The sequence below is a fragment of the Leisingera sp. SA32 genome (assembly GCF_056033425.1).
Genome location: NZ_JBVYHB010000001.1, coordinates 451,197 through 508,376 on the forward strand (window position 1 = coordinate 451,197; position 57,180 = coordinate 508,376).

Sequence of the window (57,180 nt, forward strand, 5' to 3'; positions counted from 1 at the left end):
CCCCCCCCAAAAAACAACACCCCACCCCCTCCCCCCCCCCCCTCCCCACCCCCCCCCCCCCCCCCCCCCCCCCCCCCCCAAGGCCGCACTAGCGGCGTGTCGGCGCAGCCGGTGCGCCCGCGGGCGCGGGAGTTCTTGGGCGTGTTCAGGCCCGTATCCGTCACGTCCAAGCCGGGAGCCGGTAGCGTTCGACGTCGACCGGGGGGGGGCCGCGCGGACGACGATCTCGCGGTCAGGGAGTTCAGAGTCGTCAGAGATAAACGGTCAGGAGGCTTCTGCGGCGCGCGCACTGGGCGGGCTGAGCGGCAGCGCTTCAGCAGGGGCGAAGGCGTGCAGCTTCTCGTGGATCAGCGCCTTGCGCAGTGGCTTGGTCAGGTAATGGTCCAGCCCGGCGGCCAGAATCGCGTCCGAATCACCTGTCATGGCATGCGCAGTCAGGGCGATGATGGGCACATGGCGCCCCGTCTCCGTCTCAATCCGGCGGATCTCGGCGGTCGCCTGCTTGCCGTCCATCATCGGCATCGAGATGTCCATGAAAATCAGATCGGGGGCAAATGCCTTGAAGGCTTCCACCGCCTCCAGCCCGTTGCTGGCGAATTGCAGGTCGATATCAAGATCCTTGACCATCTTGCGAAACACCAGCTGGTTGGTCTTGTTGTCCTCAGCCGCCAGCACCCGCATGCGCCGCAGGGCTGGCGCTGCCGGTTCCGCTGCCTGCGCAGGCGCGGCATCTGTGGCGGGTGCCGTGGGTTTCAGGGCTGCCAGTGCCGTCGCAGCCGCTGCATCCGGCGGTGCTGCGGCCTGGTTGGCCGCTGGCTGGATCGCCCCGGACCCGCTTTGGCCCGCCGGCTGGGACAAGGCGGAGGCCAACGGCCCGCCCGCGTCTCGCCCCAACCGGGCCAGCTGGTCAAAGAGGTCGGCCCGCGGTGTCGGATATTGCAACATACCGTTGACAAGGTCGCCCGCTTGCAGCCCGCTGCACGTTTGCTGACTGGAATTCAGCAGCAATATCGGCACATCGCAGCCCGCACCGGATTTCAGATCGCGCGCCAGTTGCACCCCATCCAGCGTCGGCAGGTTGTGCCCGGTGATGACCAGATCGATCCGGTCCCCGATCACCGCCATCGCGGCTTCGGCACAGTCTGCCGATGTGACTTCAATACCCAGCATCAACAGGTGCTTTTGCAGGATCTCGCAATTCAGCGGTCGGTCGTCGACCAACAGCACATGGCGCAGCGTTTCCGGCAGATCCGGCAGGCCCTGGCTGCCGTCGCCTTCCAGCGGCAGCGGCACACGCAGACCAAAGCAGGAGCCCTTGCCCTCTTCGCTGTCGACCCAGATCTCACCGCCCATCAGCTCGATCAGCCGCTTTGAAATCGCCAGCCCCAGCCCGGTGCCTTCGAACTTTCGGTTGCGCTCATCCTCGACCTGATTGAACTCGCCAAAAATGTGATCCACCTTCTCAGACGGAATGCCGATGCCGCTGTCTTCGATCGTGATGTGGACGGAGCATTCCCGGCTGTCCGGGGCGCTGATCCCGGTCACCCGCAGGGTGACATGGCCTTCCTTGGTGAATTTCACCGCATTGCCGGCCAGATTGGTCAACACCTGCCGGATGCGCCCCGGATCGCCGGTAAAGCGGGTGGGCATGAACAGGTCGTAATCCACCACCATCGCCAGACCCTTGTCGCGGGCGGTGGGTTGCAGCAGCATCACCACCTCGTGCAGGCAGCGTTCCAGATCAAAGGGCTCGGGGTGCAGCTCCAGCTTGTCGGCTTCGATCTTGGAGTAATCCAGAACGTCATTGATGATGACCAGCAGCGCCTCGCCCGAGCTTTTGATGGTGTCGGCATAGAGCCGCTGTTCTTCGTCCAGGCCGGTGTCGCTCAGCAGCTCGGCCATGCCCACCACCCCGTTCATCGGGGTGCGGATCTCGTGGCTCATGTTGGCGAGGAACGCAGATTTGGCGCGATTGGCCTCCTCGGCGCGGGCGCGGGCCTCGCGCAGCTCATTCTCGTAGCGCACGGTGGAGGTGATATCGAGCGCCAGCGTCACCATGTCGCCGCCATGGCCGCGCTGGTCGATCAACCGCAGGTATCGTTCGTCCCACAGCTGCACCATCACCGGGGTGGGTGAATCCGACAGCCAGCGGTCCGTCATCATGTCGCGCCAGGCCCCGGCGGCCAGCTCGCCGGTGTTGACCAGCCCTTCGTCCGTCATCAGTTGCAGGATCCGCATGTAGGAGATGCCGGGCGCCACCTCATCCAGACCATCAAAAATATTGAGATAGGCGGTATTTGCGCCGATCAGTTTGCTGTTGGAATCAAAGAAGGCAAACCCATCCTGAAACGCCTGGATGGAATGCCACAGCCGCCGTTCGGCGGTCTCGATCTTTTCGTTTGCGGTGCTGAGGTCGGATTTCACCTTGGCGTTTTCGTCCCGCACCGTGGCCACTTCGGCCTGGGTCTGACCAATCTGCTTGGTCAGTGCCAGCGCGTGACGGCCCAGCTTGCGATTGGCAGCCGACAGCTCGGCCTGCTTGAGCTCAAGCAACCGTTCCGCGGCAAGCCGTGCCCGCCGTTCTTCCGCCAATTTCTCAGCAAGGCTCATCCCTGCAAACTCCGAAAATCTATTAACACTCAACGTCGCACGGGCAAATTCCGCACCCTCCAGCAGGAATGCTGCTCATAAGGTGTTACGATGGGGAATCTTGCCATGTCGTTAAGCCCGTGCCAGCCTGTCGCCAGTTTTGGAGGGTGCCATGCCGCGTCTGCTGACTGCATTTGTTTTGTTTCTTACCGTGAACCTGCTGATTTCCCCGGCCGCACATGCGGATGCGGTGGTGCCGGATTTCCGGTATAAGTCCTTTGCCAACACAGACTTTTACGGATCTGATCTACAGCCGCTGTTTGATAGCGATATCAATTCTTGCGCCCGTGCCTGCGCGGCGCAAACGCAATGTGCAGGATTTGTTTTCAATCAGCGTGCCGGAGCCTGCTTTCCAAAGGCGGCGATGCAGCAGTCCAGCCCGTTTGAGGGTGCGGTTTCGGTTGTGAAGCACCCGGTGGCCGCCGCGGTGCAGGCGGCGGCGGCTCGCCGGGCCGCGCGGCTGGGCGCCGTGGCTGCACCGGACCTGGACCGTGCCGCCCGCCAGGCACAGATGCTGGGGCTGCGTTACCCGCTGGCCACCTCCGATGCGGCAGAGGCCCGCGCGGCCGCCCGCGCCCGCAACCGGGCGGACGATCCGCGGGCGGCTGTGCGCTGGATGGGGCAGGCGGTGGTGCTGTCCGACAGCGACGCGGACTGGACCCGACTTGCCACCCTTCACCTGCGCGCCGCGGACGAGGCCGCAGACCGCTCCAGCCGCAACCGGCACCGCGCGGCGGCTTACCTCGCCGCGCTGAACGGCTATCTGCGCGCCGAGGGCCCCACAGCGCAGGCCGCGGCGCTGGTGCTCGCCGCAGATGCGCAGGAGGCCCGCGGCCGTGGTCGCGACATGCTGCATCTGCTGCGCCAGGCTGAGGACATCGCGCCGGGGCAGTTGCCGCCCGAACGGCTGGAGGCGGCGATTGCCAAATATGGCTTTCGCGTCACCGGATCTTCGGTCGAAAGCGACAGCGCCGCGCCGCGGATATGCGCCGAGTTCAGCGCGGATCTGGAACAGGCAGGCACCGATTACGAAAACTATGTCCGGCTGAACGGGGCGGCGCTGGCGGTCACCGCGGCGGGCCGTCAGCTGTGCCTTGACGGTGCCGAACACGGCCAGCGCTACCGCATCACCCTGCGCCGCGGCCTGCCCGCCGCCAACGGCGAGCAGCTCCACAAGGATGTGGAGCTGACGCATTATGTGCGCGACCGCGCGCCGCAGGTGCGTTTTCCGGGCCGCGCCTATGTGCTGCCGTCGGGTGGGGCGGCGGCGCTGCCGGTGGAAACCGTGAACCTGACGGAGCTGGACCTGCGCCTGCGCCGGGTCAGCGGCCGCAACGTGCTGCGCACCCTTCAGGAGGGCTATTTCGCCCGCCCGCTGTCACAGTGGCAGGAGGCCCATTTCGCCTCTGAGATCGCCGAGGACATCTGGCAGGGCAGCGCCGAGGTCGACAGCGCGCTCAACCAGGTGATGACCAGCCGCCTGCCGCTTGCGCAGGCGCTGGCGGGTCAGAAACCCGGGCTCTATGCGCTCAGCGCGCGGGTGCCGGGGGCGGTCCCGCATGAGGATACAGGCGCGACCCAGTGGTTCGTGCTGACCGCGCTGGGGCTTAGCACCCTGTCGGGCAGCGACGGGCTGCATGTGCAGGTGCAGGATCTGTCGGACGCCAGGCCGCTGCCGGGGGCCAGGGTCAGCCTGATCTCCGCCGCGAATGAGGTTCTGGCGACGGAGATCAGCGATGCCACCGGCTACGTCCGATTTGCTCCGGGGCTGACCCGCGGCAGCGGCGGCGCGGCGCCCGCCTTGCTGACTGCGCAGAGTGGCGACGCGCAGGACTTTACCTTTCTGTCCCTGACCGATGCGGCCTTCGACCTGTCGGACCGCGGCGTGGCCGGCCGCCCCGCGCCGGGGCCGGTGGATGTGTTCCTTGCCACCACCCGCGGTGCTTTTCGCGCAGGCGAGACCGTGCAGGTCACGGCCCTGGCCCGCGATGCCCGTGCCCAGGCAATCGAAGGGCTGCCGCTGACCGCGATCCTGAAACGCCCCGACGGGGTGGAATACAGCCGCCAGACCTCGACTCGTGGCCAGCAGGGCGGTCATGTGTTCGCGCTGGACACCGATGCCGCGGCGCCGCGCGGCACCTGGCGGATCGAAATCCTGTCTGACCTCGACGCCCCGCCGCTGGCCAGTCGGCAGATCTTGGTGGAGGATTTCCTGCCCGAGCGCATCGATTTTGACCAGCACGTTGCCAATGCAGATGCCCTGCGGCCCGGCGGCACCGCGCAACTGTCGCTCAAGGCCGATTACCTGTTCGGCGCACCGGGCGCCGGGCTGAAGGTCGAGGGCGAGCTGCGTCTCAGCGCCACCGACACCCTGGCGCAATGGCCGGGCTTCCGCTTTGGCCGCCATGACCAGGCGGTTGCGGTGCAGACCGGGTATTTTGGCGGCCAGGACACCGACGCAGACGGCCGCGCCGCGATCGCCGTGCCGCTGCCTGCCAAGGTTCCCGCAGAGGGCAAGCCGCTGACCGCCACCCTGATCACCCGCGTCGCCGATGGCAGCGCCCGCCCGGTGGAACGCAGTCTGGACCTGCCGGTGCGCGCCGCCGCGCCGGTGATCGGCATCAAGCCGCTCTTCGACGGTGTGGTGGCCGAAGGCGCCGAGGCGGGTTTTGAGCTGATCGCCCTCTCCCCGGATCAGTCGCCGGACCTCGCCGCCATGCCGATGCAGGTGAAATGGACCCTGAACCGGGTCGAGACCCGCTATCAGTGGTATCAGCTCTACGGCAATTGGAACTGGGAGCCGGTGACCCGCCGAAGCCGCATCGCCACCGGCGAGGTGCAGCTGGGCAGCGATCCGCTGCTGCTGGCGCAACCGGTCGGCTGGGGCCGATATGAGCTGGTGGTCGAACGTCTGGATGGCGCCTATGCCGCCGCGGCGCTGGCGTTCGACGCCGGCTGGTACGCGCCCGCAGGCCGTCAGGACACCCCCGCGCGGCTACAGCTGTCGCTGGACAGCGAGACCTATGCCCCGGGCGACACTGCCCGCCTGCGCATCGTGCCCACGGCTGCCGGCACGGCGCTGGTGTCGGTGATATCGGACCGGCTGATCCACCGCCAGGTGGTGGAGGTGCCCGCGGGCGAATCGGTGATCCCGCTGACGGTCACACAGGACTGGGGCAGCGGCGCCTATGTTTCCGCCACGGTGATCCAGCCGGTCGCGGGCAAGTCCAGCCGCAGCCCGCTGCGCGCGCTGGGTCTCGCCCATGCTGCGGTGGCCCAACCGGGGCAGACCTTGACGGTAGAGATCGACGTGCCGGAGATCGCCCGTCCGCGCAGCACCCAAACCGCCAGGCTCCGCGTCGACGGTGCGGCGGCCGGGGAAGAGGTCTGGCTGACCGTCGCGGCGGTGGACGTCGGTATTCTCAACCTCACCGGTTTTGCCAGTCCCGATCCCGGCGCCCATTATCACGGTCAGCGCCGTCTCGGGATGGAGCTGCGCGACGTTTATGGGCGCCTGATCGACCCCGGCAACGGCGCCATGGGGCGGGACCGCTCTGGCGGTGATGCGGATGGCGGCCTCAAGATGCAGTCGCCGCCGCCGACCCAAGATCTGGTGGCGCTGTTCTCCGGCCCGCTGCGGGTGGATGAAAACGGCGAGGCCGCGTTCCCGATGACGCTGCCTGCCTTCAACGGCACCCTGCGGCTGATGGCGGTGGCCTGGTCGGCCCGCGCCGTGGGCCAGGCAGAGGCCGACATGCGGGTGCGCGATCCGGTGGTCGTGACTGCGTCGCTGCCGCGCTTTCTCGCACCCGGCGACACCAGCCGCGCCCGGATTGAACTCGTGCATGCCGACGGCCCCGCGGGCGAGATGGCACTGTCTGCCACCGCCACCGGCGGGTTGAGCCTCGGCGCTCTGCCCGCCAGTGTCACCCTGGGCGATCAGGGAAAGGCGGTGTTGGAGCTGCCGATCACGGCGCAGACCGTCGGCGATCATGCGCTGACACTGTCCCTGACCACCGCGCAGGGGCAGGTGCTGCGGCAGGAGCTGCGGCTGCCAGTGCGCGCGACGGATTCGGTGGTGGCGCGGACTCGCCGCTTCACCCTGGCGGGCGGTGACAGCTTCCTGTTCAGCCAGGATGTCTTTGCCGGTCTGCGTCCGGGCACCGCGCGGGCCACGATCTCAGCCGGGCCGCTGGCCAAGTTCGATGTGCCGGGGCTGCTGGCCGAACTGGACCGCTACCCCTACGGATGCACCGAACAGGTGGCCTCGCAGGCGATGCCGCTGCTGTACCTCAGCAACGTGGCCAAAGCCGCCGGGCTGGGCGATGGCCCGGCCGTGAAAACCCGTGTGGAGGCCGCCATCCGTCAGGTGCTGACCCGCCAGGCCCCCAATGGCGCCTTCGGCCTGTGGCGGGCTGAAAGCGGCGAATTCTGGCTGGATGCCTATGCCAGCGACTTCCTCAGCCGCGCCCGGTCGCATGGTTTCGCAGTGCCACAGCAGGCCTTTGCCCAGGCAATGGACAACCTGCGCAACCGCATCAACTATGCCCCCGATTTCGACCGCGGCGGCGAGGATATCGCCTATGCGTTGCTGGTGCTGGCCCGCGAGGGCGCGGCGCAGATGGGCGATTTGCGCTACTACGCCGACGTCAAAGGCGAGGCCTTCGCCACGCCGCTGGCCGCCGCGCAGCTGGGGGCGGCGCTGGCGGCCTATGGCGACCAGCGGCGGGCGGACCGGATGTTCGGACGCGCCGCCCGGATGTTGGAGCGCGAAGCCACGGTCAGGGACACCCTGTGGCGCGCTGATTTCGGAACCGATCTGCGCGACACGGCGGGCGTTCTGGCGCTGGCCGCCGAGGCCGGATCGGATGCGGTTGACCGCGCACGTTTCTCCGCCCGGCTTGCCACCACCGCAGGGCGCCGCTCCACCCAGGAGGCGGCCTGGACGCTTCTGGCCGCCCACGCGCTGACCCATGCGGCTGAGGACTCTGGCCTGCTGGTCAACGGCCAGCCGGTGGTGGGACCCTTTGTGCGGGCCTCCGGCGGGGCGCAGATGCAGGATCTCGCGCTGACCGCCGCCAGCGGTCGCAGCGTCGAGATCACCCTGACCACCCTCGGCGTGCCAGAGGTGCCCGCGGCGGCGGGCGGCATGGGCTACACCCTTACCCGCCGTCACTACACGCTGGAGGGCGCGCCGCTGGAGCTGCAAACGCTGGCGGTCGGCACCCGCTTTGTCACCGTGCTGGAGGTCACCCCGCATGAGGAAACCGGCGCGCGGCTGATGGTCAACGACCCGCTGCCCGCAGGTGTGGAGATCGACAACCCCAACCTGTTGCGCGCCGGCGATCTGCGCGATCTGGACTGGCTGAAACCCGCCACCGCCACCCATGCGGAGTTTCGCAGCGACCGTTTTCTGGCGGCGCTGGACCTGCGCGAGGCACAGCCGGTAACGCTGGCCTATATCGCCCGCGCGGTGACGCCGGGCGCGTTCCACCACCCCGCAGCCTCGGTCGAAGACATGTACCGCCCCGCCTTCCGCGCCCGCACAGAGACCGGGCACGTGGAAATCCGGTGAAACGCCTGTTCAACAGAACCAAGGGCAGCGTCCGTCCCCGGGTGGACGCGAAGCGCCCGCCCGGGGAGGCGGACGGGCGCTGCCCGGCCTCGCGGCCAGGCGGTTGGTGGCGATGGCGAGGTTTGACCTTGGCGGTGCTGCTGGCGGCGGCGTTCATGGCCCACCGGGCCTTCGACGCCTGGATCGAGCGCACCGATCTCCCCCTCACGCTTACTGAAACCTCTACCGAAGTCCTTGATCGCAACGGGCAGCTGTTGCGCGCCTACCCGGTTGATGACGGCCTGTGGCGGCTGGCGGTGCGGCCCGAACAGGTCGACCCGCAGTTCCTGACCATGTTGCTGCGCTATGAGGACAAGCGGTTTTACAGCCACCTGGGCGTCGACCCCCTCGCCCTCATCCGTGCGGCGGGCCAGGCGCTGTGGAACCGCCGCCCGGTCTCCGGTGGCTCGACGCTGACGATGCAGGTGGCGCGGCTGCTGGAGGACGGCACCACCGGCGTCTGGGCGGGCAAACTGCGCCAGATGCGGGTGGCGCTGGCACTGGAACACCGTCTCAGCAAGCCGCAGATCCTGACGCTCTACCTCACCCACGCGCCTTATGGCGGCGCGGTGGAGGGGATCCGGGCTGCCACCCTGGGCTGGTTCGGTAAGGAACCAAAACGCCTGACCCCGGCCGAGGCGGCGTTGCTGGTGGCGCTGCCGCAATCGCCCGAACGCCGCCGACCCGACCGCTTTCCCGAAGCCGCGGCCCAGGCCCGCGACCGGGTGCTGGCGCGGATGCAGCGCCAGGGGCTGCTGAGCGCGGACCAGGCCGAAGCCGCCCGCCGCACGGCTCTGCCCGACCGCATGGCGGCCCTGCCGCGACTGGCGCCGCATCTGGCCGATCATGTCACCGCCGCGCAGCCCACCCGCCGCCAATTGCGCCTGACCGTCGACCGCCAGATCCAGACGCGGATGCAGCGCCTGATTGCCGCGGCCGCCCGTCGCAGCGGACCGGATCTGTCTGCCGCCCTGATCGCCGTAGATCACAGCACGGGTGAGGTGCTGGCCATGGTCGGCTCCCCCGGCTACAGCGACAGCGCGCGGCGCGGCTTTGTCGACATGACCCGTGCGATCCGCTCGCCGGGCTCAACGCTCAAACCGCTGGTCTACGGGCTGGCCTTCGATCAGGGGCTGGCGCACCCCGAAACCTTGATCCACGACGGTCCGGTCAATTTCGCAGGCTACGCGCCGCAGAACTTCGACGGTGCGTTCCGCGGCGATATCCGCCTGCGCGAGGCGTTGCAGCTGTCGCTCAACATTCCGGTCGTGAAACTGACGCAGGAGCTTGGTCCGGCGCGTCTGCTGGCGGCGATGCGGGCAGGCGGGGCAGAGCCGCAGCTGCCGGGCCACAGCGCGCCGGGGCTGGCGCTGGCGCTGGGTGGCGTCGGTGTCAGCTTGGCCGATCTGGTGCAGCTCTACACCGGGCTGGCGGCGGGCGGGCAGGGACCGCGTCTGCGGGTGCTGCAGGGCGCGGGCGCGGCGCCGCCCGCGCGGCTGGTGTCTGCCGAGGCCGCCTGGCAATTGGGCGACATCCTGCGCGGCCTGCCGGTGCCGCCGGGTGTGCGCGCAGGGACCATTGCCTACAAGACCGGCACGTCCTACGGCCACCGCGACGCCTGGGCCATTGGCTGGGACGGGCGGCATGTCATCGGCATCTGGATGGGCCGCGCCGATGGCACCCCGGTGCCGGGCATCTTTGGCGGCGATCTGGCGGCCCCCGTGTTGTTCGAAGCCTTTGGTCATCTGAAACCGGTGCCGGATCCGCTGCCGCCGCCGCCGCCCGCGACGTTGATCGTCAGCGCCGCTGAGCTGCCGCTGCCGTTGCAGCGCTTCCGCCCCCGCGACGCCGCCTTTGCCGGGGATGCCGCCGCGCCAGAGCTGATCTTTCCGCCGCAGGGCGCGCGGCTGGCGCTGGGCGGAGGCGAGCTGACACTGAAACTGCGCGGCGGCACCGCGCCGTTTCTGGTGCTCGCCAACGGTGCGCCAGTGTTGACGGGGGCTCGCAGTCGCGAGATCAGCCTGCCCAGCCCCGGCGCGGGGTTCTCTTCGTTGGTGGTGGTGGATGGGGCAGGGCGGTCCGACCGGGTGGAGCTGCGGATCGACTGACCCCGCCGCGCCGACGAGCGCAAGAGGGCCGATACGGGGGCGATACAGGCGCGGACACTGGGGCAGTCACGCAAGCGGGATACGCGGGCTGATACGGGGGCAGAGGTGTTTCGCTTCGGGCCATGCCCGAAGCGACCGGCGCCGCGCCTTCGGCGCGGCGCTTGGCCCAACGGGCGCGGGTGGCCCGCAGGGGTGCTCGGGACGGGCGGGAGAGCTGCCACCAGAGGGAACGCGATGCAGTGGCAACGAGAGCGTCACCGGCGTCCTTCGCGCAGCCAGCCCGCGGTGATGAAAAACGCCACCAGCACCAGCGCCAGCCAGCTTGGTAGCAGGGGCACCTGGCTGACAGACAGTGTCTCGTAGGCCGCGCGCGGGGTCAGGCCGATCCAGCCGCGCCCGGCCGCAGGCCGCCCGGCGCGCACGTTGCGCAACGATGGCAGCCCATCCTCCAGCCTCAGGATACCGCCGCGCCAGGGCGCCAGCACCGGCGCCAGAACATCGCCGATGGCGAGCGTTTGCTCGAACTCACGCGGGGCCGCGGGGCCGAGTCCGACAACCGCGCTCTGCTCGCCCTCCTGCAACCGGTAAAGCCCCTGGTCCGGCCCCTCATACCGCGCCTCCCACTGGCCCGGCGCGGATTCGCGCAGCACCAGCTCCACGGTGGAGCCATCCGGGTTGGTCACCGTCACCGGCCCGACCTGCGGCGCCAGGGTGCGGCGCAGGATCCGCATGCGCTGACCCGAGGTCTCGGCCCACAGCGCCTCTTCCTCCAGCTCCGGTTCCTTCATCATCCAATGCGCCAGCCGCCGCAGCAGCTCCAGCTGTGGCCCGCCGCCCTCATAGCCGCGGCTCCACAACCAGGCGTGGTCCGACGCCAGCAGGGCCACGCGTCCCTCACCCACCCGGTTCAGCACCAGCAGTGGCCGCTCGTTCGCGCCGTTCATCAGCACTTGGCCTTCGGGCGTGCGCAGGTCGATCTGGCGCAGCCAGCGGCCCCAGTCCGCAGCCCCCTCCAGCCCCGCGGTGACCGGATGCTGGCGCCCCAGGTCGGTGATGGTGGGGCGAAAGGCCTGCTCCAGCACGCGCGCCGAAGGCTCGGCAGGCAGGATCATCGACAGCGGCGAGCGGTAGATACTGTCGGCGCTGGCAAAATCCGGCCCCGCCGCCACCAGCACCGCGCCGCCGCCCATCGCGTAATTGGCAACATTGTCGAGGTAGATCGCCGGCAGGATGCCGCGCCGCTTGTAGCGGTCGAATATAATGAGGTCGAAATCCTCGATCTTCTCCAGGAACAGCTCGCGCGTCGGGAAGGCGATCAGCGACAGCTCCTCCACCGGCACGCCGTCCTGCTTTTCCGGCGGCCGCAGGATGGTGAAATGCACCAGATCCACGGCGCTGTCGGATTTCAACAGGTTGCGCCAGGTGCGCCCGCCGGCGTGCGGCTCACCCGAAACCAGAAGCACCCGCAAGCGGTCCCGCACGCCGTTGATCTGCACCAGCGCCGCGTTGTTGCGCGCGGTCAGCTCGCCCGGCTCTTCCGGCACCGAAAAGCGGATCACGTTGCGCCCACCATGCTGCAACACCATCGGCAGTTCGAAATCCACCCCCACCGGCAGGGCAAAGCGCTGCGGCGCTGCGCCTGCGACAGAGACCGCCAGCTCGGCAAAGCGGCTGTCGGCGGGCACCGCGCCCTGATCCTCGATGCGCAGCGTCAACTTGACCGGTTCACCGATGATGGCAAAGCCGGGGGCGTTCTTGAGGATCAGGCGGCGGTCCCAGTCGTCGGCGCGGCCTGTCAGCAGCAGGTGCATCGGCGCGGGCAGGTTCAGCGGCGGGTCCGCGTCATGCACCTGCCCGTCCGACAGGGCGATGATCCCCGCCACCCGCGCCCGCGGCTCATCCGCCAGCGCCTGGGCAATGGCGCCCATCAGACGCGTGCCCTCGTCGCCGGCACCATCCGGCACGGTGATCCAGCGCACGTCGGTGCCGGGGCGGGCTGCCAGTGCCGCTTTCAGCTCCGCGCGGGCCGTCTCCATCTGCCGGGGGCGGTCGCGCAGCTGCTGGCTGGCGGTCTGGTCCTCGGCGACGATGACAATGTCATCGAGGGCTGCGCGGTCCTCGCTCTGATGCACCGGTCCGGAAAGGGCGGCCAGCAGCACCAGTGCGGCCAGCGCCCGCAGACCCCAGCCGGGCAGCCGCTTCCACAGCGCCAGCATCAGCGCCGCCAGCGTCACGGCGGCGGTGGCCCAGATCACGGGCCAGGGGACCAGCGGGTCGAACAGGATTGTCTGTGTCATCGCGCCTGCTCCTATTGCCCCAGCCGGTCCAGCAACGCCGGCACATGCACCTGGTCGGATTTGTAGTTGCCGGTCAGCACATGCATCACCAGGTTGACGCCAAAGCGGAAGGCCAGCTCGCGCTGCCGCTCACCGGCATAGCCGCGCCCCACCGGCAGCAGCGGGCGGCCGTTGCCGTCCACCGCCCAGGCTGCGGCCCAGTCGTTGCCGCCAATCACCACCGGCGTCACCCCGTCGTTGAGATTGCGGAAGGGGATGCCCTCGGCCTGCTCGGCATCCTGCGGCGCGGCCTCGACCCATACCGGGCCACGGCCGTGGCGGCCGGGGAAATCCTGCAGCAGGTAAAAGGTCCGGGTCAGCACGTGATCCTGCGGCACCTGTTCCAGCGGCGGGATGTCCAGCGGCAGCGCGATCTGCTGCAACCGCCGCGCCGCCGGGCTGCTGGCGCCCGCTCCGGACAGATCCGCATCGCGGGTGTCGAACAGGATCATGCCGCCCGCCCGCAGATAGGTGTTCAACTTGGCATAGGCCGCAGCAGAGGGCAGCGGCTGGTCGCGGGTGACCGGCCAGTACAAAAGCGGAAAAAACGCCAGTTCGTCACGCTCCAGATCCACCCCCGCCGGTTCGGCAGGCTCGACCGAGGTGCGAAAGAACAGCGTGTCGGACAACCCACGCAGGCCGGCAGCGGCGATGCGGTCGACCTCGGCGTCGCCGGTCAGCACATGCGCCAGCACCAGCTCAGCCGCCAGATCCGCCGCCCGGACATCCTCGGACGTTAACGGGTCAGGCGGGGCCTCCTGCTGTGCGCGCAGGTTTTGCGGGGCCAGCACGGCCGCCAGCGCCAGCGTGCCCGCCAGCACCAGCGCGCGTCGGCGCGGTGCCAGCAGGCCGGAGACCAGCAGCGTGCCCAGCACATCCAGCGCCAGCAGCGCCAGTGCCAGGGTCAGGAACGCACCGCCCAGGGGCTGCTCCTGCGGCGCGCCATAGGTGCTGACGTCCACCGTGGCGGGCCAGCGGGCGGCCTGCAAGCTGTCACCGGGGCGAAGCACATTGCGCGCCAGCATCCGCCGTCCGCCGGAATAAATACCGGGGCGCAGCGCGGGCCCGGCAGCGGCGGCAACCAGATCCGGGCCCTTGACCCCCGGCAGCGTTTCCGCAGGCGCGCTGCGGCCAAAACCGTTCAGCACCTCAACCGGGGTCCATGTGGTGCCCTCCAGATCCTCGGCGTCAGGCGTCGCGGCAGCGGAGGACACCGCCAGACGTTCCAGCATCGACACGAACAGACCCGACAGGGGCAGGCTGCTCCATTCCGCATTGGCGGTCACGTGAAACAACACCACCTGGCCCTGGCCCAATGTCTTGCGGGTGACCAGCGGGGTGCCATCGGCCAGCTCGGCAATCACCCGCTCCGCCAGCTGGGGGTCGGGCTGCGCCACCACCTGCGAAGAGATCACGACCTCGCCCGGCACCTCCAGCCCGTAAAACGGCGAGTCCTCGGCGAAAGGTGCCAGCGTCTTGGGTTCGCCCCAGCTCATGGCGCCGCCGATGCTGCGCCCGCCGATGCGCAGCCGCACCGGCATCAGCGGTGCTTCGCCCGCGCGGGCGGTGTCGCTGGCGGCCAGCCGCGGCCCGGCAAAGCGCAGCAGCAGCCCGCCGTTTTCCACCCATGCGATGACCCCGGCTTCCTGATCGGGGGCCAGCTGCGCCACATCCGCCAGCACGATCACATCGGGGTTGGCGGGCAGCAGATCCGGCAGCGCGCCCTCCAGCAGTTCGGCCGAGGGGGCTAACGCCTGGCGCAGATAGTGCAGCGGCGACAGCAGCGCGAGACCTTCGTCGTCGCTCTGCGCCGAGACCAGCGCCACCTCGCGGCGGCGCAGGGAATCGTCGGTCAGGGCCACCGTCCCGGCGCTGCGAATCCCCTGGATTTCAAAGCGGGTCAGCCGCGCCCGCAGCTCAGCAGGCAGGGACAGACCGGCGCTGGCTTCGCGGGCGCCGTCGGCAAAACGCAGCGACAGGCTGGCCAGCGTGCGGGCGCTGCCGCCGGGATCGCGGCCCTGGGCCAGTACGGTGACCTCCTGCGCGGCTCCGGCGCGGCTGCGCAGCGCGGTGATCTCGATGCCTTCGGTGGTGTAGCTTGCGGGCATCAGTCCCAGTACCGGTGCGGGCTGTTCATAGACCTCAACCGCGCCACGGCGGCTGAGCGCGGTAATTAGCTCCGCGCGGCCGGGATAGGCTAGCCCGTCACTGAACCAGACGGTGTCAAACGTTCCCTCCGCCGCCGCCAGTGCCGCCGCGGCTGCCTGCAGCTGTACCTCGCCCGGCTGCCAGGGCAGCGGCTCCAGCCCGGCCAGCTGCCGCTGCCAACTGCTGGCGGCGCGGAACTGCAAGGCCTCGGGATCGGTCAGCCGCAACAGCGCCACAGGGCGTTCGGCGCGGCCGGCATCCTCCAGCTGCTGCGCCACCTGGGCGCGGGTCTGTTGCCAGCCGGCAGCGCCCGCCCAGCTGGCATCCAGCACCAGCAGCAGCGGTGCGCGGCCGGGGCGGTTCTCGCTGCTGGGGTTCAGCACCGGCCCGGCCAGGCCGAGGATTGCCGCCGCCACCGCCGCCAGCCGCAACAGCAGCAGCCACCAGGGCGTGCGGTCAGACAGGCTCTGGTCATCCTTGAGCCCCAGCAGCAGAGTCACCGCCGGAAACGGCTGGCGTTTCGGCGCCGGCGGCACCGCGCGCAAAAGGAACCACAGCACCGGCAGCGCCAGCAGCCCCAGCAAGAGCCAGGGCGCGGTAAAGCCGATACCTGCAATCAATGTCATGGCGCGGTTCTTTCCATTGCGTGGTACAGCCACATCAGCGCTGCCTGCGCCGGATCGCCGGTGTGATGCTGGCCAAACCGCCAACCCGCCACGCGGCACAGCCGCTCCAGCGCCGCCCGGCGCTCTGCCAGTCGGGACAGATAGCGGTCCTGCAGCGCCGAGGCCTTCAGCGTTTCATGTGTGACAGCGCCGCCGATGCTCTGAAACAGGGTGCGCCCGGCAAAGGGAAAGGCTTCCTCCGCCGGGTCCAGCACCTGCAACAGAACGCCCCGCACACCGCGTGCCGCCGCCTTGGACAGCGCCTGTTCCAGCGGCGCGAACGGGCCCAGAAAATCCGAGATGAACAGCGCGCGGGCCTGCGGGATCAGGGCGCGGTCGTTCGGCGGCGCATAGTCCTCTGTGGCATCATCCATCAGCGCCTCGGCCAGCCGCAGGATCTGCACGTTGCCGCGCCGTGGCGGCAGGCTGCCGCCGGTCAGACCCACGCGCTCTCCGCCCTGTACCATCAGCACCGAGGCCGCCAGTCCCAGCAGCCGCGCGCGATCCGCCTTCTGCGGCAGCCGCGCGTCGGAGGCAAAACGCATGGAGGCACCAGCATCGACCCACAGATGCACCGTCTGGGCGATCTGCCACTCGCGTTCGCGCACGAATTGCACGTCGCCGCGGGCAGAGCGGCGGTGGTCGATCATCCGGCGGCTGTCGCCGGGCTGCGCCGGGCGGTATTGCCAGAAATCATCGCCCGCCCCGGCCCGACGGCGGCCGTGTTCGCCCATCAGTACCGCGCCCGCCAGTTGCCGCGCCTGCACCAGAAGCGGCGGCAGGGCACTGGCCTCGGCCTCGGCCCGGTGCCGCAGTGCGCTGGCCGCGGGATGGGCGGTGGGTCTGGTCACGCGGCGGCCCCGCTGCGGGCCAGGTCGGCGGCGGTCTCTGCAATCAGATCCGCCAGGCTGTCACCGCGCGCACGGGCCGCAAAGTTCAGCTGCATCCGGTGGCTCAACACCGGCTGCGCCATGTCCAGAACGTCCTCCACACCGGGGGCCAGACGCCCCTGCAACAGCGCCCGCGCCCGCACCGCCAACATCAGCGCCTGCGCCGCCCGCGGACCCGGCCCCCAGGCCACGGTCTGCGCCACCCTGTCCGAGACACCGGGTTCCTCGGGGCGGAAGGCGCGCACCAGGTCGAGGATCATCTCCACCACCGATTCACCCACCGGCATCCGCCGCAGCAGGGTCTGCGCTTCGATCAGCTCGGCGGCGCTAAACACCTGATAGGCCTGCGCGTCCTCAATCCCGGTGGTGGCCAGAAGGATGTCGCGCTCGGTCTTGCGGTCGGGGTAGGCCACGTCGATCTGCAACAGGAACCGGTCCAGCTGCGCCTCGGGCAGCGGATAAGTGCCCTCCTGCTCGATCGGGTTCTGGGTCGCCAGCACGTGGAACGGTGCACCAAGCGGGCGGTCGTCACCCGCCACCGTCACCATGCGCTCCTGCATTGCCTGCAACAGCGCCGACTGCGTACGCGGACTGGCGCGGTTGATCTCATCCGCCATCAAAAGCTGACAGAACACCGGCCCGGGGACAAACCGGAACGCGCGATGCCCGTCCGCGGCGGTGTCCAGCACCTCGGAGCCCAAGATATCGGCGGGCATCAGGTCGGGGGTGAACTGGATGCGGTTGCCGTCCAGCCCCATCACCGTTGCCAGCGTCTCGACCAGCCGCGTCTTGCCCAGCCCCGGCAGGCCGATCAGCAACCCGTGACCGCCGCAGAGCAGCACCGAGAGGGTCAGGTCCACAACCCGCTCCTGGCCGATAAAGCGCCGGGTGATCGAGGCACGCGCCTCTTGCAGCTTGGCTTCCAGCGTTTCGATGGCGGCCAGCAGATCGTCTGTTTCGGACATGACATTCCTCGTTTCCGGGATATATGCTGTCACTCTATCGTGCTGACAGGAAATGGCAAAAGCAATGAGCGGACAAAATCCTGTGACCCCCGATGCCGAGGGCCTTGCAGCGGCGGCAAAAGCGGCCGCCGAGCAGGCCGCGCAGGAGCCGGGCAAGACGTCGGGCAGGGCCAGGGGCTTGCCGCCGGTGCACCTGTGGAACCCGCCGTTCAGCGGCGATCTGGACATCCGCATTGCCCGCGACGGCAGCTGGCACTACCTCGGCACGCCCTTCACCCGGTTTGAACTGGTCAAGCTGTTCGCCTCGATCCTCAAACGGGAGGACGGGCGCTATTACCTTGTAACTCCTGCGGAAAAGGTCGGCATCACGGTCGAGGACGTGCCCTTTGTGGCGGTGGATTTCGAGGTTGCGGGCGAGGGACGCGACCAGGTCATCACCTTTACCACCAACATCGGCGACGAGGCCGCAGCGGGGCCGGAGCATCCGATCCGGGTCGCGCGCGATGCCATCAGCGACACGCCGGCGCCCTATGTGATGATACGCGCAGGGCTGGAGGCGCTGATCGACCGCAAAAGCTTTTATCGGCTGGCGGAGCTGGGCGAACACCACGAGGGCTGGTTTGGTGTCTGGTCGCAGGGGGCCTTCTTTGGCCTGATCGCCTCGGCAGAACTGGAGGCGGAATTGGGGGCGGACTAGGCACGGCCGGGGCGCATTCGCTGGCAGAAAAGCGAAAATCCGCCGTTTTCTGACCCTTGGCCTGCGCCGGTGGCGCGGCATAAACCAGCATGACGCCAGGAGATCGACATGCCCAGATTCGCCGCCAACATCTCGATGCTGTTTGCCGAGCTGCCCTATCTTGACAGGTTCCCCGCCGCCGCCGCCGCAGGCTTTGAGGCGGTGGAGATCCTCGCGCCGTATGAGATGGCCGCCAAGGAGACCCAGCGGGCCCTGCTGGCCAACGGGCTGGAGCTGTTGCTGATCAATGCGCCGCCGCCCAACTACACCGGTGGCATGCCCGGCTATGCGGCGCTGCCCGAAGGCGTCGACCGCTTCCAGCGCGACATCCGCCGGGTGTTGCGCTATGCCGAGGCGCTGAAGGCGGGGCGCATCCATGTGATGGCGGGCTATGCCAAGGGCGAGGCGGCGCAGGCGACCTTCGTGCAGAACCTGCAATGGGCCGCCGACCGCGCGCCGAAGCAGCAGTTCACCATTGAGCCGCTGAACAGCGGCGATCAGCCGGGGTACTTCCTGGATGACTACAACCTGGCGATGGAGGTGCTGGCGGCGGTGGACCGGCCCAACGTCGGCTTGCAGTATGACGCCTATCACGCCCAGCTGATCCACGGCGACGCCGCGCGGGTCTGGCAGGAGTTCGGCGCCCACGCGGTGCATGTGCAGATCGGCGCGGCGCCCGCGCGCTGCGAGCCCGGCACCGGGCCGGTGGATTTCCAGGAGCTGTTCGCGGCAATCGACGCCAGCGGATATGACGGCTGGGTGAGTGCGGAATACACGCCCTCGACCCGGCGGACCGAGGACAGCCTGGGCTGGATGCGCTGAGGCAGCGCGCCTTTGGGGTGGATCCGGTGAGGAACTTGGTTGGATCTGGTCGGATGCCGACCTGACCCCAGGCCCGCGCAGGCGATTGTGCGCCAGAGCAGTTTTCTTTTGCAGAGCGGTCTTGCATATGGGGGCTGGCTGGCGCGGTCCCGACCGCCGCAGGCCGGAGTTGTCACAAGGAGACCGCCATGTTGCCCGCCCGTTTTGCCCCGATCTTGTTTGCCCTGCTGTTGTCGGGGATGATGTCCTGCATTGTGTCCGGCATTGCGACGCTGCGGGTGACCGGGCTGGACGCGTTCGTGGCCGGATGGATGGCCGCCTGGAGCTTTAGCTGGCCCGTGGCGTTTCCAACGGTTTTGGTGGTGGCACCTCTAGTTCGCCGGATGGTGGCGCGACTGGTGCGCCAGCCGGCCGAGGGCTGACGCCCCCCCGGGCACGCGCCGCCTGCACGGGGGGGCGCTCCCGCCCACCGCAGGCTGCATCTGCGATGCCGCAGCGGCGGTTGGGCCGGGCACCGCTGGCGCGGTGCGGTTGCACGGCGCGGCGTGGGCAGTGCCAGACGCCGGGTCTGGCTGGCCATGTCAGCCGCCGGTTGCTCGGGCAGGCCGTCAGTTCAGGCAGAGGAACAGGTCGAACGTCTTGCCTTCTCCCGCGGCTTTGCGGGTTGAGGCATGTTCGGCGCGCTTGCCGTGGCCCTGTTGGCATACCCGGTCGGCTTCGCCCGTGGCGGCAGCCAGCGCCCACCGGCGTTTGTGAACCTGCGAGGTGGCGACGGTTACGCTGTCGCCATTGTACTGCGTCACCACCGGTTTGATGTGATGCGCGCAACCGCCGGTGGCAGTCAGAATGCAGGCAAAAAGAAACGTCTTCAATATCTTGCACCAGTATAATTGGTTGAATGGCCGGCTCCTCTGGTCGGGGCCGCGGACTGGGCTCAGGCTTTCCAGCCGACCTGCCTGATGTCAAGGCGCTCCGGCCAGGTTGTGTGCAAATCGCGCTTTGGTTGTGGTCCGGTTGCCGCTCGGCTGTGTGAGCACTGGAGGCGCTCTCGTGGCTCCGTGGTGACCGGTGGTGCCTGGGGCAGCGCCGACCACCGAAGGGTTTCGTCGAGACGCCGAGACGCCGCAAAGGGCGCGTCTGCCCATTGGACCGTGCCACTTGACCTGGCGACGGGCCGCGTCCCGGGCCGACCGCGTTGTGCGCGCAGGGCTGGCGGCTCCCTTGACCCGATAGAGCCGCGCTGGCGGCTCCCTCCCCGCCGCGCCAGCGGCGCCCGGCCCAACGGGCTGAGATCGTCAGATCAAAGCCGGGCGGGAGCGCCCCCCCCCGCCGCGGAGCAGGGCAGGGCCGCATCAGTGCGCCTCGGCCCAGTTCTGGCCTTGGCCCGCTTCCACCACCAGTTTCACGTCCAGATGCACCGCCGGGTCGGCGGCGTTTTCCATCACGTTTCGGGCGGTCTCTATGGTTTCTTCCACGGCCGACTCCGGCACCTCGAACAGCAGTTCATCGTGGACCTGCAACAGCATCCGAGCGGGCAGGTGGGCGATGGCGTCAGGCATCCGCACCATGGCGCGGCGGATCACGTCGGCCGCAGTGCCCTGGATCGGGGCGTTGATCGCCGCGCGTTTGGCAAACCCCGCCTTCGGCCCCTTGGCGTTGATTTCCGCGGTGTGGATCTTGCGGCCAAACAGGGTCTGCACGAACCCGTGTTCCTTGGCGAAGTCCACCGTCTGATCCATGTAGCGGCGGATACCGGGGAAGCGCTCGAAATAGCGATCGATGAAGCCCTGCGCGTCCTTGCGCGGGATCCGCAGGTTGCGCGCCAGACCAAAGCCCGAGATGCCATAGATCACACCAAAGTTGATCGCCTTGGCCTGGCGGCGGATCTCCGGCGTCATCTCCTCCAGCGGCACGTTGAACATCTCCGACGCGGTCATCGCGTGAATGTCCTGCCCCTCCGCAAAGGCCTGTTTCAGCGCGTCGATCTCCGCCATATGGGCCAGAATGCGCAGCTCGATCTGGCTGTAGTCCAGCGCCAAGAGCACATTGCCCTCCTCCGCCACAAAGGCCTCACGGATGCGGCGGCCCTCTTCGCTGCGGATCGGGATGTTTTGCAGGTTCGGATCGGTCGAGGCCATCCGCCCGGTGCTGGCGCCGGTCTGCGCATAAGACGTATGCACGCGGCCTGTGTCCGGGTTGATATGGTCCTGCAACGCGTCCGTATAGGTCGATTTCAGCTTGCTCAGCTGCCGCCAGTCCAGCACCCGCGCGGGCAGATCATGCTCGGTTGCCAGGTCCTCCAGAATATCCGCACCTGTGGAAAACTTGCCGTTCTTGCCGCGCTTGCCGCCGGGCAGGGACATCTTGTCGAACAGGATCTCGCCCAGCTGCGCAGGGGAGCCGACGTTGAAGCTCTCGCCTGCCAGTTCGTGGATTTCGGCCTCCAGCCCGGCCATCTTCTGGGCAAAGGCGTTTGACATGCGGCTCAGCGTGTCGCGGTCCACCTTGATGCCGTTGCGCTCCATATCCGCGAGCACCGGCACCAGCGGGCGCTCCAGTGTTTCATAGACCGTGGTGACGCGTTCCTGATGCAGCTGCGGCTTGAACTGCTGCCACAGACGCAGGGTGATGTCGGCGTCCTCCGCCGCATAAGGCACCGCGTCGTCAATCGCGACCTTGTCAAAGGTGATCGCGGATTTTCCGGTGCCCAGCAGCGGTTTGATCGGGATCGGCGTGTGGTCTAGATACCGTTCCGACAGCGTGTCCATGCCATGGCCGTGCAGGCCTGCGTGCAGCGCATAGGACATCAGCATGGTGTCGTCGATCGGCGCCACATCCACCCCATAGCGGTGCAGGATCTTGGCGTCGTATTTCATGTTCTGGCCGATCTTGAGGATCGCGGGATCTTCCAGCACCGGCTTCAGCCGCGCCACCGCCTCTTCCAGCGGCATCTGCCCCTCGGCCAGGCCCTCGCCGCCAAACAGGTCATCGCCGCCAGCCTTGTGCGCCAGCGGGATATAGCAGGCCTCGCCCGGCTCAACACACAGCGAGATGCCGACCAGGTCCACCACCATCTCGTCCAGCCCCGTGGTCTCGGTATCCACGGCCACCCAGCCGCGCTGGCGGATGCGGTCGATCCAGACCTGCAAGGCGGCGGCGTCGCGGACGCATTCGTATGTCTCACGCTCAAACGGCACCGCTTCGGGGGCTGTGACCTCTGCCGCGGCGGCGGCGGGGGCCTCGGGGATGGCGGGAGCGTCCATGCCCAGCTGATCGGCCAGCCGCTTGGTCAGGGTGCGGAACTCCATCTCCGACAGGAAGTTCAGCAGGGTTTCTGGATCCGGTTCCAGCACCTCCAGATCGTCGAGGGTAAAATCCAGCTCCATGTTGCAGTCCAGCTGCACCAGCTCTTTCGACAGTTCGATCTGCGCGCGCTTTTCGATCAGGGTCTGGCGGCGCTTGGGTTGCTTGATTTCCTCAGCCCGGTCCAGCAGGCTTTCGAGATCGCCAAATTCATTGATCAGCAGCGCCGCCGTCTTGATGCCGATGCCCGGCGCGCCTGGCACGTTGTCGACACTGTCGCCCGCCAGCGCCTGCACGTCCACCACCCGGTCCGGGCCGACGCCGAATTTCTCATGCACGCCATCGGCATCAATGCGCTTGTTCTTCATCGCGTCCAGCATCTCGACGCCGTCGCCCACCAGCTGCATCAGATCCTTGTCGGAAGAGATGATGGTGACCCGTCCCCCCGCCTCGCGTGCCTGGCAGGCGAGGGTGGCGATGATGTCATCGGCCTCGAACCCCTCGACCTCCTTGCAGGCGATGTTGAAGGCGCGGGTGGCCTCGCGGGTCAGCGGGAACTGCGGCACCAGGTCTTCGGGTGCGGGCGGGCGGTTGGCCTTGTACTGGTCGTACATCTCGTTGCGGAACGACTTGCCCGAATGGTCAAAGATCACCGCCACATGGGTCGGCGCATCCGGGCCCTTGTTGTCCTCGACCTGCTTGAACAGCATGTTGCAGAACCCGGCCACGGCGCCGATCGGCAACCCGTCGGACTTGCGCGTCAGCGGCGGCAGCGCGTGATAGGCGCGGAAGATGAAGGCCGAGCCGTCGATCAGATGCAGATGGCAGCCCTTGCCGAATTTGGTCCCGCTCATGGCCTGTTGCGCCCCCGTTGTTGGATCCGTTCGTGGTCTGTTTCCGGTTATCGGTGATCCGGCAGGGAAGGGCAATTGGAGTTTGGCGGCGTCGCATGTTCCAGCGCGTGATCCCTTGTGCTAGTCCTGCGGCCTGTCTTCACATCACAGCGGGATCGCGCCCATGCAGCTCAACGGAAAAACGGTCATTGTCACTGGTGGCAGCGATGGCATCGGCAGGCACATCTGCCTGAAACTGGCCGCCGAAGGCTGCAACCTGGCGATTCTGGGCCGCAACGCCGAGCGGCTGGCCAAGGTGGCCGACGAGGCGCGCTGCCTGGGCGCATCGCAGGTGCGCAGCTATGGCGCCGACATGACCGACCCGGCGGCGATCGCGTCTGCGGCAAAGGCGGTGCTGGCAGACTTCGGCGGCGTCGATATCCTCATCAACAACGCGGGGATCTGGCACAAGGCCGGGCCGCTCGACAGCATCTCTGAGGACATGCTGATGGCCACCGTGCAGACCAACTTGACGGGGCTGATGCAGCTGACCCGCCACCTGCTGCCGACGCTGCGCACCCGCGACGAGGCGGCTATTCTCAACGTCGCCTCCAAGTCGGGCGTCATCGCCCAGGCGGGTCAGTCGGTCTACACGGCCACCAAATACGGCGTGCGCGGGTTTACCGATGTGCTGAAGCAGGACGAGGCCGAAACCGGCGTCCGCGTCGCGGGTCTTTATCAGAGCGGCACCAACACGGCCATGTTCGCCAAGGCGGGCGAGGAGGTGCCCAACCATATCTTCACAGAGCCGGAGGATCTGGCGGATGTGGTGGTCTTCATGCTGTCGCGGCCACCGAAACTGTGGATGCACGAGGTCCGGGTGGAGCTGTAAGACCGCCACAGGCTGGCTGGCAGTCGTCGGTCAGAACGCCCCCATCGCCAGCCCCGCCCCCAGGGCCTGCCCCAGATCGCGGCAGGCCTGAAGCTCCGCCTCTGGGATTGCCTTTTCTGCCAGGATGTCTTCCGGCGTCTGCGCATGGGTGCAGATGATCAGCGGATCCTGCACCACCTTCAGCCGCCAGCCCTTGGCGATGCGGGCGCATTGCCGGGCGGCGCTTTCGCCGTCCGATCCGGCGCAGACCATCTGCGCATAGGGCCGCCCGTTCAGCTGCCCCAGCACCGGGTAATAACAGCGGTCGAAGAAGTCCTTCATCGGACCGGACAAGGCTGCCAGGTTTTCCGGCCCGCAGAAGATATAGCCATCCGCCGCCAGCAGATCCTGCGGCGCGGTGTCCTCGGCCCGTTTCAGCACGGTGGGCAGCTCGCCGCGCGCGGCCTCGTGCGCGGCCTCCGCCATCTGGCGGCTGCCACCGGTGCGGCTGTGGTATACGATCAGCAACTGCGCCATCAGCACCCGCTTGCGCAGTGGCAGCACAGGTGCGGCGACCAGATCACTGCGCCGCCTTGGCCGCCTCTTCCTGCGCGTCGGCGCGGATGAACTTGCAGTCGCAATAGGGGCATTCAACCCATCCCTGATCCTCGGGGATCAGCAGGTAGACCCGCGGGTGCCCCAGGGCACCTTCGCCGCCGTCACAGGCGACGCGGGTTGTGGTAACGATGCGCGTTTCGGGCGGTGCGATGGTCATATCTGGCTACGTCTCACTGGCTTAGCGCGCCGCTGTGGCACGCGTTTCGGCAAACCATAGCGGCGGGGCCGCAGCCGGGCAAGAGGCCGCGGCGGCGCTTGACCGGGCGCGAACCCGCGCCGTTCCTTGCCGAAAGCCCGGTCTGGTCAGGGCGATGCGCATGCAACCCGAAGACACAGTTCCCGGGGAGACCGGCCCCGGAGACACGGACCGGCACGTACCGCGGGTCGACAACACGTTCGACATGGCCGGGTTCGACATGCTGTATCCGACCCGGCAGCTGCTGATCCGCGACCCGTTTGGGGAAACCGATGGCACCCGCCGTCGGCAGGATGAGGGTCAGTGCCGGGCCGCGCCGGTTGATTTCCCGGTTTCCGCCACCGTCGATGCAGGGTATCCCGTCTCCCGTCAGCGGCGGTGCGCCGCAGCGGTTTGTCACGGGAGCGATGGGAATGAACACGGCGGCGATTGAAGTCCGGGGTCTGCGCAAGGTCTATGCGGCTCAGAAGAACAGCCCCGCCAAGGAGGCGCTGAAGGGCATCGACCTCGACATCCCGCGCGGTTCTGTCTTTGGCCTTCTGGGGCCAAACGGGGCGGGCAAATCCACCCTTATCAACATCCTCGCAGGGCTGGTGCGCAAGACGGCCGGGCAGGTGTCGATCTGGGGCTTTGACCAGGACACCAATCCGCGCCAGAGCCGGGCTGCCATCGGGGTCATGCCGCAGGAGCTCAACCTCGACCCCTTCTTCACCCCACGCGGCGCGCTGGAGGTGCAGGCGGGGCTTTACGGTGTGCCCAAGTCCCAGCGCCACAGCGACGAGATCCTGGCGATGATCGGCCTCACGGACAAGGCCGAAGCCTATGCCCGCACCCTGTCCGGCGGCATGCGGCGGCGGCTCTTGCTGGGCAAGGCGCTGGTGCATCGTCCCTCGGTGCTGGTGCTGGATGAGCCGACGGCGGGCGTCGACATCGAGCTGCGCCAGATGCTGTGGGAAAACATCCGCAAGCTGAACGCGCAAGGCATGACCATCATCCTCACCACCCATTACCTGGAAGAGGCCGAGGAGATGTGCGACGAGATCGCCATCATCAACCAGGGCGCGGTGGTGGCGCGGGATTCCACCGCCAGCCTGCTGGGGCGGCTGGATGCCAAGGCGATGGTGGTGCAGCCCGCCGCCCCGGTGGACCAGCTGCCGCAGGGGGCGGGGATCGAGGCCACCTTGCGCGACGACGGCGCCGTGGTTCTGCGCTATCGCAGCCAGGCCACCAGCGCCGAGGACGTTCTGGCGGCCGTGCGTGCCGCAGGGATTTCGATCCGCGATGTCAAGACCGAGGAAGCCGACCTGGAGGATGTGTTCCTGTCGCTGACGAAATCAGTCTGAGGTTGTGGCCCCAACCGCGGCGCAGGGTGGCGCCCGGTCACCGGCACGCTGTCCGGCCTCGCGCTGTCATTAGGTGAAGGTAATTTTGGACGCGGTGACCTGGCTTATCAGCCCGCCTGTGTTCACGGAGCAATACAGGGGTCTCGGTGGGCGGGCGGTGTCATCAATGCCGCGGCGCACCCAGTTTCTCGCCTCCATACCCTTCAGCGATTGCGACAAGGCGCGATCGGTTATCGTTTGCAGGGTCCGCTTGAGTTCACTGAAATGACGTGGCGCGTGCAGCGCCGCCAGAACCGGCAACGTCCACGACCGGCGCAGCAGCTGCTGATCCTCCTCTCTGGTTACATCGTGGATCTTGCTGGCGATGTCGGCGGCGACCATGCCATTCGGCGTGAGCCGGAACTCCGGGCGCAGCGGATGGCCATGGCCGGGATTTCTTTCCAGCAACCCGAGGGAGATGAGATGCTCCATGCTCTGCGCAAAGGCGGTCCTGCTGGCGCCGGTCGCAGCCAGAAGCGGCGCCTGTCGCCCCGGAACACCGTCGTGCAGGGCTGACAGGATGGGCAGCGACCAGGCTTTTGAAGTGATGTTGACAAAGGCCGTAATGTACATAAAGTATAGTTACTATATTTTATAACTTAAGGAAAGCCCATGTCCCTTATTTCAGTCGATAAAACGATCACCCTCGCCCTGTCCGTCACGGATCGCCACGCAAGCGCGACGTGGTACCAGGACATGTTGGGATTTGAGCTGCTGTATCATGCTGACGATGCCGGCTGGTCAGAGCTGCGCACGAACACCCCCGGCGTCTCTCTTGGACTGGGCGAGCATACCAAGCCTGCGCCCGGCAATTGCGTGCCGGTGTTCGGTGTCGCTGATCTGGACAGCGCGCGGCAGGCGCTGGAGCAGGCCAAAGTGCGATTTGATGGCGAAACGGATGTGGTCGAAGGCATGGTCAAGACCGCAACCTTCTATGATCCGGATGGCAACGCGCTGATGCTTGCTGAAGACTTGACCGGCGCGGCCGGATAATGCGCGGAACGGTTGCCGCTGTGGGTGCCTGTGGTCCTTAAGTCGGCGGGCGTGCGCTGGGCTGTCCGATCTGCCGCACGCACACACGGTCGTTCCATCGCGGACGTTCGGGACAGGGGCCACTGCGCCATCGCGCCAGTCGGGCCGTCGTGGCGTCGTTTCCGTTCTTCGCGCCTGAGACGCGTCACGCCTGTCCGGAGACCACCGCTGCCTGCGCCTTCAGTCTGAATGTCAGACGGTGGCGGCAGGTGGCGGCGGTGCTCCCGCCCGCCCTGCGGGCATAGGATATGCCCTTTGGCCGGTTGGGCCGGGCGCCGCGCTGGCGCGCGGCGCGGCATCGCATGCTGACAGGACTCCACATGGGAACAAAACGGGAATATCATGGGCCCCATGTTTGCCGAGTTTGCCTGCCTTTCGAATTTCACCTTCCTCACCGGGGCCTCGCACCCGGAGGAATACGCCGTGCGCGCGCTGGAGCTGGGGATCAGCGCGGTGGCGATCGCGGATGAAAACTCGGTGGCGGGCATCGTGCGGGCGCATGCGGAATGCCGCGACATCGCCCGCCGGGTGGCAGAGCGGCAGGCCTGGGACGCGCACAATACGCCCATCGGCCCGCCGCGCCCCGCAGATATACCACCTCCCGCTTCCTTTCCGGTATATGAAACCGTGCGGCTGATTCCGGCGGCGCGGCTGACGTTCACCGACGCGCCGCAGGTGATTGCCCTGCCGCAGAACCGTGCAGGTTGGGGCAACCTGTGCCGACTGCTCTCCACCGGGCGGCTGAGGGCAGAGAAGGGCAGCTGCACGCTGCATCTGTCGGACCTGATGGAGTTTGCCGACGGGCTGCACCTGCTGCTGGTGCCGCAAACGGAACAGACGCCCTGCGGCGCGGACGGATGGGGGCCGCGCATGGCCGCGCTGACGCGCCGCTTTGCTGGCCGCATGCACCTCATGGTGGCACCGGCCTACGATGGCGGCGACCGGGCGCGCTTTGCACAGCTGGCGGAGATCGCCCGGCATCTGGACCTGCCGCTGCTGGCCAGCGCCGCCCCCAGGATGCACCATGGCCGCCGCCGCCGCCTTGGCGATGTGCTCAGCGCCATCCGCCTGCGCCGCACGGTGGAAACGCTTGGCGCCGCCGCCATGGCCAACGGGGAGCAGCGCCTGCGCACGGAGGCAGAGCTGCGCCGCCTGTTCCGGGATCACGAACAGGCGGTGGACAATGCCGCCCGGCTGGCAGCGCAGCTGACCTTCTCGCTGGATGAGCTACGCTATGACTACCCGGACGAGGGCCGCGGGAGCGAGACGCCGCCGCAACGGCTGCGCAGGCTGGCCGAGGAGGGGTTGCAGTGGCGCTACCCCGGCGGCGCGCCGGACCGGGTGCGCGCCCTGCTGGAGCATGAGCTCGCCCTGATCGCCAAGCTGAAATACGATCCCTATTTCCTGACCGTGCGCGACATCGTCGCCTTTGCGCGCTCCCGCGGGATCCTGTGCCAGGGGCGCGGCTCGGCGGCGAACTCGGTGGTCTGCTACTGCCTCGGCGTCACCTCTGTCAGCCCGGAACTGGGCACCATGGTGTTCGAGCGATTCGTCTCCGAGGCCCGCGACGAGCCGCCCGACATCGACGTCGACTTCGAACACGAACGGCGCGAGGAGGTGATCCAGTGGATCTATGAGCGCTACGGCCGCCACCGTGCCGGCCTCTGTGCAACCGTGATCCACTACCGCGGCAAACGCGCCATCCGCGAGGTGGGCCGCGCCATGGGGCTGACGGAGGACACGATCTCGGCCATGTCCTCGCAGCTGTGGGGCAGCTTCAGCAGCGGCAGCGTGACGGCGGAGCGGCTGCGCGAGATCGGGCTGGACCCGAACAGCCGCCGCCTGCAGCTGACCCTGCAACTGGTGGATGAGATCATCGGCTTTCCGCGCCACCTGTCCCAGCATGTCGGCGGTTTCATCATCACGGAAGGCCGGCTGGATGAGCTGGTGCCGATCGAGAACGCCACCATGGAGGGGCGGACGGTCATCTGCTGGGACAAGGACGACATCGACACGCTGGGCATTCTCAAGGTTGATGTGCTGTCGCTGGGCATGCTGACCTGCATCCGCAAGGCGTTTGACCTGCTGCGGCAGCACCACCAGCTGGACTACAGCCTGGCCACCCTGCCGCCCGAAGATCCGGCGGTCTACAACATGCTGTGCCGGGCCGACAGCATCGGCGTCTTTCAGGTCGAGAGCCGCGCGCAGATGAACTTTCTGCCCAGAATGCGCCCGCGCAATTTCTATGACCTGGTGATCGAGGTCGCCATCATCCGCCCCGGCCCGATCCAGGGCGACATGGTGCACCCCTATATCCGCCGCCGCAACAACGAGGAACCGGTGCATTTCCCCTCCGACGCGCTGGGCGATGTCTTGGGCAAGACGCTGGGCGTGCCCCTGTTTCAGGAGCAGGCCATGCAGATCGCCATTGTCGGTGCCGGTTTCACACCCGAACAGGCCGACCGGCTGCGGCGGTCGCTCGCGACCTTCAAGAAACACGGCAGCGTCAGCGAATTGCGCAGCCTGTTTTTGCGCGGCATGGCAAAGAACGGCTATGACGCCGAATTCTCCGAACGCTGTTTCAGCCAGATCGAGGGTTTTGGCTCCTACGGGTTTCCCGAAAGCCATGCGGCGAGCTTTGCGCTGCTGGTCTATGCGTCGGCCTGGATCAAGTGCCACCATCCGGGGATCTTTGCCTGTGCGCTGTTGAACGCGCAGCCGATGGGCTTTTATGCGCCCGCGCAGATCGTGCGCGATGCGCGTGAACACGGGGTCGCGGTTCGGCCGGTCTGCATCAACAATTCCTACTGGGACAACGTGATGGAACCGGACGGCGAAGGCGGGCTGGCGCTGCGGCTGGGCTTTCGGCAGATCAAGGGCTTGCGTGACGAGGACGCCGCCTGGCTGACGGCGGCGCGCGGCAACGGCTACACGGAGGTTGAGGACGTCTGGCGCAAGGCGGGGCTGGCACCACCGGTGATCGAGCGGCTGGCCGAGGCGGATGCCTTTGCCGCCCTGGGGCTGAACCGGCGCGACGCCCTGTGGGCGGCCAAGGCGATCTCGGCCCGCAAGCCGCTGCCGCTGTTTGCCCGCGAGCTGGACGGCGAGGCGATCGACGAACCGGCCGCCAACCTGCCGCAGATGGGTCTGGGCGAGGAGGTGGTGGAGGATTACGTCGCCATGCGCCTGAGCCTGCGCGCCCACCCGGTGGCGCTGATCCGGCATCTGTTGACGCCGCAGAACGCGGGCGGCGGCGCGGGGGCGCAGGCCGGGGAATGAGTATTTGGGGAAAGATGAAGCCCGGCGGCAGGGGCAATATTGCGGGCCGCGCCGGGCGATAACGCCATCTGCGGCCGCAATGGCGGTTCACCCCGGCGCGGCGAGGCGTTAGAAGATGGGCAACCTAGCCAGTCCCGGAGATGATCTGATGAGCGTACCCAAACCCGTTGTCCTGTGCATTCTTGATGGCTGGGGCAGTGGCGCGCCGGGCGCGGCAAATGCGCCGCATCTGGCGGCAACGCCGACCTTTGATGCCATCATGGCCAAGGGGCCTGTGGCGAAACTCATTACCCATGGCCCGGACGTGGGGCTGCCCAGCGGACAGATGGGCAACTCCGAGGTTGGTCACACCAACATCGGCGCGGGCCGGGTGGTGGCGATGGACCTGGGCCAGATCGACCTGGCGATCGAGGATGGATCCTTTTTTGAGAACACCGCGTTGCAGGATTTCATCGCGCAGCTGAAGGACAGTGGCGGCGCGGCGCATCTGATGGGGCTGGTCTCGGACGGCGGCGTGCATGGGCATGTCACCCATATTCTGGCGGCGGTTAAGGCGATCACCGATGCGGGCGTGCCGGTCTGGCTGCATGCCATCACCGATGGCCGCGACGTGGCGCCGAAATCCGCCTATGGCTATTTCAGCGCGCTGGAGGACGGCCTGCCTGATGGCACGCGCATCGCCACCGTCACCGGGCGCTATTACGCGATGGACCGCGACAACCGGTGGGAACGGGTCTCCGAGGCTTATGGCGCGATGGTGCAGGCCAAGGGGCGCAGCGCGGCCAGCGCGCATGGGGCGGTGGACCATGCCTATAACCAGTCGGAAACGGATGAGTTCATCGCCGCAACCGTGCTGGAGGGCTATGACGGTCTCAAGGACGGCGACGGGTTTTTCTGTCTCAACTTCCGCGCCGACCGGGCGCGGGAGATCCTGCGTGCCATCGGCGAGCCGGGCTTTGCCGAGTTCGATACCGGCACAAGGCCCAAGCTGGCAGGCCTGTTGGGCATGGTGGAATATTCCGACGGCCACAGCGCCTATATGACCACCTGTTACCCCAAGGCGCGCATCGTCAACACGTTGGGCGCCTGGGTGGCCAAGCAGGGCAAGCGCCAGTTCCGACTGGCCGAGACGGAGAAATATCCGCATGTGACGTTCTTCCTCAACGGCGGCAAGGAAGAGCCGGAGGCGGGCGAGGACCGCTATATGCCGAAATCGCCCAAGGTGGCGACCTATGATTTGCAGCCCGAAATGTCCGCGCCAGAGGTGACGGAGAAATTCGTCGAGGCAATCGGCGCGGGCTATGATCTGATCGTGACCAATTACGCCAACCCCGACATGGTCGGCCACACCGGCGATCTGGACGCGGCGATCAAGGCTTGCGAGGCGGTGGACCAGGGGCTGGCGCAGGTCGTTGAAGCGCTGGAGAAGGCGGGGGGGGCGATGATCGTCACCGCCGACCACGGCAATTGCGAGGTGATGGTGGACCCGGATACCGGCGGCGCCCACACCGCCCATACGCTCAATCCGGTACCGGTGGCGCTGGTGGGCGGGCCTGCGGACGCGCGCTTGCGCGATGGGCGGCTGGCGGATCTGGCACCGACCATCCTGGCGCTGATGGGGCTGGAGCAGCCCGAGGAGATGACCGGGAAGAGCCTGCTGTCATGATCTTTCGCGCGGGTCTTTTGCTGCTGGCCTTGCTGGCCGCGCCGCTGCGATTGGCGGCGGATCCGGCAGCGGCGGCGCGTGAGGCTGCGGCGCAGCTGGAGGCGGCTTCGGTCCAGTTGCAGGCGGCGGAGAATTCGCGCGATCGGGTAAAGGCGCTGACCTCGACCGTGCAGGCGTTTGAGGCCGGGCTGGCGGCGATGCGCGACGGCTTGCGCCGGGTGGCGCGGCGCGAGGCGCAGCTGTCGGCACAGCTGGCGGCGCGGCGCGATGAGGTCTCGGGGCTGTTGGGGATCATCCAGACGATTGAGACCTCGCCGCCGCCGGTGCTGATGGTGCACCCGTCCGGGCCGTTGGGGGCGGCACGCTCTGCCATGATGCTGGCCGAGGTGACGCCCGCGCTGCATGCCCGCGCGCAGGTGCTGAAGGCGGATCTGGAGGAGGTGCAGAGCCTGCGCCTGTTGCAGCAGAACGCGGCCCGCACGCTGGAGGAAGGCCTGAGCGGTGTGCAGGCGGCACGGGTGCAGCTGTCGACGGCGATTGCCGACCGCACCAGCCTGCCGCGCCGCTTCACCGCCGACCCGGTGCGCACCGCGATCCTGATTTCCTCGACCGAGACGCTGTCGGGTTTTGCCGATGGGCTGGCGGATATTGCCGAGGGCGAGATTGCCGCCAGCCGCGCCGACATCAGCGATCTGCGCGGCACGCTGCCGCTGCCGGTCGAGGGCTTGGTGCTGCGCGGCTATGGCCAGCGCGATGCCGCGGGCATTGCCCGGCCCGGCCTGCTGGTGGCGGCACGCCCGCGGGCGCTGGTCACCGCGCCGACGGCGGCCACAATCCGCTATCGCGGGCCACTGCTGGATCTGGGCAACGTGGTGATTCTGGAGCCGCAGCCGGACACGCTGTTTATCCTGTCGGGCCTGGCCGAGGTCTTTGGCGAGGCGGGGGAGGTGATCCCGGAGGGCACACCCGTGGGGTTGATGAGCGGAGAAAATCCCAAGCCGGATGCAATTCTGTCACTTAGCGGTGAAGGGGGTGGAACTGACCGGACAGAAACGCTCTATATAGAGGTGAGAATGGACAACAGCCCGGTGGACCCGGACACATGGTTCCGCACTGGAAAAGGTGGATGAAGGCTTGATGAGAAAATTTGCGATGGCCGCCCTTGGTGGCACGCTGGCAGGGATCGTTGCAACGACCTATGTCGCGGGCCCCTTGCTGGCGCAGGAAGGCACGCGCGAGGCAAATGTTTATGAGCAGCTGGACCTGTTTGGCGACATCTTCGAACGCATCCGTGCGCAATACGTGGAAGAGGTCGACGAGAAGGAGCTGATCGAGGCGGCGATCGGCGGCATGCTGACCTCGCTGGATCCACACTCCAGCTACCTGTCGCCGGATGATGCCGACCGTATGCGGGTGCAGACCCGCGGTGAATTCGGCGGTCTCGGCATTGAGGTCACCCAGGAGGAGGGCTTCGTCAAGGTTGTGTCGCCGATCGACGGTACCCCGGCGGAGGAAGCTGGCATGGAGGCCGGTGACTTCATAACCCATGTGGATGGCGAAAGCGTGCTGGGCCTGTCGCTGGACGAGGCCGTGAACATGATGCGCGGCCCGGTGGGGTCCGAAATCGTGATTACCGTGGTGCGCGAGGGCGAGGCGGAGCCGTTTGACGTGTCGATCATCCGCGACACCATCAAGCTGACCGCGGTGCGCGGGCGCACGGAAGGCGACACCGTGGTGATGCGGATCACCACTTTCAACGACCAGACCACCCCCAACCTCGAGGCCGGGCTGAAGGAGCAGATCGAGGAAGCCGGCGGCATGGACAACGTGAACGGCATCGTGCTGGACCTGCGCAACAACCCCGGCGGGCTGCTGACCCAGGCCATCAAGGTGGCCGATGCCTTCCTCGACTCCGGCGAGATCGTCTCGACCCGCGGCCGCGACCCCGAGGACGGCGAGCGCTTCAACGCAACGCCGGGCGATCTGGCGGACGGCAAGCCGATCGTGGTGCTGATCAACGGCGGTTCGGCCTCGGCGTCGGAGATCGTCGCGGGCGCGTTGCAGGACCATCGCCGCGCCATCGTGGTGGGCACCAAGTCCTTTGGCAAGGGGTCGGTCCAGACGGTGATGCCGCTGAAGGGCGAGGGCGCGATGCGCTTGACCACGGCGCGCTATTACACGCCATCTGGCCGGTCGATCCAGGCGCTGGGCGTCAGCCCGGACATCGTGGTGGCGCAGCCGCGCCGCAAACCGGCGAGCGAAGAGGAGGAAAACAGCCCGCTTCGCTCGCGGTCCGAAGCCGACCTGCGTGGCAGCCTCAACAATGATTCGCTGAGCGAGGATGAGGTGCGCCAGATCGAAGCGGAACGCGAAAAGGCAGAGAAGGCGGCGGAGCTGCGCGAGCAGGATTATCAGCTGGCCTATGCCATCGACATCCTGAAAGGGATGGTGGCGCTCGGCCCGCAGTAAGCCCAAAGCCCGATTGCAGCACGAAGGGGCCGTCCGGTTGGGCGGCCTTTTTCGTGTCTTCTGTTGCCGGGCTGGCACGGCGCCGGGGCGGATCATTCTGTCGGGGCGCGGTAGAGAAGGGTGGCGGCGCCGCCGGGTGGAGTTTGGGCAGCCCCCCGCAGGGGGTGCTCGGACAGGTCGGCCTGTGCGACCCCCTTTTTATCGGGGCCGGTCTCCGGGTGATGCGCGGGCGGCCTCACAGTTCGCCTGCGCCTGGTATCATGGCCGTGGGGCCATGGCTGGTGATCGATCGGCAAGCACTCTGGCACAGGCGGATGAGGATTGCGTGAAGCAGCCGTGCGCTGGCGGCGCAACACCCACCCCGGAATCACGCCGCTGGCCTCGACACCCCGTTGCAGCTGGCGGGATTTTGACAATCAACGCCCGATCTTCGGCGCACAGCCCGGCGGTGCTGCTCTATGCTTTGCCCATGATGTTTGACCTGCCTGATTCCCAGACCCTGTACCAAGCGCTGCTTGACCGGGATGACACTTACGAGGGCCGCGCCTATGTGGGTGTGACCTCGACCGGCATTTTCTGCCGACTGACCTGCCCGGCGCGCAAGCCCAAGTTTGAAAACTGCCAGTTCCACGCCACCCCCGGCGCCTGCATCGAGGCCGGGTTTCGCGCCTGCAAACGCTGCACGCCGCTGGCGGCGGCGGCCGGGGCGGATCCGATGGTGCAGGATCTGCTGGCGCGGCTGGAGGCGCGGCCCAGCTATCGCTGGGGGGAGGGCGACCTGGTGCGGCTGGGGCTGGATGTGTCCACCGTGCGGCGGGCCTTCAAGCGGCATTTTGGCATGACGTTTCTGGAGATGGCGCGCCAACGCCGCCTGCGCGAAGGGTTTACCACGCTGAAAGCGGGGGAGCCGGTGATCGCCGCGCAGATTGATGCGGGTTTCGAGAGCGCCAGCGCCTTTCGCGCGGCCTTTGCCAAGCTGGTCGGAATTGCGCCGGGCACGTTTTGCAAGGAGGCGCTGTTGCTGGCGGATTGGATCGACACGCCCTTGGGGGCGATGATCGCGATCAGCTGCCAGCACCAGCTGCACCTGCTGGAATTTGCCGACCGCAAGGCGTTGCCGCGCGAGGTGGCCCGGCTGCAAAGGGCGCAGCCCGGTGGCCTTGGCTTTGGCCGCCCGCCGCCGACGCAGCAGATCGCCGAGGAACTGCACCGCTACTTTGCCGGGGAGGGCGCGGCGTTTCAGACCCCGCTGGCGCTGCACGGCACCGCGTTCGAGCGCGAGGTCTGGCGGTATCTGCTGACCATCCCGGCGGGCGAGACACGCAGCTATTCGCAGATCGCCGCCGACATGGGCCGCGCCTCGGCCACGCGGGCGGTGGCGCGGGCCAATGGCAGCAACCAGCTGGCGCTGGTGGTGCCCTGCCACCGGGTGCTGTCGGCAGATGGCGCGCTGACGGGCTATGGCGGCGGGTTGTGGCGCAAGCAGCGACTGATCGAAATTGAAACGGATTACAGGCAGAGGATCTCCGCATGACATATGCCGACCGCGCCGCTGATTTTGCGGCGCTGCACCAGCCGGGCAATCCGGTGGTGTTATACAACATCTGGGATGCGGGCAGTGCGCGTGCCATTGCCGAGGCGGGGGCCGTGGCCCTGGCGACCGGCAGCTATCCGGTGGCCAGGGCGCAGGGCTTTGCCGATGGCGAGCAGGTGCCACTTGCGTTTGCCCTGGACAATGCCCGCCGTATCATCGCCGTCAGTGACCTGCCGGTGACCATCGATTTCGAGGGCGGCTATGCCCGCGCGCCTGAGCAGGTGACCGCCAATGTGCGGCAGCTGGTCGAAACCGGCGCGGTGGGGCTGAACTTTGAGGATCAGGTGGTCGGCACCGGTGATCTTTATCCCATCGAAGAGCAGGCCCGGCGGGTGGCGGCGGTGCGGGCGGCTGATCCCGATATGTTTGTCAACGCGCGCACGGACGTGTTCTTGCGAGAGAAGGATGCCACCAGACATGCCGGTCTGCTGACCGAGGCACTGGAGCGCGGCGCGGCCTATGCCGAGGCCGGGGCCAGCGGGTTCTTTGTGCCGGGGCTGAGTGACCCGGATCTTTTGGCGGAGGTTTGCGCGGCCTGCGCGCTGCCCGTCAACGCGATGATGCGCGGTGTCACGCTGGCGACTGCGCGGCAGGTGGGTGTGGCGCGGGCCAGCTATGGTCCGATCCCGCATGCGCGGCTGATGCAGGTGCTGGCGGAGCATTTTCACGCATTGGCCTGAACGCGGCGGACCTGGCCGACTGGGGGTGGGATCAGCCGGTTTCCAGGCAGTGACGGCGAAAGGCGCGCTTCAGCATGTCCAGCTCGGCGCGCAGCAATTCCACCTCGGCGCGCAGGTCGTCGGCCACCGTTTCGCCCGCCAACAGGGTGAAATCACCCAGGCGGGTGGACCCGGCGGTGTCAAAGATCACGAAGGTCTGGATCCCGTCGGCCACCGCCTCTGCCGGGATGGGCACCCGCAGGGTCCAGTCGCCCGCGGTCTCGCCTTCGTCCAGCCGCACCCCCTGCACCGGTCGGTCCTGAAACATCACCGTGATGTCGGGGCGCGCGCCGCTGGTGGGGGCATTGCTGATGCGTCCCTCCCAGGTGCCATTGCGAAAGCGGATCTTGGTCAGTGTCAGGTCGCTCATGCGCGGGGCTCCTCAGATCGCGGCGCGGGGGTGGCGCGAAAATGTCAGGTCGCGCAGGATGACCTGGTTCATCCCCGGCGCGTCAAAGATCAGGTCCAGCCAGGCTTTCTCCAACCGCTTTTCGTTCAGATGGGAGTAGGCCAGATCAAATTCCACCATGGTGCTGCCGTGCGCCTGTGGCAGCTGGCGCACCAGTTGTTCGGTGTTGGGACCGTGCTGGATGTTGAGCCGGGCAAAGATGTCGATCGGCTGTTCGGTTTGCAGGATGCTGTCGACGCGCAACAGATGCTGGCGGGTCAGCCCCTGGATGGCGGCGGTGGGCAGCTCCACCACCAGCGACAGAAAAGAGCCGTCGAACCGGAACACATCCATACGCAGGCCAAAGGGGGCGAGGTCCTCCTCGCGGGTGTTTCGGAGCTGGCGCAGGCTGACCTCGCAGGACGGGCAGTCGTGAAACAGCTGCACCTCGTCGCCCAGCCGCGTCTTGGAGTGGGCCGGCGACAGGCCGCGCTCGGCCAGCGGCCCGCGCCACAGCTGCGGCCGCCAGGACCAGTCGGTGCCATGCGGGCGGGGAAAGGAATTGGAGCCGATCTGCGGCAGCGCCAGTCGGCCGTCGGCGGTATGGATCAGCCGGTCCAGATGGCTGCGTAGCTGCCGGGCCTGGTTGCGCTGCAAACGCAGGTCAGACAGCGGCGCACGGGCCGCGGCCTCGGCAGCGCTGCGCCAGCGGCGCAGGCTGCGCAGGTGTAGCAGCCGGTCCAGGATCCTGCTCATGGCGTGCCCTCTTGAGAATGGTGGCTCAGGGTGGCCCCGGTCCGCGCAACCGGGACGGTCGTGGCAGTGTAACCCTTGGCGGCTATTGAAATAAACCTGCAATCCGCTGTCTAAGGCCGCGTTTTTTGCCAAGCGCCCCTGTGCCGCCCTCGGTGGCTGTGCGGATGTGCGTGGGGCGATTTTCCGTGGTGCTGCCGGGCCGGGGCTGCGGGCGCAGGGCGGTGACGGTCTGGCGCGGCTGTGCCAGCGCGGCCTCGGTCGGCTGGGGCAGGGCGGTCGACTGTGGCTGGGGGCTGGGCTGGGGCGGCTCGGCAGAGCTTTCGAGGCTGCGGTGGGTCAGCTCGTTCAGCAGCGCCGCCCCCCGGTGGCCAAGCGCCGGGCTGCCATCCGGCGCGTAGAGCGCCAAGGCGACCAGGTGGCGGTCCAGCACGAAGGCGCCGCGCCAATGCGCGGTGCTGGCGCCGGCGATCAGCGGGCCGGACGCTTGCAGTCGGACCAGCGGCAGCAGCTGATCGTCGCGGGTTTCCAACACCTGGGCGGTGGGGAACATGGCGGCGATGTCACGGGCTTGCGGCGCCGCGTCGCCCGGGGCGGCCGGACCGATGCTGGCGGTGATGACCGCTGCCCGGCGGGCGGCGAACCAGCCGTTGCCGCGCAGGCGGCTGCAATGTGCGATCAAAGCAAAGCCGCCGTCGGTCTCGTCCCGGCTGCTGGCGGGATCAAAGCAATAGCCCTGCGGCGCAGTGAGGCGCAGCGCCCCATCGGCAAAGGTCATCGCCTGTCCGCCGGGGTGAGACCGCGTGCGTTTCGGCGCCCGCGCCGGTGCGGCGGGGGCCAAGGCGGCACCGGTGGCACCGGGGGCCAACGACGCAAAGACCTGCGTGTCGGCGCCCTCGCTGCATCCGGCCAGCAGTGCCAACACCAGTAAGGCGGCGGCGCATCTTACGGTGTCTCTTGCCGGGGCAATTGCGGATTTGTTGTTGATTGTGCTGCGCAATTTCAGTCCTGCCACGCTTCCTGCCTGACATTGGCATAGGCGTTGGCCCTGTGTGCGGCAAGCATCAAGTCGGCGGCGCGGCTTGCGGCTTGCCTTGGCGTTGCAGCAATGCAAATGCTGGGCAGGGACATGCACCAACAACCGCGGAGGACATATGCAGCAGCACCGCCACCCGCGCCGCCGGGACAGTTACCGCGCGCATGAGGCACTGGTGCGCCCGGCACGGGCGCAGCCGCAGCTGTGGCGGCTGCTAGCGGGGCTGGCGCTGGTGGTGCTGGTCGGCCTGACCGCGACAACGGGTTTGCAGATGCTGCTGGCGGCGCTGGTGCCGGGAGTCTGGCTGGCAGATCTGGCACAGGGCGGCAGCCCCGGTGCGATGCTGGTGATGCTGGGCAGTTTTGCCTTTCTGGCGCTGGGCGTTGCAATGGCGGCGCGGTTGCTGCACCGGCGCGGCTTTGTCAGCGTGACCGGTGCGCTGCCGCCGCTGGTCTGGCAGTTCACCCGCGTCAGCCTGTCCCTGGCGGGGCTGAGCCTGGTTCTGCTGCTGTTGCCGCCCTATGGCATGGGGGCGCCGATGGTGCCGAACCTGCCGATCTGGAACTGGCTGGCGTTGTTGCCGCTGTCCTTGGCGGCGGTGCTGGTGCAGACCGGGTCGGAGGAAGTCCTGTTTCGCGGCTATATCCAGCAGGCGCTGGCGGCGCGGTTCCGCCATCCGGCGGTCTGGATCCTGCTGCCCTCGGGCTTGTTTGCGCTGGGCCATTACCTGCCTGCGGAGGCAGGCGACAACGCGCTGCTGATCGCGGTCTGGGCCGGGGTCTTTGGCGTGCTGATGGCAGATCTGACGGCGCGGGCGGGCACGCTGGGGCCGGCGATGGCGGTGCATTTCTTCAACAATGTGGCGGCCTTGTTGCTGTTTGCCTCGCCAACCAGCCTGAACGGGCTGGCGCTGTACCTGGTGCCCTATGATCTGGCCGACGTGCAGGCGCTGCGGCCCTGGATGGCGGTCGACTTTGCGCTGATGGCGGTCAGCTGGCTGGTGGCGCGGCTTGCCATACGCCGCTGATTGCAATTGCCGCCAAGGGGCCTTATCTGGGGGGCAAACCGCGCCCCCGGAGAGGCAAGCAACATGAACTGGATCACAAACTACGTCCGGCCCAAGATCAACTCGATCTTTTCGCGCCGTGAAGTGCCTGAAAACCTTTGGCAGAAATGCAGTGAATGCGGCACCATGCTGTTTCACCGTGAGCTGAGCGACAATCAGAATGTCTGCACCAGCTGCGGCCATCACATGCATATCACCCCGCGCGACCGTTTCACCGCGCTGTTCGACGGCGGTGTGTTCACTGAGGTCGCGGTGCCGGAGCCGCTGGCGGATCCGCTGAAGTTCAAGGATCAGAAAAAATACCCGGACCGGGTCAAGGCCGCGCAGAAGAAGACCGGCGAGAAGGATGCGATGCTGGTTGCTGCCGGTGAAATCGGCCGCACGCCGATCATCGCCGCGGCGCAGGACTTTTCCTACATGGGCGGCTCGATGGGGATGTATGTCGGCAACGCCATCATCGCCGCCGCCGAGGAAGCGGTAAAGCTGGGCCGTCCGCTGGTGCTGTTCTCTGCCGCAGGCGGTGCCCGCATGCAGGAAGGCATCCTGTCGCTGATGCAGATGCCGCGCACCACCGTTGCGGTGCAGATGCTGAAGGAAGCGGGCCTGCCCTACATCGTGGTGCTGACCCATCCGACCACTGGCGGGGTGACGGCCTCTTACGCGATGCTGGGTGACGTGCAGATTTCCGAACCCAACGCGCTGATCTGCTTTGCCGGGCCGCGGGTGATCGAACAGACCATCCGCGAAAAGCTTCCCGAGGGATTCCAGCGCGCCGAATACCTGCTGGACCATGGCATGCTGGACCGGGTGATCCCGCGCACCGAGATGCGCGACGAGCTGATCACCATCATCCGCATGTTGATGCAGCTGCCACCACAGGTGGTGGGGGATCTGCCCTCTCCGGAGGTTGAGGAGAACAGCACCGAGGCCGCGAACAAGCCGGCGGGTGCCGCTGCCAGCGAAGAAGCTGCACAATAACCGCGCGTAGATGATTGTGCCCGGCTGTCCGGCCGGGCAGCGTCCGTCCCGCCCAACCGGGCGGGACGTTTTGCATCAAGACCCTGACAACCGCCTGTAACCAGAGCCTGCCGATGACCCAGACCTCCGACGCGATCCTTGCCCGCATGATGGCGCTGCACCCCAAGATCATCGATCTGACGTTGGACCGGGTCTGGCGGCTGCTGGCAGCGCTGGACAACCCGCAGGACAAGCTGCCGCCGGTGATCCACCTTGCGGGGACCAACGGCAAGGGCTCGACCCAGGCGATGATCCGCGCCGGGCTGGAGGGCTGGGGCAAGTCGGTGCATGCCTATACCTCGCCGCACCTGGCGCGGTTTCATGAGCGCATCCGGCTGGCGGGCGAGCTGATCTCGGAGCCGCATCTGAGTGAGGTGCTGGACGAGTGCTATGCCAAGAACAACGGCGAGACCATCACCTATTTCGAGATCACCACGGTGGCGGGGCTGCTGGCGTTCTCCCGCACAGCCGCGGATTACACCCTTCTGGAGGTGGGCTTGGGCGGGCGGTTGGATGCCACCAACGTCATCACGCCAGAGGTGTCGGTGATCACCCCGATCTCAATCGACCATGAACAGTTTCTCGGCAACACGCTGGCCAAGATCGCGGGTGAGAAGGCGGGCATCATCAAGCGCGGCGTGCCGGTTGTGGTTGGCCCACAGCCCGAGGAGGCGATGGAGGTGATCGAAGCCGTGGCCGCGCGTCTCGGCGCGCCGCTGATTGCCCACGGCCAGCACTGGCATGTCACGCAGGAACGCGGTCGGCTGGTGTTTCAGGATGAAACCGGCCTGTTGGATCTGCCCATGCCCGCTCTGTTGGGGGCGCATCAGGTGCAGAACGCCGGGGCGGCGCTGGCGGTATTGCGCCATCTGGGTGCGGATGAGGCTGCTTGCGAGGCGGCGATGACAGACGCCGAATGGCCCGCCCGGATGCAGCGGCTGAAGGCCGGACCACTGGTTGCGGCCGCGCCCCAGGCGGAGCTGTGGCTCGACGGTGGTCACAATGCCGCCGCGGGCATTGCGCTGGCGGATGTGCTGGCGGATCTGCCCAAGCGCCCCACGCACCTCATCTGCGGCATGCTGAACACCAAGGACGTGAGCGGCTATATGCGGCCGTTGGCGCCGCATGTGGACACACTCACGGCCATCTCTATCCCGGATGAGATCAACACCCTGAGCGCCGAGGACACCGAGGCCGCGGCAAAGTCGGTTGGCATCGCGGCCAGCACGGCCCGGAGCACACTGGCGGCGCTGGAGGAGATCACGGCCAAGGATCCGCAGGCGCGGGTGCTGATTTGCGGCTCGTTGTATCTGGCGGGCCATATCCTGCGTGAAAACGGCTGAAGTCTGCGACGGCGGCAGCGCAGGGCTCCCGCCCGGCTTCGATCTGTCGATCTCATCCCCTTGGGCCGGGCGCCGCTGGCGCGGCGCGGCCTGCCGCCTCTTTCTGGTCGAAAATACTCCGCGGGTGAGGCCGTGGGGCCGAGGGGGCAGCGCCCCCTCTCTACGGCCAGCGCCTGATTTGGCGGCTCCTAGTCCAGGACGTGGTTCACCGGCGCCAGCCTGGGTGGCACCTGGCGGCCAAGGGCGTTGCAGACCGAAATTTCCATCACCCGGCACAGGGCGCTGAGCGGTACCGAATTGGCCTGCTGGCGGAACGGGTGCTCCAGCTCATGCGTCACCTGCGCGAGACCGAAGAACACGTAGGCGACCACTGCCGCCACCAGCGGCTCGAACCAGCCTGCGCTCTCCAGCAGCGCAAAGGGCAACAGCAGGCAGTAGAGATAGGTCGTGCGCCAGACCAGCAGGGAATAGACGAAGGGCAGCGGCGTGGTCAGCAGTCGCTCATTGCCGGCCTGGGCGGCGGGAAAGGCCGCAAGCCGTTCGGCCAGCGCGCGCTGTCCGAAACCGTCGATGCGGCCGTCCTCGGCCATCTGGTGCAGGCGAGTGGCGATGTCCCGCAGGGCGGCGTTGGGGCCGTTTTCATGGCCCATCAGCTGTTCGGTGGCCGCGGGTCCGACCCAGTGGCGCAGGGTATCGGCGACCTCGTCGCCGCGCAGCTGGGCGCGGTGCAGGTGGTGAAAGGCCAGGATGCGGGTGAGGATGAAGGCCTCGTCCGGCCCCTTGCCCGCAAAGATCCGCAGCTCCTGCGCCAGGCTGCGCACGTCGGAGACCATGCCGCCCCAGATCTTGCGGGCCTCCCACCAGCGATCATAGGCGGCGTTGTTGCGAAAGCCGAGGAACAGCGACAGCGATAGGCCAAACACCCCCATTGCAGCGATAGAGATTTCCGGCATCGCCACCACATAGCGGTCCAGCATCAGCACCACCAAGGCCCAGAGCGCAGCGCCAAGGATATTGGGCAGGATCTGCGGCACCACCGATCCGTTCAGGATCAGAAACAGCTCCCAGCGGCGGGGCGTGTCGCGGACGATCACGGCGCGCTCGCTCCCCAGTCCTTGTCCTGCATTTCGCGAAGGCGCGAGGCAGTGCGTTCGAATTCAAAGGTGCCCTCGCCCTCGACATAGAGCATTTCCGGCTCCGCCGCGGCAGAGCAGATCAGCCGCACCTGAGCCTCATACAGTGCGTCGATCAGGGTCACGAAGCGCTTGGCCTCGTTGAAGTTGTTGCGGCTGAGGCGGGGAATGTCCTCAAGCACCAGCACCTTGACCGCTTCGGCGATGGCGAGATAGTCGCCCGGCCCCAGCATCTTGCCGCACAGGTCATAGAAGCTGGCGCGCACCACGCCATTGCGGAAGGCGGGCAGGGTGACGTCCCGGCCCTTGACCTCCAGCGTCAGGGGCTGGGCCGGACCGCCGGTGAGATCCTTCCAGATGGCATCAATGCGGGCGCGCGCCTCGGCGCCTGCGGGGGCGAAATAGACCTGCGCGCCGGTCAGCCGGTTTTGCCGGTAGTCGGTCGGGCTGGCCATCTCATGCACGTCCATATGCGCCTTGATGAGGTCGATGAAGGGCAGGAACAGCTGCCGGTTCAGCCCGTTCTTGTACAGGTCGTCCGGCACCCGGTTCGAGGTGGTGACGATGGTGACACCGGCGGCAAACAGCGCCTCGAACAGGCGGCCCACGATCATCGCGTCGGTGATGTCGGTGATCTGCATCTCGTCGAACGCCAGGAGCCGCACCGACTCGGCCACCTCGGCTGCGACCGGGGCCAGCGCGTCCTCGACGCCCTGCTGGCGGGCGTTGTGCATCTTGGCGTGGATTTCCTGCATGAAGGCATGGAAATGCACCCGCCGCGACGGCACGCCGTCGAGACTGTCGACAAGCAGGTCCATCAGCATGGATTTGCCGCGCCCGACGCCGCCCCAAAGGTACAATCCCTTGACCGGCTGGTACTGCGCCTTGCGGAACAGCCCGCGTTTCACTGGCGGCGCCATCAGCCCTGCGGCGATACGGTCGAAATGGGGCAGAACGGCCTGTTGCGCCGGGTCAGGCTGCAAGTCGCCTGCGTCGATTTTCTGGCTGTAAAGCGTGGTCAGATGGGTCATGGGGCAAGCCATAGCGCGCGGCGCGGGCGATGGGAAGCGGGTGCGGACACGCTGTGCCGTTCAACTGCGGGCGGAGCCGGGGAGCGCATCAGTTTTGCTTAACCGGTCCTGCAGAAATCCTGATTTGACGCGGGCGGGGTTTTGCCTACTGTCAGCGCATTATTTAGGAGACCCGCCATGACCCGTCCGGCGCCGCTGTTTACCCCCGTTCTGATCGTCGGCTGCATCATCATCATGGTGAGCTTTGCCGTGCGCGCCTCCTTCGGCGTGTTTCAGATCCCGATCGCCGAGGAGTTCGGCTGGCTGCGCGCCGAGTTCTCATTGGCGATTGCGATTCAGAACCTGGCCTGGGGCATTGGCCAGCCGATCTTCGGCGCGCTGGCCGAGAAGATCGGCGACCGCAAGGCGATCGTACTGGGGGCGCTGGTCTATGCCGCCGGGCTGGTGCTGAGTGCCGCCTCGACCACGCCGTTTGAAATGCAGGCCTATGAGTGGCTGGTGGGCTTTGGCATTGCCGGCACCGGTTTTGGCGTGGTGTTGGCGGTGGTGGGGCGGGCGAGTTCCGACGAGAACCGCTCAATGTCGCTGGCGATAGTCACCGCAGCTGGCTCTGCCGGACAGATTTTTGGCGCGCCGACGGCGGAATGGATGCTGACCTTCCTGCCGTGGCAGATGATTTTCGTGATCTTTGCCGGCGTGGTGCTGGCGCTGATCCTGACGCTGCCGCTGATGCGTGCGCCGCAACCCATCGACCGCGCCGAGCTGGAAGAGAGCATGGGCACGATCCTGATGAAGGCTTTCAAGGATCCGTCCTACACGCTGATCTTCCTTGGTTTTTTCAGCTGTGGCTACCAGCTGGCCTTTGTCACCGCGCATTTCCCCGCCTTTGTCACCGAGATGTGCGGCCCAATCCAGCCCGGCGGGATGCTGCATTCCATGGGCATCACCTCGACCTCGGCCTTGGGCGCGGTGGCGATCTCGCTGATCGGGGCGGCCAATGTGGGCGGCACGCTGCTGGCGGGCTATCTGGGCAAGCGCTACTCCAAGAAATACCTGCTGGCGGCGATCTATACCGGGCGGACGCTGGCGGCGGCGGCGTTCATTCTGGTGCCGATCACACCGATGTCGGTGATCGTGTTTTCGATCGTCATGGGCTCCTTGTGGCTGGCGACGGTGCCGCTGACCTCGGGGCTGGTCGCGCATATCTATGGCCTGCGCTACATGGGGACGCTCTATGGTATCGTGTTCTTCAGTCACCAGTTGGGCAGTTTTCTGGGCGTCTGGCTGGGCGGGCGGATGTATGACACCTATGGCGATTACACCCTGGTCTGGTGGATCGGCGTTGGTGTCGGGGCGTTCAGTGCCATCGTGCATCTGCCGGTGCGGGAACGCCCGCTGTCGGCGGCACCACCAGCGCCAGTGGCCGCGGCGGGCTGAGCGGGCGGCGGCAGGACCGGGGCCAGCCCCGGACCCCGGAGTATTTTTAACCAGAAAGAGACGGCGGTTTGCGTGCGCTTTCAGCTGGCGCTGTCCGCCGGTAGAAGCCCGTGTTGCACCAGCCGCTGCGCAAAGGGCGTGGGGGTGGTGAACAGATGGGTCTGCCAGCCGCGTGCCTGGGCGGCGGCGATGTTTTCGGGGCGATCATCTGTGAACAGCAGCCGTTGCGGCGCAATGCCGGTCTCGCGTTCGAGGATGGCGTAGATTTCGGCATCCGGTTTGACGCATTTCAGATGCGCCGAGACAAAGGCGTGGTCGAAGTCGCGCAGGAACGGGTAGTGGGTGCAGGCGATGTCAAAAGTTTCTGCTCCGAAGTTGCTGAGCGCGAACACCGGGATGCCGCGGGCGCGCAGCGCCTGTTTCAGACGCACCGTATGGTCGATCGCGCGGGGGACCATCTGGAGCCAGCAATCGTGCCACCAGCGGATCTCTTCGGCCCAGACTGGGTGCCGGGCGGCGAGATCCTCGATCGACTGGCGGAAGGGGGCGCCGCGGTCGATCTCCAGGTTGATCGCGTGCAGTGGTACTTCGGCAAAGAGCTGCTGGCGGCGGCTGGTGCCGATGCGGCTGTCGTAGAAGGCCTCCGGCTCCCATTCGATCAGCACGCGGCCGATGTCGAAGACGACGGCTTCGATCGGGGTGGCGGAGTCTGCGGTGTCTGCTGTGTGGGTGGACATGGCGGTCATCCTTCTGCGCGCGGGCGGGGGCGGGTTGTGGGGCGGTTGCGGCGGGTCTCGCGCCACAGGGAGACCAGCCCGGAGGCGACGATCAGGCTGGAGCCGATCCAGACCGGGGTGTCAGGCCATGTGTTGAAGATCAACACGCCCCAGAGCACCGACATCGGCATGGCAACATATTCGAAGGGGGCTGCCAGGGTGGCCTCGTTCAGCCGGTAGGCCTGGGTCACCAGATAGCCGCCGACAGAGCCTGCAAGACCAACACCGATCAGGTAGGGCCAGTCTTCGGGGGCGGGCCAGATCCAGGCCCGCAGGATAAAGTCGAGCGCCGGGCTGCTGCCGGTGGCAAAGCGGCCGTCGCCGAACGTCAGCCCCGCCAAGGCGCTGACAATCAGAAAGCCCAGCATCGGGTAGAAGGCCATTGTGGCGCCGGCTTCGACGTGGCCCGCGCGGCGGGTCAGCACGTGCAGCGCCGCATAGCCGCAGGCCCCCAGAAAGGGCAGAACTGCGGCAGCCTGAAAGGCGCTGGTGCCGGGGCGCATGATGATCAGCACGCCCAGAAAGCCCGCAAAGACCGCGCCCCAGCGCCAGGGGCCGGGGCGCTCGCCCAGCAGCAGCGCCGACAGGGCGGTGACGATGAGTGGCGTCGCAAAGGAAATCGCCACCGCCTCGGCCAGCGGCATGATGGCAACGCCGGTGAAGAAGAAGATATTGGCAAACAGCACCATGCAGCAGCGCAGCATGTGCAGCCCGGGACGATGGGTGCGCAGCAGGTGGTAGCCCCCCTCCAGCGGCATGATGATGGCCAGCATCACGCAGACCGCAACGACGGATCGGAACAGAACCATCTCATACAGCGGGTAGTCGCCGGAGAGGAGTTTGAAGATCATGTCGACGATGGAAAAGGCGATCCCCGCACCCGCCGCGGCAAACACTCCGGGGACACTGATCCTGGTTTCTGCGCTCATGCGGGCTCCATTCCTGGTGATGCGGCTTATCAGTGGCGCAAGGGGTGTAACAGGGCAATGGCAGGGTGCGCAAAAAATGCCGATTATCCGGGGTGTTCACCGCACTGGGCGTTTTGCCGGTGGCGGTTGGCGCATAAAGCCGTTGGGCATCCGGGGTGGATGCGGTAGAGGGCAGCGAGGCCAGCGCCTTTGATCTGAAAACTGGAGATCCGGGCCCGTGCCATGCGCGGCCCTCACGCCGGGCGGGCCGGGTTTCCATGACATAGGAACCATACCGTCATGACTGACAGCAAACGCATCGTACTTTCCAGCGACCACGCCGCCATCGACCTGCGGCAGGCCGTTGCCGCCCATGCCACCGCGCTGGGATGGGAGGTTGAGGACATTGGCCCCGCCACCCCCGAGAGCACCCATTACCCCAAGCACGGCGAAGCGGCGGCACGGCGGGTGGCGTCGGGGGAATTCGCGCTGGGCATCGTGCTGTGCGGCACCGGTCAGGGCATCATGATGGCCGCCAACAAGGTGAAAGGCATCCGCTGCGGTGTCTGCTCTGACACGTTTTCGGCCAAGATGATCCGCGCGCACAACAACGCCAACATGCTGTCGATCGGCGCACGGGTGGTGGGCGAGGGCCTGGCGCTGGAGATCGTCGAGGCGTTTTTGTCCACCGAGTTCGAAGGTGGCCGTCACGGCACGCGGGTGGAGATGATCTCCGAAATCGAAGCCTGAGCGCAGCAATCGCCGGGGCGGGTGCGCATCAGCGCCCCGCCCTGGTCTGTCAGCCCTTGGCGGCGCGCAATTCGCGCTCCAGCGCGTCCAGAAAGCGCGAGCGGTCAGCCTTGGAAAAGGGTTTTCCACCACCGCCCGCACCCAGCGGGTTGGCGGCGCGCAGGTCTGCCATCAGATCCCGCATCGCCAGCTGCTGGCCGATGTTGGCCTCGGTGAAACGCTCGCCGTTGTGGCGCAGCACGCGGGCGCCGGCCTCGATGCATTTGGCGGCCAGCGGGATGTCGCCCGTGACCACCACATCGCCCGGCCCGCAGCGGTCCGCGATCCACATGTCGGCGACATCCGCCCCCTGATCCACGATCACGTTCTCAACCAGCGGATTGGCCGAGGGCCGCAAACCGCCGTTGGAAACCACATACATGCGCAAGCCATGGCGGGTGGCGACGCGCTCGGCCTCCGCCTTGACCGGGCAGGCGTCGGCGTCGATGTAGAGCGCGCTCACTCGGCGGCCTTCTTGTCGGCTGCGGGTTTCTTGGCCGCCTTGGGGGCGGGTTTGGCCTTGCTGTCGGTAGACTGTTTTCCGACCCGGAATTCATCCGGGATCGGCATCCGGTTGAAGGCATCCAGACCGGCGATCTTGTAGGCCTCGGCCAGCGTGGGATAGTTGAAGGTGTTCTGCACGAAGTAGTCCACCGTGCCTTGCAGGTTCAGCACCGCCTGGGCGATGTGGATCAGCTCAGTTGCCCCCTCGCCCACGATCTGCACGCCAAGCACCCGGCGGGTTTTCAGCGAGAACAGCATCTTCAGCATGCCGTGCTCCAGCCCCATGATGTGCCCGCGTGAGGTTTCACGGAAGCGGGCGATGCCGACCTCGTAAGGCACGCCGCGCTCTTTCAGCTCTTCCTCGGACATGCCGCAGGTGGACATTTCCGGCACCGAGTAGATGCCATAGGGATACCAGGGGCTTTCGGGGACGGTGGGCACATCCATCGCGTGGCAGGCGGCCACGCGGCCCTGTTGCAGCGAGGTGGACGCCAGCGAGGGATGCCCGATCACGTCGCCGGTGGCATAGATATGCGGCACCTTTGTCTGGTAGGTCTTGCGGGTCACCTCCAGACGGCCACGGTGGTCGGTTTCCAGCCCCACCGCCTTGAGGTTCAGCCTCTCGGTGTTGCCCATGCGCCCGGCGGCAAACAGCAGCATCTCGCCGCGCACATGGCGGCCGTTTGCCAGCGTGACCTCGATGTGCTCGCCCTCGTCCTCGATCTTCTCGATCGCGGAGCCGAGGCGCAGGTCGACGCCGTTTTCGCGGATCTGGTGGGTGAATTCCTGGATCAGGGTGCGGTCAATGAAATCGAGGAAGGTGTCGCGCGGCTCGACCAGCGTAACGCGCACATCCAGCGCCGAGAACATGGTGGCATATTCCACCCCGATCACCCCGGCGCCGACCACGATCAGCGAGCGCGGGATCTCCTCCATCTCAAGGAATTCGTCGCCGTCCACCACGGTCTTGCCGTTGAAGGGCACGTAATCGGGGCGGTAGGTGCGGGTGCCGGTGGCGATGATGAATTTCTCGCCGGTCACACGGGTGGTGTCGCCGGCTTCGATCTCGACCTCGACCTCGTTCGGACCCACGAAATGCGCCATGCCGGCCAGCATCTCGACGTGGTTGCGGTTGAACTGGTGTTCCAGCACGTCGACCTCGTGATCCAGGGTCATGTGCAGCCGCGCTTTCAGATCCTCGGCCCTGATCTGGTCCTTGACCCGGTAGGCGCGGCCATAGAATGACCGCTCGCGCCAGCCGGTGAGGTTCAGCACTGTTTCGCGCAGCGTCTTGGAGGGCACGGTGCCGGTATGCACCGACACCCCGCCGAGGCGGTCCTTGCGGTCGATCACCAGCACCCGGCGTTTCAGCTTGGCCGCCTGGATGGCGGCGGTGCGGCCCGAGGGGCCGGAACCGATGATGATCAGGTCATAATCAAATTCTTCACTCATGGGCCGCGGTCCTTCGTGGTTTTGGTGTTTCAGTCTTGGTACAGCGCATCGGCATGGAAGGCGACGTGGTCTTCCATGAAGGTCGATACGAAGAAATAGCTGTGATCGTAGCCCGGCTGCATCCGCAGGGTCGCCTGCTGGCGGCGTTCGGCCACGGCGGCGGCCAGCGCTTCGGGCTTCAGAAGATCGATGAACTGGTCGGCGGTGCCGGTATCGATCAGAACGGGGCCGTCAAAGCCCGCCTCGCGCATCATCAGGCTGGCGTCATGCTTGGCCCATTGCGCCTCATCAGTGCCGAGATAGGCGCTGAGCTGCTTGCGGCCCCAGTCCGATGCGGTGGGGGTGCAGATCGGCGCAAAGGCAGAGACCGATTTGAAACGGCCCGGCAGGTTCATCGCCAGCGTCAGCGCGCCGTGGCCGCCCATCGAATGGCCGGTGATCGCCTGACGGTGGAGGTCGATGGCGAAATTCTCGTCCAGCAGCGCGGGCAGGTCCTCGGCGATGTAATCCCACATGCGGAAATGCGGTGCCCAGGGGTCTTGGGTTGCGTTGACGTAGAAGCCGGCACCCTGGCCGAGGTCATAGGCGTCATCGTCAGCCACGCCCTCGCCGCGCGGGCTGGTGTCGGGAAAGACGATGGCGATGCCCTGTTCGGCGCACCAGGCTTGGGCGCCCGCCTTGGTCATGGCGTTTTCATGGGTGCAGGTGAGGCCCGACAGGTACCACAGCAGCGGCACGGGGCCGTCCCTGGCCTCTTCCGGCAGGAACAGGCCAAAGGTCATATCGCAGCCGGTGGCGCTGCTGGCGTGTTTGTAGACGCCCTGCACGCCGCCAAAGGCGGCATTTTCGGAGATGGTTTCCATGGTCAGGCTCCCTCAGATCACTGTGCCCTATCGCTATCGCTTGCGCGGGCCGGGGTCCAGCAGCGGGGCGGCGGCTGTGTCGGTTTTTGCGGCAGAAGGCTTGCGAAATCGCAAACGGGCTCGCCGTCAGCCGCCCGACGCCGCGATGCCGGAGACCCAAGCGATGACGGCGGGCACCGTCACGATCGACAGCACAGTGGAGATCAGGATTGCCGCCGAGGCCCGCTGCGGCGCCACCCCGTAGTGCTGCGCCAGCATGTAGACATTTCCCGCCACCGGCAGCGCGGCGGCGGCGATGGCCACCATTGCGGCAAAGGGGCTGGCGGGGATCAGCCACAGCACGCAGAGGGCGACGCAGGCGGGGTGCAGCACCAGCTTGGCAAAGCTGAGCCAGCCCGCGATCTGCACCCGCTCGGCCGATTTCGAGGCCAGCGAGGCGCCGATGGCAAACAGCGCACCGGGGGTGGCGGCGCCACCGAGGATGGTCAGGAAGTCGTTGACCGGCACGGGGATCGGCAGGGCGGAGGCCGACCAGGCAAGGCCTGCCACGATCGACAGGATCATCGGGTTCCTCAGCAGCCCCAGCCCGACCAGCCGCAGCGTCGACAGCCGCAACCCCTGGCCGCGCCCGGCATTGATGAAGATCACGATCAGCGAGGAAAACACCACCAGATCAACGCTGAGCACCACCATCATCGGCGCAACCGACGCAGGCCCAAACAGGATCGCCATCATCGGCAGGCCGAGAAAGCCAACGTTGCCAATGGCCGCGCATTGCGCCTCGACCGCGGCGGTGGGCATGTCCAGCCCGCGCAGCAGCGCCACAATCGTGACCAGCAGATAGACCGCCAGCGTGCCTGCGAGATAGCTGAGGATCAGCGTCGGGTCGAAGATCTCGGCAAAGGAAAGGTTGGCGGCAAAGCGAAAGATCATCGCCGACAGCGCAAAGAAGAAGACGAATTTTGTCAGATAGGCGGTGGCTTCTTCGCTGAAAAAGCGGCTGCGCCCGGCGCCATAGCCGAGGCCGATGATTGCAAAGAAGGGCAGGGTGCGGAAAAAAATCTCAGCCATTTGCGGATTGGTAACCGGATTTGACCAATTGGCAAAGAGCGTTTTTGTGTGGGGGGCGAAGAGGATGGATGTCGGCGGGCTGGTGCGCGGGTGGGGCTCCCGCCTGTTCGTGCGCCTGCTGAGGCAGGCCCCTCACAGTTGGGCACGGCACCGTGCGTTGCACGGTGCGGCCGCAGGACGCCAACCGCAGCGCGCCAGCGCTGCCGGGCCCAACCGGGCAGGGGCAGTCGGCGACTGCCACGGCGCGGGCGGGAGCACCGCCGCGACCTGTGAGGCGGTGATGCCGCTAACCGTTGCCGATCAGCGCGCCTGCGCCGAGCACCAGCGCACCGCCCAGCACCACCTGCATCGCCGCGCGCCAGAACGGGGTCTGCATAAAGCGGTTCTGGATCCAGGCAATCGCCCAGAGCTCCACGAACACGATCAGCAGCGCCAGCGTCGTGGCCGTCCAGAAGTCCGGGATCAGATAGGGCAGCGCATGGCCCAGGCCGCCCAGCGTGGTCATCACCCCCGACGCCAGCCCGCGCTTCAACGGCGAGCCGCGACCCGACAGCTGGCCGTCATCCGAAGCGGCCTCGGTGAAGCCCATCGAAATCCCCGCCCCGACGGAAGCAGCGGTGCCGACCAGAAAGGTCGTCCAGGTGTCCTGGGTTGCAAAGGCGGTGGCAAAGATCGGCGCCAGGGTGGAGACAGAGCCGTCCATCAACCCGGCCAGCCCCGGTTGAATCCACGTCAGCAGGAACTGGCGCTGGGCGTCCTGATCTTCCTGCGCGCGGCTGTCTGCATCCAGATGCCGATCCTCCAGCCGGTGGGCGCTGGTCTGGTGGTCCGCTTCGGCGGCAGCCAGATCGCCGAGCAGGCGGCGGGTGGCGGCATCCTGGCACTGCGCGGCGGCTGCGGCATAGAACCGCTCGGCCGTGGCCTCCATCGCCTGGGCCTCTGCGCGGATGCGCGACAGGCTGAGCCCGTCCATAAGCCACAGCGGGCGCCGGGTTGGAAAACCCGCAACATGCTCACGCCGGATCAGCGGGATGTCCGGGCCGAACCGGTCCTGGTGCAGGGCAATCAGCCGGGCGCGGTGGTCGTCCTCCTCGGCGGCCATGCCGTCGAACAGCGCGGCACTGGCCGGGTAATCCGCGCGCAGCCGGGCCCCATAGCTGCGGTAGATCCGGGCATCCTCCTCCTCGGAGGAGATGGCCAGGGCGAGGATGTCCTGCTCGGACAGGCTGGCCAGGCGTTTGCGCTGTGTAAAGAACCGCATCGGTTGCCTCATTTGAGATGTGTTTAGAACGATTCTAATCTAGTCAGTTTCGCCACGGCCGCGCAAGGCGGTGTTGCAGGCCTGTTGTCTTTGGCCCGGCTGGGCTACATTGGGGGCAGACCCGGTTGCCGCGCGCAGTCTGCCGCCCGCCGCACCACAGCCATTCGCCCGCCGCCCAGCCAGAGGACATCCGATGAACCAAGACACCGGCATTCTGCGCCGGGGCCGGAAATTCGACCAGGTCCTGGAGGGCGCCCGCAAAGTCTTTCTGGCTGACGGCTTTGAAGGCGCGGGCGTCGACAAGATCGCCAAGGCCGCAGGTGTGTCCAAGGCGACGCTGTACAGCTACTTCCCCGACAAGCGGGTTCTGTTCATGGAGGTCGTGCGCGGGGCCTGCGTGGAACAGGCCGACAGCATGGTGGAGCTGGCGGCGGGCTGCCGAGGCCCGCGAGAGGTGCTGCGACTGGCGGGAGAACGGCTGCACGGGGTATTGCTGGGCGGCTACAGCCTGCGCTTGTTTCGGATCTTCGTGGCCGAGGCAGACCGTTTCCCGGAGCTGGGGGCAATGTTCTACCGCAACGGGCCGCTGGTGATGCACGACCAGCTGCGTGACTACCTGGCGCTGGCCGTCGCCCGCGGAGAGCTGCGCATTGCCGATGTCGATCTGGCGGCGGCGCAGTTCCTGGAGATGTGCAAGGCGGACGTCTTTCTGCGGTTTTTGTTCAACATCGACGAGAGTTTTTCCGAGGCCGAGCGCGAGCGGGTGATCGGCGGCGCGATCGAAACCTTCATGGCGCGCTACGGCGCCTGATCGCAGCGGCGTCACTGGCGTTGCGGCGATGCCCTGCGGCCAGACTGGGGGACGGCAGCGGGCCCCGTCTGCGAATCAGTTTGCCGGTCAGTTTGATGTTCAGTGGGTGGTGAAGCGGTTGGGCGTGATGCGATAGGTCTCGTGACAGCTGAGACAGCTTTGCATCAGCGCGGGCAGGGTGCGGCGCAGACCAGAGAGCGAGCGGGCGTTGAGATCGCGGGCCGCGTCTTCGGCGCTGGCGGCGCGGCGCTTGAAGTCCTGCCAGGTGGTCCAGAGGGCGGGGCGGGCGTGCGAGCGCGGATCCAGATGCGGCTTGCGAAAGTGGCGCGGGATGGCGGCGGTGGAGCGTATGAGCTGGCGGCGGGCAGCCCGGGCTGCCCTTCGGTCAAAGCTGGCGCGCCCTGACAGCATGCCGGTCAGCACCTCCATCGCCGTTTTCTGACTGGTCATCAGGGCGATACGCTGGGTGACATGCTTGCTGCTGGCTTGGCTGACGGCGTCCCGCGCGGTGACTGGCGCGGTGCTGGCGACGGCCAGGGCCAGCAGGGCCGCCAGCATCAGCACAGCGCGGTGCGGCCGGCGGGTCATCGGTGCAGGCCCGATCGGATTGACCGAATCGCAAACTTGGAACAAAATAGGAACATACCGGATCACTCCTCCAAAACCATTCCGCAAACCTGGCCCCGGCCACCCAGCATTGGGTCTTGTTTCATGCCCCACCGTCGCATCTTGTCGCTTTGGTTTCCGCGTCTGGGCGCGGAGCGCATCATGCGGGTGGAGCGGGACGCCATTGCCGGACCGCTGGCCGTTGCCGGGGAAGTGTCCAACAGTCAGGTTATCACCGCGTTAAACACGGCGGCGGAGGCGGCGGGATTGCAGCTGGGCCAGCCGCTGCGCGATGCCCATGCGATGTGCGCGGCGCTGCGGGTGCGGTCGCGCAACCCGGCCGCCGAGGCCGCGTTCCTGGCGGCGCTCAGGCGCTGGGCGGGCCGGTTCAGCCCCTGGGTGGCGGAGGCGGCGCAGGACGGGTTGACCCTGGACATCAGCGGCTGCGCGCATCTGTTCGGCGGCGAGGCCGCGCTGATGGGGACGGTGGCGCAGGACTGTGCGGGCATGGGGCTGAGCCTGCGGATGGGGCTGGCCGACACGGTGGGGGCCGCCTGGGCGCTGGCGCGTCATGGCGGTGCCGATCCGGCGGCGGGCCCCTGGACCGGGTCCGGGCGCAACGGCGATGCCATCGACCAGGAGGCCCGCGCCACCCGTGCCAGGGCGCAGAAGCGGCGGCACTGGAGCCGCGGCGGGTCTGCGCCGCAGGTGCAGACTCAGGCACAGACACAGACTCAGACACAGGCACAGGCGGGGGGGGCTTCCCCGGCCCCGGAGCAGGCCTGCATCGCGGCGCCGGGCCAGGCGCATGTGGCGCTGGCCCCCTTGCCAGTGGCGGCGTTGCGGCTGGAGGCGGCCACGGTGGCGCAGCTGAACCGGCTGGGGCTGCGGCGGATCGGCGATTTGCTGGCGCAGCCGCGGGCCAGCCTGGCGCGCCGCTTTGGCCGCGGGCTGGTGGCGCGGCTGGATCAGGCGATGGGCAGCGCGCCCGAACCTGTCTCGCCGGCGCGGGAGGCCGATCATTTTGCGGTGCGGCTGACCCTGCCGGAACCAATCGGGCTGATGGAGGATCTGCTGGCGGCGCTGGAGCGGATGCTGCCGCGGCTTTGCGCCCGGCTGGCGGCGCGCGGCAAGGGCGTGCGGGTGCTGCGGCTGGAGGCGCATCGCTGCGATCAGGCGATGGAGGTGGTCAGCGTCGGCCTGGCCCGCGCCAGCCGCGACCCGGTGCGCATCCGCCCGCTGCTGGCAATGAAGCTGGAGCAGATTGACGCGGGTTTCGGCATCGACATGTTGCGGCTGGAGGTGACGCAGGCCGAGGCCATCCATGCCCGCGCCCCGGTGGGCCATATCGAGGCGGGGGCGCAGGCGGCGGCGCGGGCGCGCCAGCCGGATGGTGCTGCGCTGGAGGACCTGGTTGGCCGTCTGGGCGCCCGGCTGGGGCTGGAGGCGATCACCCGGTTGCACCCGGCGGACAGCCATATCCCGGAAAAACGCTTTAGCGTTCAGGCGGCGGCCTGGACCACGCCGGCGGCGCAGCCCTGGCCCCTGTCGGCGCGGTCGCGCCCCTTGCTGATCTGGCCGCCGGAACTGGTCAGCGCCCCGGCGGCCCCCCAGCTGCCGCCAGAGTTCCGCTGGCGCGGCCGCAGCTGGCAGGTGGCGGCGGCAGAAGGCCCGGAGCGGATTGCCCCGGAGTGGTGGCTGGAGGATCCGAACTGGCGCAACGGGGTGCGCGATTACTGGGTGGTGGTGAGTGACTGCGGCGCCCGGCTGTGGCTGTTCTTTGCCCATGGTGCGGCGCTGTCACCGGGCTGGTTTTGTCAGGGCAGCTTCGCCTGAGGCTGGGCGAGCTTGACTGCGCAACTGCGAACACGGGGCACACTTCGGCCCGTGGCGAAGGGTTTTTGTTGGGCGACGCGGCGCAGCCGGCCTAGGGTGGGGGCATGATAACACCGCGTTTTGACATACTGGGGCAGGCCATTGCCGACGCCAGCCGGACCCGAATGCTGTGCGAGCTGATGGAGGGGCGGGCCTATACCAACA

At 67.4% G+C, this 57,180-nt stretch carries 46 protein-coding genes (1 of these 46 cut by a window edge); 23 read left to right on the forward strand and 23 right to left on the reverse strand.

The window, feature by feature from the left end; genetic code table 11:
• Positions 1-264: 264 nt before the first annotated feature.
• On the reverse strand, positions 265-2,610 hold the full coding sequence (locus tag AC0IPL_RS02210; RefSeq protein WP_474271782.1) for a response regulator: 2,346 nt from the start codon (positions 2,608-2,610) through the stop codon (positions 265-267).
• Positions 2,611-2,761: 151 nt separating this feature from the next.
• Between AC0IPL_RS02210 and AC0IPL_RS02215 the strand changes: the two genes are divergently transcribed.
• A complete protein-coding gene (locus AC0IPL_RS02215; RefSeq protein WP_474271784.1) occupies positions 2,762-8,224 on the forward strand; it encodes an alpha-2-macroglobulin family protein in 5,463 nt (1,820 codons plus the stop codon).
• A 128-nt stretch (positions 8,225-8,352) separates the two neighbouring features.
• The gene (gene pbpC / locus AC0IPL_RS02220; protein WP_474271969.1) at positions 8,353-10,371 is read left to right on the forward strand and encodes a penicillin-binding protein 1C; all 2,019 of its coding nucleotides are present in this window, start codon (positions 8,353-8,355) and stop codon (positions 10,369-10,371) included.
• Positions 10,372-10,625: 254 nt separating this feature from the next.
• On the opposite strand, the gene AC0IPL_RS02225 is transcribed toward pbpC, so the two are convergent.
• From AC0IPL_RS02225 to AC0IPL_RS02240, 4 genes are read right to left on the reverse strand one after another with little or no spacing between them, the layout of a single operon-like run.
• Positions 10,626-12,668, reverse strand: coding sequence for a hypothetical protein (locus AC0IPL_RS02225; protein WP_474271786.1), 2,043 nt, complete (start codon positions 12,666-12,668; stop codon positions 10,626-10,628).
• Positions 12,669-12,679: 11 nt separating this feature from the next.
• Entirely contained in the window at positions 12,680-15,481 is a 2,802-nt protein-coding gene (locus tag AC0IPL_RS02230) for a DUF4159 domain-containing protein (protein WP_474271788.1), read from the reverse strand.
• Positions 15,478-16,371 (reverse strand): DUF58 domain-containing protein, encoded by an 894-nt coding sequence (locus tag AC0IPL_RS02235; RefSeq protein WP_474271790.1) that lies wholly within the window; start codon positions 16,369-16,371, stop codon positions 15,478-15,480. Before AC0IPL_RS02235 ends, AC0IPL_RS02230 begins: the two co-directional genes overlap by 4 nt.
• Positions 16,368-17,375: an AAA family ATPase gene (locus AC0IPL_RS02240; RefSeq protein ID WP_474271793.1), complete on the reverse strand. Its 1,008-nt coding sequence runs from the start codon at positions 17,373-17,375 to the stop codon at positions 16,368-16,370. Before AC0IPL_RS02240 ends, AC0IPL_RS02235 begins: the two co-directional genes overlap by 4 nt.
• Before the next feature lie 64 nt (positions 17,376-17,439).
• Between AC0IPL_RS02240 and AC0IPL_RS02245 the strand changes: the two genes are divergently transcribed.
• The 3 genes from AC0IPL_RS02245 (at position 17,440) to AC0IPL_RS02255 (ending at position 19,355) form a co-directional block, all read left to right on the forward strand.
• Positions 17,440-18,072 carry a DUF1285 domain-containing protein gene (locus tag AC0IPL_RS02245; RefSeq protein WP_474271795.1) on the forward strand — a complete coding sequence of 211 codons (633 nt, stop codon included), beginning with the start codon at positions 17,440-17,442 and terminating at the stop codon, positions 18,070-18,072.
• A 108-nt stretch (positions 18,073-18,180) separates the two neighbouring features.
• Complete coding sequence (locus AC0IPL_RS02250; RefSeq protein ID WP_474271797.1) at positions 18,181-18,933, forward strand: hydroxypyruvate isomerase family protein; 753 nt, start codon at positions 18,181-18,183, stop codon at positions 18,931-18,933.
• Between the two features lie 188 nt (positions 18,934-19,121).
• Positions 19,122-19,355, forward strand: coding sequence for a DUF2798 domain-containing protein (locus AC0IPL_RS02255; protein ID WP_474271800.1), 234 nt, complete (start codon positions 19,122-19,124; stop codon positions 19,353-19,355).
• A 186-nt stretch (positions 19,356-19,541) separates the two neighbouring features.
• On the opposite strand, the gene AC0IPL_RS02260 is transcribed toward AC0IPL_RS02255, so the two are convergent.
• Positions 19,542-19,805 (reverse strand): hypothetical protein, encoded by a 264-nt coding sequence (locus AC0IPL_RS02260; protein WP_474271803.1) that lies wholly within the window; start codon positions 19,803-19,805, stop codon positions 19,542-19,544.
• A gap of 480 nt (positions 19,806-20,285) precedes the next feature.
• Positions 20,286-23,090 carry a DNA polymerase I gene (polA, locus tag AC0IPL_RS02265; protein WP_474271804.1) on the reverse strand — a complete coding sequence of 935 codons (2,805 nt, stop codon included), beginning with the start codon at positions 23,088-23,090 and terminating at the stop codon, positions 20,286-20,288.
• Between the two features lie 163 nt (positions 23,091-23,253).
• Between polA and AC0IPL_RS02270 the strand changes: the two genes are divergently transcribed.
• Positions 23,254-23,961, forward strand: coding sequence for an SDR family oxidoreductase (locus tag AC0IPL_RS02270; RefSeq protein WP_474271806.1), 708 nt, complete (start codon positions 23,254-23,256; stop codon positions 23,959-23,961).
• A 30-nt stretch (positions 23,962-23,991) separates the two neighbouring features.
• Here AC0IPL_RS02270 and AC0IPL_RS02275 read toward each other — a convergent pair whose 3' ends face one another.
• Positions 23,992-24,477 (reverse strand): flavodoxin family protein, encoded by a 486-nt coding sequence (locus AC0IPL_RS02275; RefSeq protein ID WP_474271971.1) that lies wholly within the window; start codon positions 24,475-24,477, stop codon positions 23,992-23,994.
• Between the two features lie 43 nt (positions 24,478-24,520).
• Positions 24,521-24,715 carry a zinc-finger domain-containing protein gene (locus AC0IPL_RS02280; RefSeq protein ID WP_474271807.1) on the reverse strand — a complete coding sequence of 65 codons (195 nt, stop codon included), beginning with the start codon at positions 24,713-24,715 and terminating at the stop codon, positions 24,521-24,523.
• A 160-nt stretch (positions 24,716-24,875) separates the two neighbouring features.
• Between AC0IPL_RS02280 and AC0IPL_RS02285 the strand changes: the two genes are divergently transcribed.
• Entirely contained in the window at positions 24,876-25,187 is a 312-nt protein-coding gene (locus AC0IPL_RS02285; RefSeq protein WP_474271808.1) for a hypothetical protein, read from the forward strand.
• A complete protein-coding gene (locus AC0IPL_RS02290) occupies positions 25,168-26,097 on the forward strand; it encodes an ABC transporter ATP-binding protein (protein ID WP_474271810.1) in 930 nt (309 codons plus the stop codon). The genes AC0IPL_RS02285 and AC0IPL_RS02290 overlap by 20 nt, the downstream gene beginning before the upstream one ends.
• 69 nt (positions 26,098-26,166) lie before the next feature.
• Here AC0IPL_RS02290 and AC0IPL_RS02295 read toward each other — a convergent pair whose 3' ends face one another.
• Positions 26,167-26,709: a winged helix-turn-helix transcriptional regulator gene (locus AC0IPL_RS02295; RefSeq protein WP_474271811.1), complete on the reverse strand. Its 543-nt coding sequence runs from the start codon at positions 26,707-26,709 to the stop codon at positions 26,167-26,169.
• 39 nt (positions 26,710-26,748) lie between these two features.
• Here AC0IPL_RS02295 and AC0IPL_RS02300 point away from each other — a divergent pair, with 39 nt between their 5' ends.
• From AC0IPL_RS02300 to AC0IPL_RS02330, 7 genes are all read left to right on the forward strand, one after another.
• On the forward strand, positions 26,749-27,129 hold the full coding sequence (locus AC0IPL_RS02300) for a VOC family protein (protein WP_474271813.1): 381 nt from the start codon (positions 26,749-26,751) through the stop codon (positions 27,127-27,129).
• Between the two features lie 390 nt (positions 27,130-27,519).
• Entirely contained in the window at positions 27,520-30,447 is a 2,928-nt protein-coding gene (locus tag AC0IPL_RS02305; protein WP_474271973.1) for an error-prone DNA polymerase, read from the forward strand.
• Positions 30,448-30,595: 148 nt separating this feature from the next.
• Positions 30,596-32,113 carry a 2,3-bisphosphoglycerate-independent phosphoglycerate mutase gene (gpmI, locus tag AC0IPL_RS02310; protein ID WP_474271816.1) on the forward strand — a complete coding sequence of 506 codons (1,518 nt, stop codon included), beginning with the start codon at positions 30,596-30,598 and terminating at the stop codon, positions 32,111-32,113.
• On the forward strand, positions 32,110-33,243 hold the full coding sequence (locus AC0IPL_RS02315) for a murein hydrolase activator EnvC family protein (protein WP_474271818.1): 1,134 nt from the start codon (positions 32,110-32,112) through the stop codon (positions 33,241-33,243). The genes gpmI and AC0IPL_RS02315 overlap by 4 nt, the downstream gene beginning before the upstream one ends.
• 7 nt (positions 33,244-33,250) lie before the next feature.
• Complete coding sequence (locus tag AC0IPL_RS02320; RefSeq protein ID WP_474271820.1) at positions 33,251-34,582, forward strand: S41 family peptidase; 1,332 nt, start codon at positions 33,251-33,253, stop codon at positions 34,580-34,582.
• A 469-nt stretch (positions 34,583-35,051) separates the two neighbouring features.
• Entirely contained in the window at positions 35,052-36,116 is a 1,065-nt protein-coding gene (locus tag AC0IPL_RS02325; protein WP_474271974.1) for a bifunctional transcriptional activator/DNA repair enzyme AdaA, read from the forward strand.
• Positions 36,113-36,856: an isocitrate lyase/PEP mutase family protein gene (locus AC0IPL_RS02330; RefSeq protein ID WP_474271822.1), complete on the forward strand. Its 744-nt coding sequence runs from the start codon at positions 36,113-36,115 to the stop codon at positions 36,854-36,856. The genes AC0IPL_RS02325 and AC0IPL_RS02330 overlap by 4 nt, the downstream gene beginning before the upstream one ends.
• A 31-nt stretch (positions 36,857-36,887) precedes the next feature.
• On the opposite strand, the gene AC0IPL_RS02335 is transcribed toward AC0IPL_RS02330, so the two are convergent.
• From AC0IPL_RS02335 to AC0IPL_RS02345, 3 genes are all read right to left on the reverse strand, one after another.
• Positions 36,888-37,265, reverse strand: a complete 378-nt coding sequence (locus AC0IPL_RS02335) for a hypothetical protein (RefSeq protein WP_474271824.1) — start codon at positions 37,263-37,265, stop codon at positions 36,888-36,890.
• Positions 37,266-37,277: 12 nt separating this feature from the next.
• Complete coding sequence (locus tag AC0IPL_RS02340) at positions 37,278-38,039, reverse strand: DUF6478 family protein (RefSeq protein WP_474271826.1); 762 nt, start codon at positions 38,037-38,039, stop codon at positions 37,278-37,280.
• 82 nt (positions 38,040-38,121) lie between these two features.
• Entirely contained in the window at positions 38,122-39,051 is a 930-nt protein-coding gene (locus tag AC0IPL_RS02345) for a hypothetical protein (RefSeq protein WP_474271828.1), read from the reverse strand.
• A gap of 139 nt (positions 39,052-39,190) precedes the next feature.
• Between AC0IPL_RS02345 and AC0IPL_RS02350 the strand changes: the two genes are divergently transcribed.
• The 3 genes from AC0IPL_RS02350 (at position 39,191) to AC0IPL_RS02360 (ending at position 42,498) form a co-directional block, all read left to right on the forward strand.
• Positions 39,191-40,099: a lysostaphin resistance A-like protein gene (locus tag AC0IPL_RS02350; protein ID WP_474271830.1), complete on the forward strand. Its 909-nt coding sequence runs from the start codon at positions 39,191-39,193 to the stop codon at positions 40,097-40,099.
• 63 nt (positions 40,100-40,162) lie between these two features.
• Positions 40,163-41,116 carry an acetyl-CoA carboxylase, carboxyltransferase subunit beta gene (gene accD / locus AC0IPL_RS02355; protein ID WP_474271832.1) on the forward strand — a complete coding sequence of 318 codons (954 nt, stop codon included), beginning with the start codon at positions 40,163-40,165 and terminating at the stop codon, positions 41,114-41,116.
• Positions 41,117-41,229: 113 nt separating this feature from the next.
• Positions 41,230-42,498: a bifunctional folylpolyglutamate synthase/dihydrofolate synthase gene (locus AC0IPL_RS02360; RefSeq protein ID WP_474271834.1), complete on the forward strand. Its 1,269-nt coding sequence runs from the start codon at positions 41,230-41,232 to the stop codon at positions 42,496-42,498.
• A gap of 188 nt (positions 42,499-42,686) precedes the next feature.
• Here the strand turns inward: AC0IPL_RS02360 and AC0IPL_RS02365 are convergent, their stop codons facing one another.
• Both AC0IPL_RS02365 and zapE read right to left on the reverse strand, forming a co-directional pair.
• Positions 42,687-43,592: a bestrophin family protein gene (locus AC0IPL_RS02365; RefSeq protein ID WP_474271836.1), complete on the reverse strand. Its 906-nt coding sequence runs from the start codon at positions 43,590-43,592 to the stop codon at positions 42,687-42,689.
• Positions 43,589-44,662: a cell division protein ZapE gene (zapE, locus tag AC0IPL_RS02370; protein ID WP_474271838.1), complete on the reverse strand. Its 1,074-nt coding sequence runs from the start codon at positions 44,660-44,662 to the stop codon at positions 43,589-43,591. Before zapE ends, AC0IPL_RS02365 begins: the two co-directional genes overlap by 4 nt.
• A gap of 177 nt (positions 44,663-44,839) precedes the next feature.
• On the opposite strand from zapE, the gene AC0IPL_RS02375 reads away from it, so the two are divergent.
• Entirely contained in the window at positions 44,840-46,099 is a 1,260-nt protein-coding gene (locus AC0IPL_RS02375; RefSeq protein WP_474271840.1) for an MFS transporter, read from the forward strand.
• An 80-nt stretch (positions 46,100-46,179) separates the two neighbouring features.
• Here AC0IPL_RS02375 and AC0IPL_RS02380 read toward each other — a convergent pair whose 3' ends face one another.
• Both AC0IPL_RS02380 and AC0IPL_RS02385 read right to left on the reverse strand, forming a co-directional pair.
• Positions 46,180-46,836 carry an HAD family hydrolase gene (locus AC0IPL_RS02380; RefSeq protein WP_474271841.1) on the reverse strand — a complete coding sequence of 219 codons (657 nt, stop codon included), beginning with the start codon at positions 46,834-46,836 and terminating at the stop codon, positions 46,180-46,182.
• Between the two features lie 5 nt (positions 46,837-46,841).
• A complete protein-coding gene (locus AC0IPL_RS02385; RefSeq protein ID WP_474271844.1) occupies positions 46,842-47,804 on the reverse strand; it encodes a DMT family transporter in 963 nt (320 codons plus the stop codon).
• Between the two features lie 279 nt (positions 47,805-48,083).
• Between AC0IPL_RS02385 and rpiB the strand changes: the two genes are divergently transcribed.
• Positions 48,084-48,533, forward strand: coding sequence for a ribose 5-phosphate isomerase B (gene rpiB / locus AC0IPL_RS02390; RefSeq protein WP_474271846.1), 450 nt, complete (start codon positions 48,084-48,086; stop codon positions 48,531-48,533).
• Between the two features lie 49 nt (positions 48,534-48,582).
• Here rpiB and AC0IPL_RS02395 read toward each other — a convergent pair whose 3' ends face one another.
• From AC0IPL_RS02395 to mbfA, 5 genes are all read right to left on the reverse strand, one after another.
• Positions 48,583-49,035, reverse strand: coding sequence for a YaiI/YqxD family protein (locus tag AC0IPL_RS02395; protein ID WP_474271849.1), 453 nt, complete (start codon positions 49,033-49,035; stop codon positions 48,583-48,585).
• Entirely contained in the window at positions 49,032-50,528 is a 1,497-nt protein-coding gene (sthA, locus tag AC0IPL_RS02400; RefSeq protein ID WP_474271852.1) for a Si-specific NAD(P)(+) transhydrogenase, read from the reverse strand. Before sthA ends, AC0IPL_RS02395 begins: the two co-directional genes overlap by 4 nt.
• A gap of 29 nt (positions 50,529-50,557) precedes the next feature.
• The gene (fghA, locus tag AC0IPL_RS02405; RefSeq protein WP_474271855.1) at positions 50,558-51,391 is read right to left on the reverse strand and encodes an S-formylglutathione hydrolase; all 834 of its coding nucleotides are present in this window, start codon (positions 51,389-51,391) and stop codon (positions 50,558-50,560) included.
• Positions 51,392-51,517: 126 nt separating this feature from the next.
• Positions 51,518-52,462, reverse strand: coding sequence for an AEC family transporter (locus tag AC0IPL_RS02410; protein WP_474271857.1), 945 nt, complete (start codon positions 52,460-52,462; stop codon positions 51,518-51,520).
• 286 nt (positions 52,463-52,748) lie between these two features.
• Positions 52,749-53,723 carry an iron exporter MbfA gene (gene mbfA / locus AC0IPL_RS02415; protein WP_474271860.1) on the reverse strand — a complete coding sequence of 325 codons (975 nt, stop codon included), beginning with the start codon at positions 53,721-53,723 and terminating at the stop codon, positions 52,749-52,751.
• Between the two features lie 193 nt (positions 53,724-53,916).
• Between mbfA and AC0IPL_RS02420 the strand changes: the two genes are divergently transcribed.
• On the forward strand, positions 53,917-54,534 hold the full coding sequence (locus AC0IPL_RS02420) for a TetR/AcrR family transcriptional regulator (RefSeq protein WP_474271862.1): 618 nt from the start codon (positions 53,917-53,919) through the stop codon (positions 54,532-54,534).
• Between the two features lie 99 nt (positions 54,535-54,633).
• Here the strand turns inward: AC0IPL_RS02420 and AC0IPL_RS02425 are convergent, their stop codons facing one another.
• Positions 54,634-55,122 (reverse strand): c-type cytochrome, encoded by a 489-nt coding sequence (locus tag AC0IPL_RS02425; protein ID WP_474271865.1) that lies wholly within the window; start codon positions 55,120-55,122, stop codon positions 54,634-54,636.
• 123 nt (positions 55,123-55,245) lie between these two features.
• Between AC0IPL_RS02425 and AC0IPL_RS02430 the strand changes: the two genes are divergently transcribed.
• Positions 55,246-56,976 (forward strand): Y-family DNA polymerase, encoded by a 1,731-nt coding sequence (locus tag AC0IPL_RS02430; RefSeq protein WP_474271867.1) that lies wholly within the window; start codon positions 55,246-55,248, stop codon positions 56,974-56,976.
• Between the two features lie 104 nt (positions 56,977-57,080).
• Positions 57,081-57,180, forward strand: partial view of an ArsR/SmtB family transcription factor gene (locus tag AC0IPL_RS02435; RefSeq protein ID WP_474271869.1) — the 5' portion only. The gene runs 602 nt beyond the window's last position; the window shows 100 of its 702 coding nt (coding positions 1-100); its start codon is at positions 57,081-57,083; its stop codon lies beyond the right edge, outside the window.

Bases quoted from the DNA above. Each gene is read 5' to 3' on its own strand.
- AC0IPL_RS02225 (WP_474271786.1), bottom strand. From the start codon at position 12,668: ATGACACAGACAATCCTGTTCGACCCGCTGGTCCCCTGGCCCGTGATC.
- sthA (WP_474271852.1), bottom strand. From the start codon at position 50,528: ATGAGTGAAGAATTTGATTATGACCTGATCATCATCGGTTCCGGCCCC.
- fghA (WP_474271855.1), bottom strand. From the start codon at position 51,391: ATGGAAACCATCTCCGAAAATGCCGCCTTTGGCGGCGTGCAGGGCGTC.
- AC0IPL_RS02360 (WP_474271834.1), top strand. From the start codon at position 41,230: ATGACCCAGACCTCCGACGCGATCCTTGCCCGCATGATGGCGCTGCAC.
- AC0IPL_RS02240 (WP_474271793.1), bottom strand. From the start codon at position 17,375: ATGTCCGAAACAGACGATCTGCTGGCCGCCATCGAAACGCTGGAAGCC.
- AC0IPL_RS02230 (WP_474271788.1), bottom strand. From the start codon at position 15,481: ATGACATTGATTGCAGGTATCGGCTTTACCGCGCCCTGGCTCTTGCTG.
- AC0IPL_RS02250 (WP_474271797.1), top strand. From the start codon at position 18,181: ATGCCCAGATTCGCCGCCAACATCTCGATGCTGTTTGCCGAGCTGCCC.
- AC0IPL_RS02215 (WP_474271784.1), top strand. From the start codon at position 2,762: ATGCCGCGTCTGCTGACTGCATTTGTTTTGTTTCTTACCGTGAACCTG.
- AC0IPL_RS02425 (WP_474271865.1), bottom strand. From the start codon at position 55,122: ATGACCCGCCGGCCGCACCGCGCTGTGCTGATGCTGGCGGCCCTGCTG.
- AC0IPL_RS02375 (WP_474271840.1), top strand. From the start codon at position 44,840: ATGACCCGTCCGGCGCCGCTGTTTACCCCCGTTCTGATCGTCGGCTGC.
- AC0IPL_RS02245 (WP_474271795.1), top strand. From the start codon at position 17,440: ATGAGCGGACAAAATCCTGTGACCCCCGATGCCGAGGGCCTTGCAGCG.
- rpiB (WP_474271846.1), top strand. From the start codon at position 48,084: ATGACTGACAGCAAACGCATCGTACTTTCCAGCGACCACGCCGCCATC.
- AC0IPL_RS02305 (WP_474271973.1), top strand. From the start codon at position 27,520: ATGTTTGCCGAGTTTGCCTGCCTTTCGAATTTCACCTTCCTCACCGGG.
- AC0IPL_RS02315 (WP_474271818.1), top strand. From the start codon at position 32,110: ATGATCTTTCGCGCGGGTCTTTTGCTGCTGGCCTTGCTGGCCGCGCCG.
- AC0IPL_RS02295 (WP_474271811.1), bottom strand. From the start codon at position 26,709: ATGTACATTACGGCCTTTGTCAACATCACTTCAAAAGCCTGGTCGCTG.
- AC0IPL_RS02335 (WP_474271824.1), bottom strand. From the start codon at position 37,265: ATGAGCGACCTGACACTGACCAAGATCCGCTTTCGCAATGGCACCTGG.
- AC0IPL_RS02340 (WP_474271826.1), bottom strand. From the start codon at position 38,039: ATGAGCAGGATCCTGGACCGGCTGCTACACCTGCGCAGCCTGCGCCGC.
- AC0IPL_RS02430 (WP_474271867.1), top strand. From the start codon at position 55,246: ATGCCCCACCGTCGCATCTTGTCGCTTTGGTTTCCGCGTCTGGGCGCG.
- AC0IPL_RS02410 (WP_474271857.1), bottom strand. From the start codon at position 52,462: ATGGCTGAGATTTTTTTCCGCACCCTGCCCTTCTTTGCAATCATCGGC.
- AC0IPL_RS02350 (WP_474271830.1), top strand. From the start codon at position 39,191: ATGCAGCAGCACCGCCACCCGCGCCGCCGGGACAGTTACCGCGCGCAT.
- AC0IPL_RS02420 (WP_474271862.1), top strand. From the start codon at position 53,917: ATGAACCAAGACACCGGCATTCTGCGCCGGGGCCGGAAATTCGACCAG.
- AC0IPL_RS02285 (WP_474271808.1), top strand. From the start codon at position 24,876: ATGCAACCCGAAGACACAGTTCCCGGGGAGACCGGCCCCGGAGACACG.
- AC0IPL_RS02290 (WP_474271810.1), top strand. From the start codon at position 25,168: ATGAACACGGCGGCGATTGAAGTCCGGGGTCTGCGCAAGGTCTATGCG.
- polA (WP_474271804.1), bottom strand. From the start codon at position 23,090: ATGAGCGGGACCAAATTCGGCAAGGGCTGCCATCTGCATCTGATCGAC.
- AC0IPL_RS02330 (WP_474271822.1), top strand. From the start codon at position 36,113: ATGACATATGCCGACCGCGCCGCTGATTTTGCGGCGCTGCACCAGCCG.
- AC0IPL_RS02325 (WP_474271974.1), top strand. From the start codon at position 35,052: ATGATGTTTGACCTGCCTGATTCCCAGACCCTGTACCAAGCGCTGCTT.
- gpmI (WP_474271816.1), top strand. From the start codon at position 30,596: ATGAGCGTACCCAAACCCGTTGTCCTGTGCATTCTTGATGGCTGGGGC.
- AC0IPL_RS02255 (WP_474271800.1), top strand. From the start codon at position 19,122: ATGTTGCCCGCCCGTTTTGCCCCGATCTTGTTTGCCCTGCTGTTGTCG.
- AC0IPL_RS02210 (WP_474271782.1), bottom strand. From the start codon at position 2,610: ATGAGCCTTGCTGAGAAATTGGCGGAAGAACGGCGGGCACGGCTTGCC.
- accD (WP_474271832.1), top strand. From the start codon at position 40,163: ATGAACTGGATCACAAACTACGTCCGGCCCAAGATCAACTCGATCTTT.
- AC0IPL_RS02320 (WP_474271820.1), top strand. From the start codon at position 33,251: ATGAGAAAATTTGCGATGGCCGCCCTTGGTGGCACGCTGGCAGGGATC.
- zapE (WP_474271838.1), bottom strand. From the start codon at position 44,662: ATGACCCATCTGACCACGCTTTACAGCCAGAAAATCGACGCAGGCGAC.
- AC0IPL_RS02275 (WP_474271971.1), bottom strand. From the start codon at position 24,477: ATGGCGCAGTTGCTGATCGTATACCACAGCCGCACCGGTGGCAGCCGC.
- AC0IPL_RS02380 (WP_474271841.1), bottom strand. From the start codon at position 46,836: ATGTCCACCCACACAGCAGACACCGCAGACTCCGCCACCCCGATCGAA.
- AC0IPL_RS02385 (WP_474271844.1), bottom strand. From the start codon at position 47,804: ATGAGCGCAGAAACCAGGATCAGTGTCCCCGGAGTGTTTGCCGCGGCG.
- AC0IPL_RS02300 (WP_474271813.1), top strand. From the start codon at position 26,749: ATGTCCCTTATTTCAGTCGATAAAACGATCACCCTCGCCCTGTCCGTC.
- AC0IPL_RS02280 (WP_474271807.1), bottom strand. From the start codon at position 24,715: ATGACCATCGCACCGCCCGAAACGCGCATCGTTACCACAACCCGCGTC.
- mbfA (WP_474271860.1), bottom strand. From the start codon at position 53,723: ATGCGGTTCTTTACACAGCGCAAACGCCTGGCCAGCCTGTCCGAGCAG.
- AC0IPL_RS02270 (WP_474271806.1), top strand. From the start codon at position 23,254: ATGCAGCTCAACGGAAAAACGGTCATTGTCACTGGTGGCAGCGATGGC.